This window comes from Mycobacterium sp. 5-140-3-2, from assembly GCF_035666375.1.
GTDB lineage: Bacteria > Actinomycetota > Actinomycetes > Mycobacteriales > Mycobacteriaceae > Mycobacterium > Mycobacterium intracellulare.
The window spans coordinates 564,894-620,591 of sequence record NZ_CP142025.1 but is presented as its reverse complement, the minus strand read 5'-3'; the positions used below and the strand labels follow the sequence as shown (position 1 = coordinate 620,591).

57 protein-coding genes and 1 tRNA gene (2 of these 58 running past the window's edge) are annotated in these 55,698 nt (G+C 67.4%); 24 read left to right on the top strand and 34 right to left on the bottom strand.

Features of this window, described 5'->3' with window-relative positions; genetic code table 11:
- Together P6281_RS03135 and P6281_RS03130 are read right to left on the bottom strand one after the other, a co-directional pair.
- Positions 1 to 973, bottom strand: the 5' portion of a protein-coding gene (locus P6281_RS03135) for an FAD-binding dehydrogenase (RefSeq protein WP_095662543.1). Its footprint begins 695 nt before the window's first position; 973 of the gene's 1,668 nt are visible here — the first part of the coding sequence; the start codon lies at positions 971 to 973; the stop codon falls past the left edge of the window.
- 47 nt (positions 974 to 1,020) lie between these two features.
- On the bottom strand, positions 1,021 to 1,725 hold the full coding sequence (locus P6281_RS03130) for a DUF2334 domain-containing protein (RefSeq protein ID WP_008263856.1): 705 nt from the start codon (positions 1,723 to 1,725) through the stop codon (positions 1,021 to 1,023).
- Positions 1,726 to 1,884: 159 nt separating this feature from the next.
- On the opposite strand from P6281_RS03130, the gene P6281_RS03125 reads away from it, so the two are divergent.
- A complete protein-coding gene (locus P6281_RS03125) occupies positions 1,885 to 3,504 on the top strand; it encodes a DHA2 family efflux MFS transporter permease subunit (protein WP_232518743.1) in 1,620 nt (539 codons plus the stop codon).
- 144 nt (positions 3,505 to 3,648) lie between these two features.
- Positions 3,649 to 5,259: a DHA2 family efflux MFS transporter permease subunit gene (locus P6281_RS03120; RefSeq protein ID WP_008263846.1), complete on the top strand. Its 1,611-nt coding sequence runs from the start codon at positions 3,649 to 3,651 to the stop codon at positions 5,257 to 5,259.
- Between the two features lie 24 nt (positions 5,260 to 5,283).
- Here P6281_RS03120 and P6281_RS03115 read toward each other — a convergent pair whose 3' ends face one another.
- Positions 5,284 to 7,422, bottom strand: coding sequence for a S9 family peptidase (locus tag P6281_RS03115; RefSeq protein WP_095662542.1), 2,139 nt, complete (start codon positions 7,420 to 7,422; stop codon positions 5,284 to 5,286).
- Complete coding sequence (locus P6281_RS03110; RefSeq protein WP_095662541.1) at positions 7,419 to 8,309, bottom strand: phosphoribosylaminoimidazolesuccinocarboxamide synthase; 891 nt, start codon at positions 8,307 to 8,309, stop codon at positions 7,419 to 7,421. The genes P6281_RS03115 and P6281_RS03110 overlap by 4 nt, the downstream gene beginning before the upstream one ends.
- Positions 8,310 to 8,360: 51 nt before the next feature.
- On the opposite strand from P6281_RS03110, the gene P6281_RS03105 reads away from it, so the two are divergent.
- Positions 8,361 to 8,981 carry a hypothetical protein gene (locus P6281_RS03105; RefSeq protein ID WP_095662540.1) on the top strand — a complete coding sequence of 207 codons (621 nt, stop codon included), beginning with the start codon at positions 8,361 to 8,363 and terminating at the stop codon, positions 8,979 to 8,981.
- On the opposite strand, the gene P6281_RS03100 is transcribed toward P6281_RS03105, so the two are convergent.
- The 4 genes from P6281_RS03100 to P6281_RS03085 all read right to left on the bottom strand — a co-directional run bounded on the left by P6281_RS03100 (position 8,946) and on the right by P6281_RS03085 (position 13,934).
- Entirely contained in the window at positions 8,946 to 9,968 is a 1,023-nt protein-coding gene (locus P6281_RS03100; RefSeq protein WP_008263842.1) for a tellurite resistance/C4-dicarboxylate transporter family protein, read from the bottom strand. The genes P6281_RS03105 and P6281_RS03100 overlap by 36 nt on opposite strands.
- The gene (locus P6281_RS03095) at positions 9,965 to 11,212 is read right to left on the bottom strand and encodes a cytochrome P450 (RefSeq protein ID WP_042910632.1); all 1,248 of its coding nucleotides are present in this window, start codon (positions 11,210 to 11,212) and stop codon (positions 9,965 to 9,967) included. Before P6281_RS03095 ends, P6281_RS03100 begins: the two co-directional genes overlap by 4 nt.
- Positions 11,209 to 12,627 (bottom strand): adenylosuccinate lyase, encoded by a 1,419-nt coding sequence (gene purB, locus P6281_RS03090; RefSeq protein WP_014710898.1) that lies wholly within the window; start codon positions 12,625 to 12,627, stop codon positions 11,209 to 11,211. The genes P6281_RS03095 and purB overlap by 4 nt, the downstream gene beginning before the upstream one ends.
- Positions 12,628 to 12,740: 113 nt before the next feature.
- Positions 12,741 to 13,934 carry an IS30 family transposase gene (locus P6281_RS03085; RefSeq protein WP_369751691.1) on the bottom strand — a complete coding sequence of 398 codons (1,194 nt, stop codon included), beginning with the start codon at positions 13,932 to 13,934 and terminating at the stop codon, positions 12,741 to 12,743.
- Between the two features lie 114 nt (positions 13,935 to 14,048).
- Here P6281_RS03085 and P6281_RS03080 point away from each other — a divergent pair, with 114 nt between their 5' ends.
- Positions 14,049 to 14,798 (top strand): DUF429 domain-containing protein, encoded by a 750-nt coding sequence (locus P6281_RS03080; RefSeq protein ID WP_095662539.1) that lies wholly within the window; start codon positions 14,049 to 14,051, stop codon positions 14,796 to 14,798.
- Here the strand turns inward: P6281_RS03080 and P6281_RS03075 are convergent.
- Positions 14,777 to 15,394 carry a TetR/AcrR family transcriptional regulator gene (locus P6281_RS03075; protein WP_008263833.1) on the bottom strand — a complete coding sequence of 206 codons (618 nt, stop codon included), beginning with the start codon at positions 15,392 to 15,394 and terminating at the stop codon, positions 14,777 to 14,779. The two genes, P6281_RS03080 and P6281_RS03075, sit on opposite strands and share 22 nt — an antisense overlap.
- A gap of 73 nt (positions 15,395 to 15,467) precedes the next feature.
- Here P6281_RS03075 and P6281_RS03070 point away from each other — a divergent pair, with 73 nt between their 5' ends.
- Both P6281_RS03070 and P6281_RS03065 read left to right on the top strand, forming a co-directional pair.
- Positions 15,468 to 16,379: an alpha/beta hydrolase-fold protein gene (locus P6281_RS03070; protein ID WP_014383791.1), complete on the top strand. Its 912-nt coding sequence runs from the start codon at positions 15,468 to 15,470 to the stop codon at positions 16,377 to 16,379.
- 82 nt (positions 16,380 to 16,461) lie between these two features.
- Positions 16,462 to 18,045, top strand: a complete 1,584-nt coding sequence (locus tag P6281_RS03065) for a gamma-glutamyltransferase family protein (protein ID WP_095662538.1) — start codon at positions 16,462 to 16,464, stop codon at positions 18,043 to 18,045.
- A 6-nt stretch (positions 18,046 to 18,051) separates the two neighbouring features.
- Here P6281_RS03065 and purD read toward each other — a convergent pair whose 3' ends face one another.
- The 6 genes from purD to P6281_RS03035 all read right to left on the bottom strand — a co-directional run bounded on the left by purD (position 18,052) and on the right by P6281_RS03035 (position 23,792).
- Positions 18,052 to 19,320, bottom strand: a complete 1,269-nt coding sequence (purD, locus tag P6281_RS03060; RefSeq protein WP_095662537.1) for a phosphoribosylamine--glycine ligase — start codon at positions 19,318 to 19,320, stop codon at positions 18,052 to 18,054.
- A 56-nt stretch (positions 19,321 to 19,376) separates the two neighbouring features.
- On the bottom strand, positions 19,377 to 19,955 hold the full coding sequence (locus P6281_RS03055) for an XRE family transcriptional regulator (protein WP_241767554.1): 579 nt from the start codon (positions 19,953 to 19,955) through the stop codon (positions 19,377 to 19,379).
- A gap of 161 nt (positions 19,956 to 20,116) precedes the next feature.
- Positions 20,117 to 20,551, bottom strand: coding sequence for a carboxymuconolactone decarboxylase family protein (locus P6281_RS03050; protein ID WP_008263827.1), 435 nt, complete (start codon positions 20,549 to 20,551; stop codon positions 20,117 to 20,119).
- Positions 20,551 to 21,408 carry an NAD(P)-dependent oxidoreductase gene (locus tag P6281_RS03045; protein ID WP_008263825.1) on the bottom strand — a complete coding sequence of 286 codons (858 nt, stop codon included), beginning with the start codon at positions 21,406 to 21,408 and terminating at the stop codon, positions 20,551 to 20,553. Before P6281_RS03045 ends, P6281_RS03050 begins: the two co-directional genes overlap by 1 nt.
- Before the next feature lie 150 nt (positions 21,409 to 21,558).
- On the bottom strand, positions 21,559 to 22,308 hold the full coding sequence (locus P6281_RS03040) for an SDR family oxidoreductase (protein WP_008263823.1): 750 nt from the start codon (positions 22,306 to 22,308) through the stop codon (positions 21,559 to 21,561).
- A gap of 14 nt (positions 22,309 to 22,322) precedes the next feature.
- A complete protein-coding gene (locus tag P6281_RS03035; protein WP_008263822.1) occupies positions 22,323 to 23,792 on the bottom strand; it encodes an aldehyde dehydrogenase in 1,470 nt (489 codons plus the stop codon).
- A 210-nt stretch (positions 23,793 to 24,002) separates the two neighbouring features.
- Between P6281_RS03035 and P6281_RS03030 the strand changes: the two genes are divergently transcribed.
- The 9 genes from P6281_RS03030 to P6281_RS02990 all read left to right on the top strand — a co-directional run bounded on the left by P6281_RS03030 (position 24,003) and on the right by P6281_RS02990 (position 31,178).
- Entirely contained in the window at positions 24,003 to 24,629 is a 627-nt protein-coding gene (locus tag P6281_RS03030; RefSeq protein WP_008263821.1) for a TetR/AcrR family transcriptional regulator, read from the top strand.
- Positions 24,630 to 24,645: 16 nt separating this feature from the next.
- Positions 24,646 to 25,872, top strand: coding sequence for a cytochrome P450 (locus P6281_RS03025; protein WP_008263820.1), 1,227 nt, complete (start codon positions 24,646 to 24,648; stop codon positions 25,870 to 25,872).
- Positions 25,873 to 26,700 (top strand): SDR family oxidoreductase, encoded by an 828-nt coding sequence (locus P6281_RS03020; protein ID WP_008263818.1) that lies wholly within the window; start codon positions 25,873 to 25,875, stop codon positions 26,698 to 26,700.
- Entirely contained in the window at positions 26,697 to 28,052 is a 1,356-nt protein-coding gene (locus P6281_RS03015; protein ID WP_008263815.1) for a cytochrome P450, read from the top strand. The genes P6281_RS03020 and P6281_RS03015 overlap by 4 nt, the downstream gene beginning before the upstream one ends.
- A 12-nt stretch (positions 28,053 to 28,064) precedes the next feature.
- The gene (locus P6281_RS03010; protein ID WP_008263814.1) at positions 28,065 to 28,274 is read left to right on the top strand and encodes a ferredoxin; all 210 of its coding nucleotides are present in this window, start codon (positions 28,065 to 28,067) and stop codon (positions 28,272 to 28,274) included.
- A 2-nt stretch (positions 28,275 to 28,276) separates the two neighbouring features.
- Positions 28,277 to 28,816, top strand: coding sequence for a hypothetical protein (locus P6281_RS03005; RefSeq protein ID WP_008263812.1), 540 nt, complete (start codon positions 28,277 to 28,279; stop codon positions 28,814 to 28,816).
- Between the two features lie 198 nt (positions 28,817 to 29,014).
- Positions 29,015 to 30,142 carry an NDMA-dependent alcohol dehydrogenase gene (locus tag P6281_RS03000; RefSeq protein ID WP_008263811.1) on the top strand — a complete coding sequence of 376 codons (1,128 nt, stop codon included), beginning with the start codon at positions 29,015 to 29,017 and terminating at the stop codon, positions 30,140 to 30,142.
- A gap of 187 nt (positions 30,143 to 30,329) precedes the next feature.
- Positions 30,330 to 30,767: a ketosteroid isomerase family protein gene (locus P6281_RS02995; protein WP_064933930.1), complete on the top strand. Its 438-nt coding sequence runs from the start codon at positions 30,330 to 30,332 to the stop codon at positions 30,765 to 30,767.
- Between the two features lie 6 nt (positions 30,768 to 30,773).
- Positions 30,774 to 31,178: an HIT family protein gene (locus tag P6281_RS02990; protein ID WP_095662530.1), complete on the top strand. Its 405-nt coding sequence runs from the start codon at positions 30,774 to 30,776 to the stop codon at positions 31,176 to 31,178.
- Here the strand turns inward: P6281_RS02990 and P6281_RS02985 are convergent.
- Positions 31,166 to 32,608, bottom strand: a complete 1,443-nt coding sequence (locus P6281_RS02985) for a sensor histidine kinase (protein WP_014381773.1) — start codon at positions 32,606 to 32,608, stop codon at positions 31,166 to 31,168. The two genes, P6281_RS02990 and P6281_RS02985, sit on opposite strands and share 13 nt — an antisense overlap.
- Positions 32,609 to 32,648: 40 nt before the next feature.
- On the bottom strand, positions 32,649 to 33,368 hold the full coding sequence (phoP, locus tag P6281_RS02980; protein WP_008263800.1) for a two-component system response regulator PhoP: 720 nt from the start codon (positions 33,366 to 33,368) through the stop codon (positions 32,649 to 32,651).
- 158 nt (positions 33,369 to 33,526) lie between these two features.
- On the opposite strand from phoP, the gene P6281_RS02975 reads away from it, so the two are divergent.
- Positions 33,527 to 34,243 (top strand): hypothetical protein, encoded by a 717-nt coding sequence (locus P6281_RS02975; RefSeq protein ID WP_008263798.1) that lies wholly within the window; start codon positions 33,527 to 33,529, stop codon positions 34,241 to 34,243.
- Positions 34,244 to 34,394: 151 nt separating this feature from the next.
- On the opposite strand, the gene P6281_RS02970 is transcribed toward P6281_RS02975, so the two are convergent.
- The 3 genes from P6281_RS02970 to P6281_RS02960 form a co-directional block, all read right to left on the bottom strand.
- A tRNA-Thr gene (locus P6281_RS02970) sits at positions 34,395 to 34,470 on the bottom strand.
- Between the two features lie 149 nt (positions 34,471 to 34,619).
- The gene (locus P6281_RS02965; protein ID WP_009951978.1) at positions 34,620 to 34,868 is read right to left on the bottom strand and encodes a hypothetical protein; all 249 of its coding nucleotides are present in this window, start codon (positions 34,866 to 34,868) and stop codon (positions 34,620 to 34,622) included.
- Positions 34,869 to 34,953: 85 nt separating this feature from the next.
- Complete coding sequence (locus P6281_RS02960; protein WP_014383785.1) at positions 34,954 to 35,736, bottom strand: DUF732 domain-containing protein; 783 nt, start codon at positions 35,734 to 35,736, stop codon at positions 34,954 to 34,956.
- A 163-nt stretch (positions 35,737 to 35,899) separates the two neighbouring features.
- Here P6281_RS02960 and P6281_RS02955 point away from each other — a divergent pair, with 163 nt between their 5' ends.
- Positions 35,900 to 36,793 (top strand): lytic transglycosylase domain-containing protein, encoded by an 894-nt coding sequence (locus P6281_RS02955; RefSeq protein ID WP_179293401.1) that lies wholly within the window; start codon positions 35,900 to 35,902, stop codon positions 36,791 to 36,793.
- A gap of 7 nt (positions 36,794 to 36,800) precedes the next feature.
- Here the strand turns inward: P6281_RS02955 and P6281_RS02950 are convergent, their stop codons facing one another.
- From P6281_RS02950 to P6281_RS02935, 4 genes are all read right to left on the bottom strand, one after another.
- On the bottom strand, positions 36,801 to 37,817 hold the full coding sequence (locus P6281_RS02950; RefSeq protein WP_014383784.1) for an MAP_0585 family protein: 1,017 nt from the start codon (positions 37,815 to 37,817) through the stop codon (positions 36,801 to 36,803).
- Positions 37,818 to 37,856: 39 nt separating this feature from the next.
- Entirely contained in the window at positions 37,857 to 38,327 is a 471-nt protein-coding gene (locus P6281_RS02945) for a lipoprotein LpqH (RefSeq protein ID WP_014379063.1), read from the bottom strand.
- Positions 38,328 to 38,412: 85 nt separating this feature from the next.
- A complete protein-coding gene (locus tag P6281_RS02940; protein WP_008263784.1) occupies positions 38,413 to 39,081 on the bottom strand; it encodes a S1 family peptidase in 669 nt (222 codons plus the stop codon).
- A gap of 88 nt (positions 39,082 to 39,169) precedes the next feature.
- Complete coding sequence (locus P6281_RS02935; protein WP_176476781.1) at positions 39,170 to 40,045, bottom strand: alpha/beta fold hydrolase; 876 nt, start codon at positions 40,043 to 40,045, stop codon at positions 39,170 to 39,172.
- A gap of 120 nt (positions 40,046 to 40,165) precedes the next feature.
- On the opposite strand from P6281_RS02935, the gene P6281_RS02930 reads away from it, so the two are divergent.
- Positions 40,166 to 41,656 (top strand): amidase, encoded by a 1,491-nt coding sequence (locus tag P6281_RS02930; protein WP_020821548.1) that lies wholly within the window; start codon positions 40,166 to 40,168, stop codon positions 41,654 to 41,656.
- Here P6281_RS02930 and P6281_RS02925 read toward each other — a convergent pair.
- Positions 41,653 to 41,850: a hypothetical protein gene (locus P6281_RS02925; protein WP_020821547.1), complete on the bottom strand. Its 198-nt coding sequence runs from the start codon at positions 41,848 to 41,850 to the stop codon at positions 41,653 to 41,655. The two genes, P6281_RS02930 and P6281_RS02925, sit on opposite strands and share 4 nt — an antisense overlap.
- 378 nt (positions 41,851 to 42,228) lie before the next feature.
- Between P6281_RS02925 and P6281_RS02920 the strand changes: the two genes are divergently transcribed.
- The 3 genes from P6281_RS02920 to P6281_RS02910 all read left to right on the top strand — a co-directional run bounded on the left by P6281_RS02920 (position 42,229) and on the right by P6281_RS02910 (position 44,768).
- Positions 42,229 to 42,471: a hypothetical protein gene (locus P6281_RS02920; protein ID WP_008263774.1), complete on the top strand. Its 243-nt coding sequence runs from the start codon at positions 42,229 to 42,231 to the stop codon at positions 42,469 to 42,471.
- A 238-nt stretch (positions 42,472 to 42,709) separates the two neighbouring features.
- Positions 42,710 to 42,868 carry a hypothetical protein gene (locus P6281_RS02915; RefSeq protein WP_324738610.1) on the top strand — a complete coding sequence of 53 codons (159 nt, stop codon included), beginning with the start codon at positions 42,710 to 42,712 and terminating at the stop codon, positions 42,866 to 42,868.
- 340 nt (positions 42,869 to 43,208) lie between these two features.
- Entirely contained in the window at positions 43,209 to 44,768 is a 1,560-nt protein-coding gene (locus P6281_RS02910; protein WP_051445824.1) for an LCP family protein, read from the top strand.
- Between the two features lie 7 nt (positions 44,769 to 44,775).
- On the opposite strand, the gene P6281_RS02905 is transcribed toward P6281_RS02910, so the two are convergent.
- From P6281_RS02905 to P6281_RS02895, 3 genes are all read right to left on the bottom strand, one after another.
- On the bottom strand, positions 44,776 to 45,567 hold the full coding sequence (locus tag P6281_RS02905; RefSeq protein WP_020821544.1) for an SDR family NAD(P)-dependent oxidoreductase: 792 nt from the start codon (positions 45,565 to 45,567) through the stop codon (positions 44,776 to 44,778).
- A gap of 32 nt (positions 45,568 to 45,599) precedes the next feature.
- A complete protein-coding gene (locus P6281_RS02900; protein WP_009955875.1) occupies positions 45,600 to 46,439 on the bottom strand; it encodes an SDR family oxidoreductase in 840 nt (279 codons plus the stop codon).
- 102 nt (positions 46,440 to 46,541) lie between these two features.
- Positions 46,542 to 47,477, bottom strand: coding sequence for an enoyl-CoA hydratase (locus P6281_RS02895; protein WP_009955876.1), 936 nt, complete (start codon positions 47,475 to 47,477; stop codon positions 46,542 to 46,544).
- Between the two features lie 233 nt (positions 47,478 to 47,710).
- Between P6281_RS02895 and P6281_RS02890 the strand changes: the two genes are divergently transcribed.
- The 3 genes from P6281_RS02890 (at position 47,711) to P6281_RS02880 (ending at position 50,022) form a co-directional block, all read left to right on the top strand.
- Positions 47,711 to 47,875, top strand: coding sequence for a hypothetical protein (locus P6281_RS02890; protein WP_008263763.1), 165 nt, complete (start codon positions 47,711 to 47,713; stop codon positions 47,873 to 47,875).
- The gene (locus tag P6281_RS02885) at positions 47,876 to 49,357 is read left to right on the top strand and encodes an alpha,alpha-trehalose-phosphate synthase (UDP-forming) (protein WP_008263761.1); all 1,482 of its coding nucleotides are present in this window, start codon (positions 47,876 to 47,878) and stop codon (positions 49,355 to 49,357) included.
- An 86-nt stretch (positions 49,358 to 49,443) separates the two neighbouring features.
- Positions 49,444 to 50,022: a hypothetical protein gene (locus P6281_RS02880; RefSeq protein ID WP_008263759.1), complete on the top strand. Its 579-nt coding sequence runs from the start codon at positions 49,444 to 49,446 to the stop codon at positions 50,020 to 50,022.
- A gap of 1 nt (position 50,023) precedes the next feature.
- Here P6281_RS02880 and P6281_RS02875 read toward each other — a convergent pair whose 3' ends face one another.
- The 6 genes in view from P6281_RS02875 to P6281_RS02850 are tightly spaced (at most 11 nt apart) and all read right to left on the bottom strand, a layout consistent with a single transcriptional unit that may run on beyond the window.
- Complete coding sequence (locus tag P6281_RS02875; protein ID WP_008263757.1) at positions 50,024 to 50,515, bottom strand: mammalian cell entry protein; 492 nt, start codon at positions 50,513 to 50,515, stop codon at positions 50,024 to 50,026.
- The gene (locus tag P6281_RS02870) at positions 50,515 to 51,222 is read right to left on the bottom strand and encodes a hypothetical protein (RefSeq protein WP_042910626.1); all 708 of its coding nucleotides are present in this window, start codon (positions 51,220 to 51,222) and stop codon (positions 50,515 to 50,517) included. Before P6281_RS02870 ends, P6281_RS02875 begins: the two co-directional genes overlap by 1 nt.
- Entirely contained in the window at positions 51,222 to 52,943 is a 1,722-nt protein-coding gene (locus P6281_RS02865; protein WP_065507841.1) for a virulence factor Mce family protein, read from the bottom strand. The genes P6281_RS02870 and P6281_RS02865 overlap by 1 nt, the downstream gene beginning before the upstream one ends.
- 11 nt (positions 52,944 to 52,954) lie before the next feature.
- Positions 52,955 to 54,109, bottom strand: a complete 1,155-nt coding sequence (locus P6281_RS02860) for a virulence factor Mce family protein (RefSeq protein WP_009955884.1) — start codon at positions 54,107 to 54,109, stop codon at positions 52,955 to 52,957.
- A complete protein-coding gene (locus P6281_RS02855; protein WP_324738609.1) occupies positions 54,106 to 55,533 on the bottom strand; it encodes a virulence factor Mce family protein in 1,428 nt (475 codons plus the stop codon). Before P6281_RS02855 ends, P6281_RS02860 begins: the two co-directional genes overlap by 4 nt.
- Positions 55,530 to 55,698 carry the 3' portion of a virulence factor Mce family protein gene (locus tag P6281_RS02850; protein ID WP_014381763.1) on the bottom strand. The gene runs 896 nt beyond the window's last position, so only the last 169 of its 1,065 coding nucleotides appear in the window; its start codon lies beyond the right edge, outside the window; it ends in the stop codon at positions 55,530 to 55,532. The genes P6281_RS02855 and P6281_RS02850 overlap by 4 nt, the downstream gene beginning before the upstream one ends.

Genomic DNA, 55,698 nt, shown 5'->3' with positions numbered 1-55,698 from the left:
AACCGGGATACAGGGGAACCGGCAACCGCTTGCCGTTCGCATCCAGCCACAGCGACGACGGGCCCGGGATGATGCGAATTCCGTGCAGCGGCCAGATCGGGTCGTAGTTGGTGATGCCCTCGGTGTAGTGCCACATCCGGTCCGGGTTGATCACGCGCGCGCCGGCCTTCTGCGTGATGCCGATCATCCGGCCGTCGACGTGTGCCGGCACGCCGCTGAGCAATTGCTCGGGCACGCGGCCCATCCGCTTCGGCCAATTCTTGCGCACCAGCTCGTGGTTCCCCCCGATGCCACCACTCGTCACGATCACCGCAGCGGTGCGGAACTCGAACTCCCCGACGGCCTTTCGTGACGAGGCGACGCCGCGCGGCGCGGTTGAGGACTCCAGCACCGTCCCCCGGACGCCCGTCACCGCGTCATTCTCGACGATCAACTGGTCGACCTGATGGCGGTGCGCGAAGCGCACCGTGGAGCGGTCGCGCAATTGACGGGCGAAGATCTCGACCAGCGCGGGCCCGGTGCCCCAGGTGATGTGGAAGCGCGGAACCGAATTGCCGTGCCCCTGCGCGTCATACCCGCCGCGCTCGGCCCACCCCACCAACGGGAAAAGCTTGAGCCCGCGGGCGCGCAGCCAGCTGCGCTTCTCCCCCGCGGCGAAATCGACGTAGGCATGGGCCCATTGGCGCGGCCAGTAGTCCTCGGGCCGGTCGAACGCCGCCGTACCCAGCCAGTCCTGCAGCGCGAGCTCGTGGCTGTCGCGAATGCCCAACCGGCGCTGCTCGGGGCTGTCGACGAAGAACAGACCGCCGAAGGACCAGAACGCCTGCCCGCCCAGGTTGGCGCTGTTCTCCTGGTCGATGATCAGCACCCGCAGGCCGCGATCCACCAGTTCGCAGGCGGCGACCAGGCCGGACAGCCCCGCCCCGACGACGATGACATCAGCGCCGAACCCGCCAACCGAAGAAACGCTCATGTCGGTCCAGGGTAGTGCCCCGGACAGCAGGTCAGGCGGTCGATTCGTCAGGCGGCGTCGAGCAAGGCCTTGTCACGACGCCAGCGATACACCGTCGGTGTGCAGTCGTGCATCAACGCCAGGTCGACCGCGTCCAGCATCGCCTGCAACGGTCCGGGTTTGCGGAGATGCCGCGCGGCGACCGCCACCCGCACGATGCCGCCGCGCCGCGCGATCCGCTCGGCGGACAGCACGACCGTGCGACACCACCACGGCTCGGCGAGAACACCCTCGCCGATGCCGAGAACCCGCGCCCGCACGGTGGTGTGCCGCACCAGGTCGGTGATCCCATGCAGATCGGCCAGCATCCGAAAACCGTTGCCCGGCAATGCTTTGACGACACCGGGCGAGACCACGCAGCCGGGAGCCGCGAACAGCCGCGTGCGCAACCCGAGGTGCTCGAGGACCCGGTCGGCGGCCATCAAGCGCAGATTGGCCTCATGCGCCCGCAAAATCGCGAACTCACCGCGCCGCTTCCTGGTGAGGGCATCGTCGTAGCCGTGCAACACGATCGCGTCGCCACCGGCGCGGCGGGCGGTCAGCCAGTCAACGGTTTTCGGGTCGCTGTCGAGTCGGTAGCCGCCGGACAGGCGGGGAGCCACCAACAGCGACACCGGTACCTCACGGGCATCCATTTGCGCGCAGAACGCCTCGACGTCGGGCAGGGTGCGTTCCCCGATCCCCGAGACCGAAACGATCAATTTTCCAGACACACCAGCAGTTTGCCGACCGCAAGTGTCGGAACGGTGAAGGACACGCAGACAGCAGGCGTATATGCACTCACCCAAAAGCGATAACTGGGTTCGGCGACCGGAGTTTCAGGGGCGGTCCAGCAAACGGCCACCGGCGCCGGCGGACACGATCTGTTCGATATGCTAAGCAACGCCATGGACGAGGCCTCCTACGCAGCGGCCGGAGCGCCGCTGCCCCATGCCCCCGCGGGGCAGCCGGGCGCCGACACACGGGAGTATCCCGACAAGTTGGACGCCGAGCTGTTGCGGATCTCCGGCGTGTGCATCTTGGCCACGGTCATGGCGATCCTGGATGTCACGGTGGTCAGCGTCGCGCAACGCACCTTCATCGACCAGTTCGCGTCCTCGCAGGCGGTCGTGGCCTGGACGATGACGGGCTACACGCTCGCCCTGGCGACAGTGATCCCGATAACCGGATGGGCCGCCGACCGGTTCGGCACCAAGCGGCTCTTCATAGGCTCCGTGCTGGCCTTCATGCTCGGATCACTGCTGTGCGCGATTGCCGCAAACATCTTGCAGCTCATCATCTTTCGGGTGGTTCAGGGTGTCGGCGGCGGCATGCTGCTGCCGTTGGGGTTCATGATCTTGACCCGTGAGGCCGGCCCCGCCCGGCTCGGGCGCCTGATGTCGATCCTGAGCATCCCGATGCTGCTCGCCCCGATCGGCGGCCCGATCCTGGGCGGCTGGCTGATCGACACCTCGAGCTGGCGATGGATCTTCCTGATCAACGTGCCGATCGGACTGCTCACCATTGTTCTCGCGGCGATCGTGTTCCCCCGCGACCATCCGGTCCGGTCGGAAACGTTCGACGCCGTCGGCGTGCTGCTGCTCTCCCCCGGCCTGGCCATGTTCCTGTTCGCAGTGTCGTCCGTCCCGGGCCGCGGCACCGTGGCCGACCGCCATGTGGTGATCCCGGCGACGATCGGGCTGGCATTGATCGCGGGGTTCGTCGCGCACGCCTGGCACCGGGCGGATCATCCGTTGATCGATCTGCGGCTCTTCCGCAATCCGGTGCTGACCCACGCCAATGTGACGATGCTGGTCTTCGCGACCGCCTTTTTCGGCGCCGGCCTGCTGCTTCCGAGCTACTTCCAGCAGGTGCTGCACCAAACGCCGATGCAGGCGGGCGTGCACCTGATCCCGCAGGGGCTCGGCGCCATGCTGACCATGCGGCTGACCGGGCCGCTGGTGGACAGGCAAGGGCCGGGCAAAATCGTGCTGGTCGGGATTGTGCTGATCACGGCCGGGCTGGGGGCCTTCGCGTTCGGGGTGGCCAAGCAGGCGCACTATCTACCTGTGCTGCTGGTGGCGCTGGCGGTCACGGGCCTGGGCATGGGCTGCACGATGATGCCGTTGTCGGTCGCCGCCGTGCAGGCGCTGGCACCGCATCAAATCGCCCGGGGAACCACCTTGATGAGCGTCAACCACCAGGTGGGCGGCTCGATGGGGACCGCGCTGATGTCGATGATCCTGACCAATCAGTTCAATCGGAGCCAAAATATCGTCGCGGCAAACAAGGTTGCTGCCCTGCATCAGCGTGCGACCGTCGACGGGGTGCCGGTGGACCAATCCGCAATCCCCCGGCAGGCCCTTGTCCCGGGTTTTTGGGGGAATGTGGTGCATGATCTTTCCCACGCGTATACCGCAGTATTCGTGATTGCCGTCGTGCTGGTGGTTTGCACGATCATTCCGGCGTCCTTTTTGCCGAAAAAGCCGGCAAGCGAAACTGCCGGCGAATAACGCATTCGCGCCCTCTCGCCCGCGAAAAGCCGATTTTTTCGCTTTAAACTGCCGTCCGCGCCGCCTCTGCACGGCAGGAATTACACGCGTGGGAATAGCGGCGAATACGAGTAAAAACGCCTCAGCACGGCTAGCCGGGTGGATATGCTCAGCGGCGCCATGGAGAACACCCGTTCCGCATCTTTCACCGTTCCGTTGCCCATCGAGCCGGGTCCGTCGCGGCACCCAGACGAGTACCCGGACAAGCTCGACGCAGCGCTGTTCCGGATCGCCGGAGTCTGCGGCCTGGCCTGCATCATGGCCGTCCTGGACAGCACCGTCGTCGCCGTCGCGCAACGCACCTTCATCGATCAGTTCGGGTCCACTCAGGCGGTCGTCTCGTGGACCATCGCCGGCTACATGCTCGCGTTTGCGACCGTGATCCCGATCACCGGATGGGCGGCGGATCGGTTCGGCACCAAGCGGCTTTTCATGGGTTCGGTCCTGATCTTCACGCTGGGGTCGCTGCTGTGCGCGGTGGCACCAAACATCTTGCTGCTGATTTTGTTCCGGGTGGTGCAAGGGGTGGGCGGCGGCATGCTGCTGCCGCTCAGCTTCGTCATCTTGACGCGTGAGGCCGGGCCCAAACGGGTCGGCCGCCTCATGGCGGTGGGGGGAATCCCGATCCTCCTCGGCCCCATCGGCGGGCCCATCCTGGGGGGTTGGCTGATCGGTGCGTATGGCTGGAAGTGGATCTTCCTGATCAACCTGCCGATCGGGCTGACCGCGTTCGCGCTGGCCGCGATCATGTTCGCGAAGGATCGCTCGGCCCCCTCGGAGGCCCTCGACATCACCGGCGCGCTGTTGCTCTCCCCCGGGGTGGCGATCTTCCTGTGCGGGGTGTGCTCCATCCCCGGTCGGCACACGATCACCGACCCTTACGTGCTGGGGCCGGCGCTGCTCGGCCTGGCATTGATCGGCGCGTTCATCGTGCATGCGTGGCATCGCACCGATCACCCCCTGATCGACCTGCGGCTGTTCCGCAACCCCGTGGTCACCGAGGTCAACGTGACGATGCTGGTGTTCGGGGCCGCCTCAGTCGGCGTAGGCCTGCTGATCCCGAGCTACTTCCAGATCGTCAGCCACGAGACGCCGATGCAGTCCGGGCTGCACATGCTGCCGATCGGAATCGGGGCCGTATTGACCATGCCGATCGGCGGGGCCTTCATGGACAAGCACGGTCCCGGCAACATCGTGTTGATCGGACTGCCCCTGATGGCAGCGGGTCTGGGCGTGTTCACCTACGGCGTCGCCACGCAGGCCGAGTACTCGCCGGTCTTGGTGTTCGGGCTCGCGATCATGGGCCTGGGTGCCGGCTTGACCACCACGCCGCTTTCCGCGGCGCTCATGCAGGCGCTTACCCCGCGTCAGGTGGCCCGCGGGACGACGTTGATCAGCGTGAATCAGCAAGTGGGCGGGTCGATCGGGGCCGCGCTCATGGCGGTGATCCTGACCAATCAGTTCAATCGCAACGAAGCCCTGATGGCGGCGAACGAGATGGCCGGGGTGCGCCCGCCCGCCGGCAAGCGAAGCGTTGACCCGTCGGCCCTTCCCGGGCAGACGATGACGCCCGATCTGGCCAGCCACGTGTCGCACCACCTGGCGCACGCCTATACGACGGTGTTCGTGCTGGCGGTCGTGCTGGTGGCGTTCACCGTCGTCCCGGCATCCTTCCTGCCCAGGAAGCTGGCGACCCCGCCCGTCGGCGACGACTAGCGCCGGGCCCGGCTGATCCTCGAGCTAGCCGTCCCGGCCGCCGCCATAACGGTCGCCATCGGCGGTGGCCAGCAGCCACGCATACTGGAACGCGGCTTCCTCCCAACCCTTGTAGCGACCGCTGACGCCGCCATGCCCGGCATTCATCTGAGTCTTCAGCAGGACCGGGCTGCCGTTCGCGTTGACGTGTCGCAGGGCCGCGACCCATTTTGCGGGTTCCACGTAGTAGACCCGCGTGTCGTTGAGCGACGTCATCGCCAGGATCGCCGGATAGGGCTTTGCCTCGACGTTCTCATACGGGGAATAGGACTTCATGTAGGAGTAGACGTCCATGTCCGCCAACGGGTTTCCCCATTCGTCCCACTCGGTGACGGTCAGCGGCAAGGAGGGATCCAAAATGGTGGTCAGCGGGTCGACGAACGGTACCTGCGCGAGGATGCCGGCAAAGAGTTCCGGCGCCAGGTTGGCCACCGCTCCCATCAACAGTCCGCCGGCACTGCCCCCCAACGCCACCAGCCGGCGCGGGCGGGTTACTCCGGAATCCACCAAATGCCTTGCCACCGCGACGAAGTCGGTGAAGGTGTTCTTCTTCTCCAAGAGCTTGCCGTGCTCATACCACAGCCGGCCCATCTCGCCGCCGCCGCGGACGTGGGCGATCGCGAACACCATTCCCCGATCCAACAGCGACAACCGGGCGATGGAGAAACTCGGATCGGTGCAGATCTCGTAGGCTCCGTAGCCGTAAACCAGCGCGGGCGCTGGGAATTCGATTCCTGAGCGGTGCACGACCGAGACCGGGATCCGGGCGCCGTCCTCGGCGACCGCCCAGTCGCGCCGTTCGACGTAATCGTCCGGGCGATAATCGCCGAGTACGGGTTGCTCGCGCAGCAGGGTGCGTTCGCCGGTGACGAAGTCGATGTCGTAGACCCGTGCCGGAATGACCAGAGACCCCGCCCGGATCCGCAGCTTGGGCGCGCCCCAATTCGGGTTGCCGGCCAGGCCGGCCGACATCAGTTCGGAATCGAACGAAACCTCTTCGGGCTCCGCGTATGTGCCGTCGGAGTTGACGCGCCACAGCGCGAGCCGCGGCAGCGCCTCACGCCGGTAGCTGACCACGAGATGGCCGGCGAAGGCGTCCACCCCGTCGAGTCGGACATCGTCGCGGTGCGGGATCAGCGTGCGCTGCTGGGTGGGATCGCTGACCGGCGCCTCGGTCAGCGTGAAGTTGACCGCGTCGTCGTTATGCAGGATCAAGAACCGGTCCTGCCCGCCTACCACCGCATGTTCGACCGAATATTCGACGCCTTCGCGGCGCGGCAGCACGACGGTGAACTGCGCCTGCGGATCCGCGGCGTCGGCGTAGCGGAATTCGGAGGTGATCGAGGAACCGGAGGCGATGAAGACGTAGGCCTCACTTCGGGTGAGTCCCACGCCGAGCCAAAACTTCTCGTCGGCTTCGTGGTACACCAGCTCCGATTCCGCACCGGAGCCCACCCGATACCGCCACACCTTGTCGGGGCGATGGGCCGCGTCCAGGGTGAGGTAGTACACGGTGCGGTTGTCGGCGGCCCAGGTCGCACCCGCGCCGATGTCGGCGATCTCGTCCGGATACAGCTCGCCGGTGCGTAAATCCTTGAACCGCAACGTATAGCGTTCATCGCCGAGGGTGTCGACGGAGTACGCCAGCAGGTTTCCGTCGAGACTGACGGTTGCGGCGCCCAGGGAGAAGAATTCGTGGCCCTCGGCTTCGACGTTCGAATCGAGCAAGATTTGTTCGCCGGGAATGTCGGTGTTCTCGTCCAGCGTCGGCGGGTTCCAGTCGTCGGGATCACTTACCGGGCAACGGCACTGGACGCGATACTGCTTGCCTTCGAACGTGCGGGCGTAGTACCACCACTGGCCCTGCCGCGTCGGTACCGACAGGTCGGTTTCCTTGGTACGCGCCTTGATCTCGTCGAAGATCTGTTGCCGCAGCGGCTCGAGGTGGGCGGTCATCTGGTCGACGTAGCTGTTCTCCGCCTCGAGGTAGGCGATCACGTCGGGGTTCGTCTTCTCGCGCAGCCACTCATAGGGGTCGATGAAGACGTCACCGTGGTGCTCGCGCCGGCTGTCCACCCGCTTGGCGACGGGAGGCACGGGACCGGCAAGGTGCGACTCGCTCATGCGGCGGGGCCGATCCAGTCGCCGAAGCTCAGGCCGGAAATGCGTTCGTAGGCCTCGATATAGCGGGCGCGGGTCGCCTCGATGATGCCGTCCGGGAGCGGCGGCGGGGGTAGCGTGCCGTGGCGGTCCCACCCGGACTCGGGGCTGGTGAGCCAGTTGCGGACGAACTGTTTGTCGAAACTGTTCTGGACCACGCCGACCTGGTACTCGTCGGCCGGCCAGTACCGTGACGAATCCGGGGTGAAGATCTCGTCGGCCAGCAGCAGGTTGCCGTCGCGGTCGGTGCCGAACTCGAACTTGGTGTCCGCGATGATGATTCCTTTCCTCAGCGCATGGTCGGCGGCCTGAACGTAGATCTGCAACGTGCGGTCGCGCAGCTGGTTGGCGCGCACACCGCCCACCATCTCGATCACCCGGGCGAACGAGACGTTCTCGTCGTGGTCCCCCAACGCGGCCTTGGTCGCCGGGGTGAACAGCGGTTCGGCGAACCGGCTGGCTTCGACCAGTCCCGGGGGCAAGGTGATGCCGCAGACCTTGCCGGTCGCCTGGTAGTCCAGGAGCCCCGAGCCGGTCAGGTAACCGCGCGCGACGCATTCGACCGGAAGCATGTCCAGCCGCCGCACCACCAGGGCCCGGCCCAGCACCTCGTCGGGGATGCGCGGGTCATCCGGCGGCCCGGCCAAATGATTGGGGGCGTCCACGAGACCGAAGAAGAAGACGCTCATCGCCGTCAGGATGCGGCCCTTGTCCGGGATGGTGCTGTCCAGGACGAAGTCGTACGCCGAGATGCGGTCGGTGGCGACCAGTAGGAGGTGTTCGTCGTCGACGCGATACAGCTCACGGACCTTGCCGCTGGCCAGATGCTGGTAGTCGGACAGTGCGGGCATCCGGTCAGCCTATCGGGCACCTGACGACGCGGCTTGTGCTGGGATCGGGCTATGACACCGCGGTTTCTGCCCTACTCCACCAGGCCCGGCCGGCTGGCCGCCCAGCTGTTCAGCGACTTCGCCGTCGTCGTGTGGACGGCGCTGTGGCTCCTCGTCGGCCTGGCGGTTTACGACGCCATCGCGACCATCGCCGACGCGGGCCGCCAGGTCGAGAGCGGCGCGGACGGCATCGCCGGCAACCTCGCGTCCGCCGGCCACGGCGCCCAGCACATCCCGGTGGTGGGCGACACGGTCAGCAAGCCGCTCAACTCCGCCAGCCAGGCCGCGCTGGACATCGCGGGTGCGGGCCACGACCTGGACACCGCGGCGAGCTGGCTCGCGGTGCTGCTGGCGATGGCGGTCGTCGCGCTCCCGATCCTCGTCGCGGTGATCCCGTGGTTGTTTCTGCGGGTTCGCTTCTTTCGGCGCAAGCTGACGGTGACCGCGTTGGCCGCAACCCCGGCCGGTGCGCAGTTGCTCGCGCTGCGCGCGTTGACCAACCGCCCACCACGCAAGTTGATGGCCGTCAGCGCGGACCCGGTCGGCGGGTGGCGCCGTGAGGACCCGGTCACCATCGGGACCCTGGCCGCGCTTGAATTACGCTCGGCGGGTATCGCGATCCGCGGGGCTTAGCAGCAGCGCCCGCGACAACAGGAGCAGGCCCGCGGCGACCACAATCAGCCAGGCCGCCAACGCGTCCCAGAAGAACACCAGCGAGACGGTGAGCAGCGATCGCTGACCGATCTCGATCGCCATGGCGAAGCTGGCCGCCGAATACATGCCCAGCGGGAACACGAACGCCCACCACACGCCGGCAAACCGCAGCATGTTCGGATACCGCCGGATGCGGTGCAGCGCGAAGTAGATCAGCGGCGGTATCCATAGGGTGGCCGTCACCCAGGTCACGATGGTGACCACGCGCACCGGGCCGGCCAGCCAGGCGGGGGCCACGGCGTGGATGTTGTCGCCGGCCAGCGTCGCAATCGCCATGCCGCCCATCAGGATCCAGGTATCCGGTTCGAAGCCGTCGCGGTCCTGTCGTTCATTGACCACGCGCCACAGGGTCAGCCAGGTCATCAGGCCGTAGATGCACAGCGCCGCCACCCACGCGGCCACCGCCACCGCGAGCCACCAGTGATGACCGGTGTGACGGGCCGCCCGGGCGATCACGATCGCCAAACCCGATGTTCCGACGCTGCCCAGCTGCCAGGCGCCGTGGGCGCGGTCGCGCAGCGCGGACCAGCGGTGCGCCAACATGTTTCGCGCGCTGAGCAGGATCAGCACCAGCCACGACGCCAGCCCGACGGCACCGAGCACCCGCGCCACCCACACATTCGACGACAGGCGCGTGTCGATCACCGCGCAGGCGGCGACGAAGGTGATCATCCGCAGCGTGACGTCGGGATCGGTCAGATCCCAGCGCAGCTTGTGTCCGGTGGCGCAACCCTTCGCGACGACGAGGGCAACCAGGAGGACCAGACCCAGGGTGGCGATGACACCCATCGTGTCGCTGATCAACCGGTACCCGTGATTTTTCGCACCGATCGACAAGATGCCGGTTGCCATCACCGCAGCGAACACATCGGGTGAGGGCTCGATATCGGCGAACCGGATCGTCACTGGTCTTCGCGTAGCTCCACGACGAGGTGCCGGATGCCGGTATGCCGGTTGCTGCGGGCCCATTCGACCGGCCGGACCACCTGCACGGCACCGAACCTGGAGAGCAACTCCTCGAACAGCACCCGCAGTTCCAGCCGGGCCAGGTTGGCGCCCAGGCAGTAGTGCACACCCTGACCGAATCCCAGGTGCGGGTTGGGTTTCCGGGCGATATCGAATGTGTCGGCGTGGTCGAACACGCTGGCGTCGCGATTCGCCGAACCCTCCCAGATCTGTATTTTCTGTCCGGCCTCGATCGGCCGGCCGCCCAGCGTGACGTCGCGGGTGGCGGTGCGCCGCTTCGACGGCGAGGGTGAGGTCCACCGCACCATCTCCTCCACGGCGGTGGGCAGCGCACCGAGATCCTCACGCAGGGAACGTAATTGCGACGGATGGTTGGCCAGCGCCAGCAGCCCGCCCGCGACCGCGTTGCGGGTGGTCTCCGCGCCGGCGCTGAACAGCAGGCTGAAGAACAGATACAGCTCGAGGTCGGAGAGGGCCGACGCCTCCGAATCGTCGAGCATCGCGTTCGCCACGACCGACAACATGTCATCGGTCGGGTTCTCACGCTTGGACGCGATCAATTGCCGGCCGTAGTCATACATGCGCGATCCGGCCTCTTCCACCGACAGCTGCGAGAGCGACGCTTTGCGCGAACCCCCGAAATCGAACTGCGGCTCGATCGCCTCGAACAGCCAATGCCGTTCGGATTCGGGCACTCCCAGCAGGATGCAGATCATCTGCATCGGTAGCTCGGCGGCGATGTCGACCAGGAAGTCGAACGGCTCGCCCGGCACCACGGCGTCGAGCAGCCGGCGCGCCCTGGCCCGCAGATCGTCTTCCACTAAACGGATCATGCGCGGCGTCAGCCCGGAGCTGACCAGTCGCCGGATTTGCGAATGCCGCGGGTCGTCCATCATGTTGAGCACCTGCCCGGCGATCGCCAGGTCCTGTAACAGCGTGCCGCCGTAGGGCCGTTCGCCCCCGGTGACCGACGAGTACGTCACCGGATCCTTGAGAACCTCAAGCGTTTCCGCGTAGGTGGCGACCGACCAGAAGCCCTCGTTGTCCGGGGTGTTGTCGGTCGGTGGGTGCCAGTACACCGGCGCCTCGCGGCGATGGATGGCGAACAGGTCGTGCGGAAATCCGTTGGCGAAGTTGTCGAGATCGGTGAAATCGATCTCCGCGAGTGCGCCGGCCAGGGTCACAGGATCGCACCCGGGGCGTACTTCGCGGCGTCCGGGTAGCGGCTCACCAGCGCGTCCACCAGGGCCGCCACCTCGTCCACCTGGTCACCGGCCGCGCCCGTGAAGGCCTTCTTGTCCGCCAGCGCGGCGTCCAGGGCCGCCCGGTCCAACGGCAGCCGGTCGTCGGCGGCCAGCCGGTCCAGCAGATCGGGCTCGGCCCCGCGTTCCCGCATGGCCAGCGCCGTCGCGACCGCGTGTTCGCGGATCACGTGATGCGCCGCCTCGCGGCCCATGCCGGCGCGCACCGCGGCGATCAACACCTTGGTGGTGGCCAAAAACGGCAGGTAGCGGTCCAGTTCGCGAGCGATCACCGCCGGATAGGCGCCGAACTCGTCGAGCACCGTCAGGAAGGTCTCGATCTGCCCGTCGATGGCAAAAAAGCTGTCCGGCAATGCCACTCGGCGCACCACCGAGCAGAAGACGTCGCCCTCGTTCCACTGCGCACCCGCCAGCTCGGCGGCCATCGACGCGTATCCGCGCAGCACCACCTGCAGGCCGTTGACCCGTTCGCAGCTGCGGGTGTTCATCTTGTGCGGCATCGCCGACGAGCCGACCTGGCCCGGCGCGAATCCCTCGGTGACCAGCTCGTGGCCGGCCATCAGCCGAATGGTGTGCGCCATCGACGACGCCCCCGCGCCCAGCTGCACCAGCGCCGAAATCACGTCGTGATCCAGCGATCTCGGATACACCTGCCCGACGCTGGTCAAAACCGTTGCGAAACCCAAGAATTGGGCGATGCGCCGCTCGAGTTCGGCGAGCTTGGCCGCGTCGCCGTCCAGCAGGTCGAGCATGTCCTGCGACGTGCCCATCGGTCCCTTGATGCCGCGCAGCGGATACCGGTCGATCAACTCGCGCAGCCTGGTCAACGCGATCAGCGTCTCTTGGGCCGCCGAGGCGAATCGCTTGCCGAGCGTGGTGGCCTGGGCGGCGACATTGTGGCTGCGTCCGGCCATCACCAGGTCGCGATAGGCGACGGCCCGCTCGGCGAGCCGCGCCGCGACCGCAACCCCGTGCGCGAAGACGAGCTCCAGCGACCGCCGGATCTGCAGCTGCTCCACGTTCTCGGTCAGGTCGCGGCTGGTCATGCCTTTGTGCACATGCTCGTGACCGGCCAGCGCGTTGAATTCCTCGATGCGGGCCTTGACGTCGTGGCGCAGGACCCGTTCACGGTCCGCGATCGACGACAGGTCGACGTCCTCGAGCACCCGCTCGTAGTCGGCGATCGCCTGTGGGGGCACCGCGACGCCCAGCTCCGCCTGCGCGCGCAGCACCGCGAGCCACAGCCGCCGCTCCGCGACGATCTTGGCCTCCGGCGACCAGATCGCGACCATCTCGGCGCTGGCGTACCGGGTGGCCAGCACATTCGGAATGCTCAATTGGTCCTCACGAACACACAGCTTACGGTCGTCGCGCCCGGGTCTTCTCATCACCGGGCGTAACGTGGCGGCGAAAAATCGGGCCTCAAAGTCAAGTGGCTAATGCATTTTTGTTAGGCGGCTTGGTCGAGGAGGGCGGCCAGGCGTTGGGCGGGGGTGTCGAGGTCAAGGGTTGGGCGCGGTCGTCGGTTGAGGGTGTCTTGGATGCGTTTGAGGTCTGCTGGGGTGTAACCGCTGAGGTCGCTGCCCTTTTCGAACCAGAAGCGCAGGAGGCGGTTGGTGTTTTCGTTGGTGCCGCGTTGCCAGGGCGAGTGCGGATTGCAGAAATAGACCGGGGTGTTGAGTTGCAGGTGAATGTCGCGCCAGCGGGCCATTTCGCTGCCACGGTCCCAGGTGATTGATCGACGAAGGTGTTCGGGTAACTGGCGCATCGCTTCGATCATCGCGCCGGCCACCGTCTCGGCGGTGTGATCGCCGGGCAAATGCAGCAGCATCGTAAAGCGGGTGGACCGCTCGACCAGGGTGCCGATGGCGCTGTTGGGGCCGACGATCAGATCACCTTCCCAGTGGCCGGGCACCGCGCGGTCGGCGGCCTCGGCGGGCCGGTCGCTGATGGTGAACACATCGTGGAATTTCCCCCGCCGTTCGGTGTGGTCCCGGGATTTGCGGGCCGCGCGTTTCGTCGACAAACGCTTACTCAGGTCGGCGCGCAGTTGACCACGAGTTTGGACGTAGAGGCACTGGTAGATGGTTTCGTGGCTCACCCGTGCCAGCCTGTCATCGGGGTGATCGCGCGCCAAGACATCGGCGATCAGTTTGGGACTCCATCCCTGATCCATCCAGTCCTCTATGGCCTCGCATAGCGCGCGGTCTTGGAGTTTGAATGCTTTGGGACGCTTGGCTTTCTTGGCGGCGCGGGCATGGGCAAGACCAGCGTGGTAATCCCCGTCGGGATTGCGATTGCGTTTGAGCTCACGGGAGATGACGCTGGCGTCGCGGTCGAGCTCGTCGGCGATCTCGACCTGGGTGAGGCCCTTGTCCAGACCCCGCATAATCACCAGGCGTTCATCGAAACTGAGCCGGTGTCCCCGCGCGCCCGGCCGGGTCAGATCACCTGGTTCGGCAAGGCCGGTATCAGAGCCCGTACCACTTCGTAATTGCATTGATCCAGCGTCATGCCACCAGCTCCATCCGGTCTGGATCGACACACCGACCTGACGGCCGGCTTCACGCAATGATTCCCCTGCACACACCCGATCAAAGAACTCTCGCCGCATCGAACGCGGATAAGCAACTGACACCTGCAACCTCCTCAAACGTGGAAATTGCATTGACCGTATGAATCTGCCGGCCGAAAATCACCGTGGCGTTACATTCGATGCCGCCATACCCTCGTTGCGTCGCGGTCATACCCTGTGCGGATGTACTTCGCCGGTGTCGACCTCGCCTGGGCGGGTCGCAACCCGACCGGCGTCGCCGTCGTCGACTCCGACGGCGAGTTGGTGAGCGTGGGCGCGGCCCGCGACGACGACGAGATCCTGGCCGCGTTGCGGCCCTACGTGCGGGGTGATTGCGTCGTCGCCTTCGACGCGCCTCTGGTGGTGAACAACCCGACCGGCCAGCGTCCGGCCGAGACCGCGCTCAACCGCGACTTCCGCAGGTTCGAGGCCGGCGCCCACCCCTGCAACACCGGAAAGCCCGAATTCGCCAACGGCCCGCGCGGCGGACGCCTGGCCGCGGCGCTCGGCCTCGACCTGGATCCTCGGTCATCGGTCGGCCGTCGCGCCGTCGAGGTCTACCCGCATGCGGCGACGGTCGCGCTGTTCGGGTTGGAGCGAACCCTGAAGTACAAGGCCAAGCCGGGCCGTAGCGTCGACCGGCTCAAGTCCGAGCTGCTGTTACTGATGGACGGGCTCGAACGGCTCGCGCATGCCCCGATCCCGCTGCGCGTCGCCGCGCACGAGGGCTGGGTCGCGTTGCGGACGGCCGTGGCCGCCGCGCACCGCAAATGCGAGCTGCGCCGCGCCGAGGATCCGGTCGACGCGGTCGTCTGTGCCTACGTGGCGTTGTACGCCCAGCGCCGCCCGGCCGGGATGACGATCTACGGCGACGTTGACAGCGGGTGCATCGTGACGCCGTCGCTGCCGGGTCAGATCTGCACGGGGCGCTGATCGATGGGGGCGAGCACCTCGATGAGATCGACCACCGCGCCCTGCGCCGCCGCGCGCGGATCCCGGCCCTCGACCAGGGCCGACACCACACACCCGTCGACCGCGCAGATCAGCGTGCACACCAATTCGATGTGCACGGAGCGGCCCGAGCGCTCGATGGCCTCCGCGACGGCCTCGGCGCGCTGCCGCAGGCTGCGTCGCATGGTTTCCTGCAACGCGGGCAGGCGGGTGCACGCGATGTGTCGCTCATAGCGCGAGATCAGCTGCTCGGTGAGTCCCGGGCCCGACACGTCCCCGACGAGCAGGTCCGCCAACACCTCGGCGATGGTCTCCGGCCCGCGGCGCCGCCGGGACAACGCGGTGACCCGCGAGCGAAGCTGCGCCACCTCGATCATCGCGATGTGCTCGACCGCGCGTGCGATCAGATCGTCGAGGGAGGAGAAGTAATAGGTGGTCGACGCCAACGGCAATCCGGCCCGCCCGGCGACCGCCCGATGGCGCACCGCTTCGAACCCGCCCTCGGCGAGCAGCTCGGCGGCGGCGCTGATGAGCGCGTACCGTCGACGTTCTCCTTTCGGAGTAACCGCTGCAGTCACGAGTAGCCATCGTGCCAGCCAAAGTGGTACTGCATTGCCATTTCGGCCAAACGGCCCGCCGAACGAACATGGCATGATGGCCCGCATGCCCGACTTGAGCCGCCGCGCCGTGCTCGGTCTCGGCGCCGGCGCGGCCCTCGGCGCAGTCGGCGCGTACGGACTCGACATCCTGTTACAGCCACGCACATCTCATGCCACGCCGGTGTCGACGGCCGGCACCCAGGTGCCTTTGGCGCCGAGCCCGCCTCGCGATCCGGCTCCCCCGGCGGCGGCCGCGCCCACCATGGTGACCGGTTCCTTCGTCTCCGCCGCGCGTGGCGGTGTGAACACGAATTGGGCCATCGCGCGTCCGCCGGGCCAGACGAAGCCGCTGCGACCCGTGATCGCGCTGCACGGCAAGGGCAGTGACGCGTCCACCGTGATGGCGGGCGGCGTCGAACACGGTCTGGCGCAGGCCGTCGACGCCGGACTACCGCCGTTCGCGGTGGTCGCCGTCGACGGCGGCGGCAGCTATTGGCACAAACGGTCTTCCGGCGAGGACAGCGGCGCCATGGTGCTCGACGAGCTCATCCCGATGCTGGGCAACCAGAATCTGGACACCTCACGGGTGGCGTTCCTGGGTTGGTCGATGGGCGGCTACGGCGCATTGCTGCTGGGCGGTCGATTGGGACCGGGCCGCACTGCGGCGATCTGCGCGGTGAGCCCCGCACTGTGGATGTCGTCGGGCGCGGCCGCACCCGGCGCTTTCGACGGCCCCGACGACTTCGCCGCGAACTCGGTGTTCGGCATGCCCGCCCTGGCCTCGATCCCCATTCGGATCGATTGCGGCGACAGCGATCCGTTTTACAGCGCGACAAAGCAGTTCATCGCGCAACTGCCCAATCCGCCGGCAGGTGGCTTCTCGCCCGGTGGGCACGACGGGGGATTCTGGAGCTCGCAGTTGCCCGCCGAGCTGACCTGGATGGCACCGCTGCTGACGGCGTGAGGGGTCTGCGCCGCCGCCCCGCGGGCGTAACGCCACGGCGAAGCATCGCGTCCGAAATCGCCATGGCGTTACGCTCGCGGAGATGAGCGCACCGTTCGACTGGAACCTCCCCTACGCCTGGCCCCGCAAGCCCGTCGTGGCGGAAAACGTTGTGTGCACATCGCAACCGCTCGCCGCCCAGGCGGGCCTGCGGATGCTCGCCGAGGGCGGCAGCGCGGTCGACGCGGCCATCGCCACCGCCATCACGCTGACGATCGTGGAGCCGGTTTCCAACGGCATCGGCTCGGACGCCTTTGCCATCGTGTGGGATGGCAAGCAATTGCACGGGCTGAACGCATCGGGCCGCTCCCCGGCGGGCTGGACTCCGGAATACTTTGGCGGGCAATCCGTTCCCCTCTTCGGGTGGAATTCGGTGACCGTGCCGGGCGCGGTGTCGGCGTGGACCGAACTGCACGCCAAGTTCGGCAAGCTGCCGTTCGAGCGGCTCTTCGAGCCCGCGATCTCCTACGGCCGCAACGGCTTTCTGGTTTCGCCGACGGTGGCCGAGCAGTGGGCGGCCCAGGTGCCGCTCTTCGAGAGGCAGCCGGGTTTCGCCGAGGCGTTTCTGCCGGGCGGGCGGGCGCCGAAACCCGGCGAGCGATTCAGCCTGCCCGATCACGCGGCCACACTCGAGGCGATCGCCACCACCCGCGGCGAGGCGTTCTACCGCGGGGCACTGGCCGCCAAACTCGAGGCGCACGCGTCGGCCCACGGCGGTGTCATGCGGGGCAGCGACCTCGCGGCTCACCGCGCCGACTGGGTGGGCACGGTCGACGGCGGCTACCGCGGATACACCGTGCACGAGATTCCGCCCAACGGGCAGGGGATCGTCGCGCTGATCGCCCTGGGCATCCTGGAGCGCTTCGACATGGCGTCGCTGCCACCGGATTCCGCCGACAGCGTGCACCTGCAGATCGAAGCGGTGAAGCTCGCGTTCGCCGACGCCCAGGCGTATGTCGCCGACATCGAGCACATGCCGCTGCGGCCCGAACACCTGTTGGACACGGACTACCTGGCGCAGCGCGCCGCGCTGATCGACCGCGCGAGGGCGAAGCCGGCCTCCGCGGGCGCCCCGACGGGCGGAACCGTCTACCTGACCGCGGCCGACGCCGCGGGGATGATGGTGTCGATGATCCAGTCGAACTACATGGGATTCGGTTCCGGCGTGGTGGTGCCCGGCACCGGCATCTCGCTGCAAAACCGCGGCGCGAATTTCCTTGCGACGAACGGCCATCCGAACGTCGTGGGCCCGAACAAGCGCCCCTTCCACACCATCATTCCGGCCTTCGTGTCCAAGGATGGGGCCCCGGTGATGAGCTTCGGGGTGATGGGCGGAATGATGCAGCCGCAGGGACATGTGCAGGTGATGGTGCGCATCGCCGACCACGGGCAGAACCCGCAGGCGGCGTGTGACGGCCCGCGGTTCCGGTGGGTGGAGGGGACGCAGGTCAGCTGCGAAAAGGGTTTCCCGGCTGCGACACTCGACGAATTACGCCGGCGCGGGCACGACCTGGTCGCCGTCGACGACTACAACCAATTCGGCAGTTGCCAGGCGATCTGGCGACTCCACGGCGGCTATTTCGCGGCCAGCGATCCGCGCCGCGACGGACAGGCGGCCGCCTTCTAACGCCTTTTAGACGCGGATCTGGCCTTCGGCCGCCAGCTGGGCGATGTCGCTGCGGAAATGACTGCCGGGCAGTCGAATCGAACGCATGACGTCATACGCGTGACTTCGCGCGGCCGACAGGTCGGCGCCGGTTCCCACCACCGACAGCACGCGGCCACCCGAGGAGACGATTTCGCCGTCCTCGCGTCGCGCCGTTCCGGCGTGCAGCACCCCGTCGGCCTCGGAGCCGACGATGACGTCGCCCACCCGAGGACGCCCGGGATAGTTCTCCGCCGCCAGCACCACCGTCACCGCGGCACCGTCGTGCCAGCGCAGCTCGCCGAACTCCGCCAACGTGCCGCTGGCCGCCGCGTACAGGAGTTGGCCGAGTGGTGATTCCAGCAGGGCCAGCACCGCTTGGGTCTCGGGATCGCCGAAGCGACAGTTGAATTCGACCACCGCTGGCCCGTTTGCGGTGATCGCGAGCCCGGCATACAGCAATCCGCTGAACGGGCAGCCACGCGCAACCATCTCGGCCGCAACGGGTTCGACGATGTTGCCGACGATGTCGCGATAGACCTCGTCGGGAAGCCACGGGACCGGCGCGTAGGCGCCCATGCCGCCGGTGTTGGGTCCGTTGTCGCCGTCGCCGACGCGCTTGAAGTCCTGCGCCGGCAGCAGCGGCACCACGGTCGCGCCGTCGACGACGCAGAACAGCGACACCTCGGGACCGTCCAGATACGACTCCAGCAGCACCGGGTGGCCGGCTTCGAGCAGCCCGGCGGCGTGCGCTCGCGCCGCACCGCGATCCGCGGTCACCACCACGCCCTTGCCGGCGGCCAGGCGGTCGTCCTTCACCACCCAGGCCGCATCGCCGGCCGGCGGGCCGAAGCGGTCCAGGGCGGCGTCCAAAAGTGCGGGGCTGTCGACGATTTCGGTGGCCGCGGTGCGCACGCCGGCCGCGGCCATGACCTCTTTGGCGAACGCCTTGGAGCCCTCGATGCGGGCGGCGTCCTTGCCGGGGCCGAAGCAGACGATGCCCGCGGACCGCAGCGCGTCGGCCACCCCGAGGACCAGCGGCACCTCGGGACCGATGACCACCAGGTCGGCGCGGACCGCTCGGGCCATGGCGACGACATCTTCCGTCGAGGTGACATCGACGTCGTGCTGCTCGGCCAGCCTGGCGGTGCCGGCGTTGCCCGGAGCGATGGCCAGCCCCGTGACCTGCGGGTCTTTGCGCAGCGCCAGCAGCAGCGCATGCTCACGGGCACCGGAACCGATCACCAGGACGCGCACGACACGTCAGACTAGCCGGGGAGCGCGCCGATGCACGAACCGCGGCCGACCAAATTTCACGCCACTGATTCGTCGAGCGACTCGATGGGCAATCGTCCGTGCTCGCAGTTGCTGTTCGTCGCCGGCACCCCGCGGCCGAGGGCCTCGATCAGCGCTTTGACTTTGATCGCCTCATCCTCGGTTGGCATTTCACCGGCTTCCAGTTGGTCCAGCAGCTCCGCGCGCAGTCCGACCCCGTTCGCCGCCTCTTTCGCCGAGAGTTTGGCGCGCAACCGGGCCACGTACAGTTGCTGGCCCAGCGTGGCCGCGGGTGCGGCCGCGGCGCGTTCCATCAGGTCGTCGTAACACCGACGAGCTTCGCTGAGCGCAACGATCACGCCGGGAGTCAGCCTGCTGCGGGCCGCGCCGTCGGTCAGCGATTTTCGGAGCTTGCGCAAGCCAGCGAGAATTACCTCGACCCGGGGCCGAAATTCGTCATCGCCAGCATCGGGCAACGCGGTGATGGCGGTGACGTACATGTGCATCGCCGCCTCCGCCATGCCGACGATGATCGGCGCTTCACCTTCGTCCGGGTTTTCCTTTGCCATCCTGCTCCTCAGCTCCCTTTGGTCCTTCTGCAGACCGGCCCCGCTCATGTGCGCCACGCACCGGGAATCAGCGGTGACGCGCCAAACACCGCGATCGAGGATATTCTGCGTTGCCGTCCCTGTACACCCATGAGTTCGGAGGGGTTCACGAAAACCCGCGCCGGAACAGCTATCCGGCGCAGGGAGCACGAACGTGCGTCAGCCGGCGGTCACGACTTTTCGCCCGAGTGCATCTTGAGCGCGGCGTCGACGTTGCCCTTCTTGTCCTCGCCGGCCCCCTTTGCCGCGGCCTTCTTGCGCTTGGCCACCACGGCGTCGACCGCGCCGTTGAGCGCCGAACCCAGCGGGAAGCCGAGATAGTGGGTGAGGAAGACGGCCATCTCCTTCAGTTCGGTCTCGGAGAGTTCGCCGTTGAGGAGCGCGGCGTTGATCTGGATCTCGGCCAGGTCGCGGTTCCCGATCGCGGTCACGGCCGTCAGCGTCATGATGCGCTTGTCGCGCATCGACAATCCCGGCCGCGTCCAGATGCTGCCGAACAGGTGATCGACGGTCAGGTCGAAGTACCCGTCGCCTTCAACGTTGGGCATCTCCCAGCCGTAGACCTCGTTCATCTTCGCGAGACCCTTGCTGCGCAGCTCGTCCATTACGCCTCTTTCTTCGTGTGCGGCACCCCGAGGCCGGCGGCCAATCGCTCGTAGGCCAACTGCGCGAGCGGTAGATCGACCGACACCGACTCGCCGAGAGCCAATGCCAGGCTCAGATCCTTCTCCCCCAGCCCCCGGGTGTGCAGGAACGGCTGGTACAGGAAGTTGTCCGGCTCGAGGTCTTTCATGTCCTCACGCACCATGATCGCCCCCGGGCCACCGGTGAGAGCGTCGGTATGACGCACCACCCGTCCGAGCGCCTGCAGATCCAGCCCGGCCGCCTCGGCGAGTTTCATGGCCTCGCACGCGGCGGCATACGAGGTGAACGTCAACATGTTGCGGGCCAACTTCATTCGGGTGCCCGCACCCGGCTCACCGGCGTGGATGACCACCGCTGCCCAGTGTTTGAACGCCGGCTTGATTCGCTCGTACACCTCGCGGTCGGCGCCCACCATGGTGGCCAGCTCGCCCTTCGCGGCGGCAGCGGCGCCGCCGCTGACCGGGGCGTCGACGATGTGGATGCCCCGGTCTTTGAGCTCGCGGGCCAGTTCGGCGGCCGTGGTGTCGCTGATGGTCGAGTGGATGGCGATGACCGTCCCGGGCTTGGCGTGCGCCGCCAGCTCGCCGACCACCTCACGGACCTGGGCGTCGTTGAGCACGGTAATGTGGATGATGTCGGCGGCGGCGACGTCGGCGACGCTGTCGGCCAGGCGGGCGCCCTTTTCGGCCAGTGGGGTCATCGCATCGGTCCGAATGTCGAAAACCGTTACCCCGCCCGGCCATTCGGTCATCTTGGTGGCCATCGGGGCGCCCATATTGCCCAGCCCGATATAGCCCAGCTTGAGCTGATCAGTCATCTGCGCCGCTCCTCCTCATCGCTACGCTCTGCATCGTCGCCGGCGGTGTCATCTGCGCCGCTCCTCCTCATCGCTTCGCTCTGCATCGTCGCCGGCGGTGTCATCTGCGCCGCTCCTCCTCATCGCTTCGCTCTGCATCGTCGCCGGCGGCTATGACCGGAAAATCTGTCCGCCGTCGACGTTGAAGATCTGCCCGGTGATCCACGACGCCTCGTCGGACAGCAGGAACAGGCACATGCCGACCAGGTCCGCCGGCGTGCCCATTCGCGACAGCGGCAGGCCCTTGACGATGTCGGCGACGATCTCTTGAGGGGTGGTGGTCCGGTTGGCCTCGGTGTCGATGGGGCCCGGCGCGATCGCGTTGATCCGGATGTTCTGACCCCCGAGTTCGGTGGCCAGCTGCTGGGTGAGTCCGTTGATCCCAACCTTGGCCAACCCGTAGAAGTTCGAGTAAAGCCATGCCGCGGTGGAGGACTGGTTGACGATCGCCCCGCCACCGCGCTTGGCCATCTTCTTGTAGACCGCGCGCGTGCACCACAACGCCCCGTCGAGGTTCACGCTCATGAACTTCTTGTAGTACTCCGGGTCGATGGTGAGCAAGAAGTCCAACTTCATGCCCCCGAAGATCGCGGCGTTGTTGACCAGGTAGTCGATGCCGCCGAATTCGGCCAGCGTGCGATCGGCCATCGCCTTGGCCGACGCCGGGTCGGACACGTCGACCGGAATACTGATCGCGGTTCCACCGTCAGCCACGATCTGCTTGGCGACCGCCTCGGCCGCCTCGGCGTTGATGTCGGCGACCACCACCGCGGCCCCCTCGCGGGCCAGCGCCTCGGCATAGGCCTGCCCGATCCCGCCCCCGGAACCGGTGACGATGCCGACTTTGTTCTCGAATCGCATGTTCGCAAGCTCCTCTAATTAACTGCTGTCGCAATGGTTTTGATTTCCAGGTACTCCTCGAAACCGGCCAGGCCCATCTCGCGTCCGTTTCCGGACTGCTTGTAACCGCCGAAGGGCGCGTCGGCCGAGTACCACACGCCGCCGTTGACATTGATCGTGCCCGCGCGGACGCGCGCGGCGACCCGGGCCGCCCGGTCGGGGTCAGCGCCGAACACGGTGCCCGACAGGCCATATGGCGAGTCGTTGGCGATGCGGACGGCGTCGTCGTCGCCGTCGTGCGGGATCACCGTCAGGACCGGGCCGAAGATCTCCTCGCGCGCGCAGCGCGCGTCGTTGCCCAGTCCCGCGATCACCGTGGGCTCGATGAAGAAGCCGACTTCGCGGTCGGCCGGCCGGCCGCCTCCGCAGGCGAACGTCCCGCCATCGGCGATCGCCGAGTCGAGGTAGCCCTGTATCCGGTCACGCTGGCGCGCCGAAATCACTGGCCCGCAGATGGTTCCGGGGTCGGTGGGGTCGCCGGCCTTGATGCCGCCCATCGTCGCGGCCGCGATGGAGACGGCCTCGTCGTACTTCGCCCGCGGCACCACCAGCCGGGTGGTGATCGCGCAGCCTTGCCCCGCGTGCATACACACCGAGAACGCGGCCACGCCGACCGCGCCGCCGAGGTCGGCATCGTCGAGGACGATGAATGCCGACTTGCCGCCCAGCTCGAGGAAGACCTTCTTGATGGTCGCCGCGCCGTCGGCCATCACGGCGCGCCCGGTCGCCGTCGACCCGGTGAACGAAATCATGTCCACCCGTGGGTCTTTCGATAGCAACGCCCCGACACCGTGGTCGTCGGAGGTGACGATGTTGATGACGCCGGGCGGAAAGTCGGTGTGCTCGGCGATGAGTTCCCCCAGCACGGCGGCGCACCAGGGGGTGTCGGGTGCCGGCTTGAGGACGACGCTGTTTCCGGCGGCCAGGGCGGGCCCGATCTTGGCGAGGTTGATCTGGTGGGGAAAGTTCCACGGGGTGATGGCGCCGACGACGCCGACGGCCTCGCGCGCGATGGTGCGCCTGGTGGGGATGCCCATCGGCGACGCCTCGCCGAGATCCTGGTTGTATTCGTAGGATTCGGCGGTGTCCGCGGCGAACGCCAGGTCGTTGACCGGGACTTCGAGCTGGGCGATGCTGGTGAGCATTCGCGGCGCCCCGACTTCGGCGATGGTCAGGTCGCGCAGCTCTTCGAGGTGCTGCTGCATCGCCTCGCGCAGTTGCCGGACGCAGCGCACCCGCAATTCGGTGTTGCGCGACCAGTCCGTCTCATCGAAGGCGCGCCGCGCGGCATCGATCGCGCGTTCCATGTCGGCGGCGTCGGCGTTGGCGGCGACACCCAGCACTTCCTCGGTCGCCGGATTGACCGTGGGAAAGGTGCCAGCGCTGCCGGCCGACATCTTGCCGTCGATGAAGAGTTCGCTCACGCCGTCGGCCAGCAAGGCCATGTCCCGCTCCTGTCTGTGCGCGGCCAACCCGCCACGCCAATCTAGTGGACAGTTGTCCGATATCGTCCGATCGAACCATAGTCTCCTGGCCAGCGGCGGTGCAAGGGCGGATCCCGTTCGACTCGAATACTCGCCCCAAAACCGCAGATTAACCACAATGTTTCCGGGACGGACTTGCTTCGCGCCGACAACATCGATTAGCTTGGACATGTGTCCAGCGATGCACTGGCGATCACCTCCGACGCCGACCGTCAGACCGGTCAGACGCCGCGCAATCGGCGTCAAGAGGAGACCTTCCGCAAGGTGTTGGCCGCCGGCATCGAAACGTTGCGCGAGAAGTCCTATGCCGACCTGACCGTGCGCGCGGTGGCGGCCCGCGCCAAGGTGGCGCCCGCCACCGCCTACACCTACTTTTCGTCGAAGAATCACCTGATCGCCGAGGTCTACCTGGACCTGGTGCGGCAGGTCCCCTACTTCACCGACGTCAACGACCCGATGCCCAGCAGGGTGGAACAGGTGCTGCGCCATCTGGCCCTGGTGGTCGCCGACGAGCCCGAAGTCAGCGCCGCCTGCACGACGGCCTTGCTCAGCGGCGGGGCGGACCCCGCGGTGCGCGCCGCCCGCGACCGCATCGGCGTGGAGATCCACCGCAGGATCACATCCGCGATGGGCCCCAACGCCGATCCCACGACCGTGTCCGCACTGGAGATGTCCTTTTTCGGCGCGCTGGTCCAGGGCGGCAGTGGCGAATTCAGCTACCGCGAGATCGCCGACCGGCTGGCCTACGTGGTGCGGCTGATCCTGACCGGCGCCAAAGACACAAGCCCCGAGACGTAAGGCAGGAACCTAAGCGATGACCGTCCACGTTGGCGACCACGAGCTGGTCCTCGATCCCTACGATTACGACTTCCACGAGGATCCGTACCCGTACTACAAGCGTCTCCGCGACGACGCCCCGCTGTATCGCAATGAAGAACTGAAGTTCTGGGCGCTGTCCCGGCACCAGGACGTGCTGCAGGGTTTCCGCAACAGCACCACGCTGTCCAACAAGTACGGCGTGTCGCTGGATCCGGCGTCGCGCGGCCCGCACGCAAGTAAGACGATGAGCTTTCTCGCGATGGACGATCCGGCCCACCTGCGGCTGCGCACGCTGGTCTCAAAAGGCTTCACGCCGCGCCGGATTCGCGAACTCGAACCCCGGGTCACCGAGATCGCCACGCAGCACCTCGACACGATGCTGGCCAAGGCTAAGTCTTCAGCGAACGGCACCGTCGACTATGTCGACGAGTTCGCGGGCAAGCTGCCCATGGACGTCATCTCCGAGTTGATGGGTGTGCCCGAGCCGGACCGAGACCAGGTCCGCGCCTGGGCCGACGGGGTGATGCACCGCGACGAGGGAGTTACCGACGTGCCGCCCGAGGCCGTCGAGGCCTCCCTCAACCTCATCGTCTACTACCAACAGATGGTGGCCGAGCGACGCGAGCAATTGACGGGCGATCTGACGTCGGCGCTGCTGGAAGCCGAGATCGACGGCGACCGGCTCACCGACGACGAGGTGCTCGGCTTCATGTTCCTCATGGTGATCGCGGGAAACGAGACCACCACCAAACTGCTTGCCAACGCCGCCTTTTGGGGTCATAAGAACCCCGATCAGCTGACCCCGGTCTACGACGATCTGTCCCGGGTGCCGCTGTGGGTCGAGGAGACCCTGCGCTACGACACCTCCAGCCAGATACTGGCCCGCACCGTGTCCGGTGAGCTCACCCTTTATGACACCACCATTCCCGACGGCGACGTCCTGCTGCTGTTGCCCGGTTCGGGCCATCGTGACGAGCGGGTGTTCGACAAGCCCGACGATTATGTGATCGGGCGCGAAATCGGGCCCAAGCTATTGAGTTTCGGTAGCGGCGCACACTTCTGCCTGGGCGCGCATTTGGCGCGGATGGAAGCCCGGGTGGCGCTCACCGAGTTGTTCAAGCGAATCCGCGGCTACGAAGTGGACGAGGCCAACGCCGTCCGCGTCCACTCCAGCAATGTCCGCGGATTCGCCCACCTACCAATGAGCGTGGAGGTCCGCTGAATGCCCCGCTTTGAGCCCCTGCCCGAACGCCGGCCCGCCATCGTGGCCGGAGCGTCCTCCGGTATCGGGGAGGCCACCGCCATCGAACTCGCGGCGCACGGCTTCCCGGTCGCCCTGGGCGCACGCCGGGTCGAGAAGCTCGACGACATTGTCGGCAAGATCAACGCCGAGGGCGGCGAAGCGGTCGGGTTCCACCTGGACGTCACCGACCCGAATTCGGTGAAATCCTTTGTGGCCCAGTCGGTCGACGCGCTCGGCGACATCGAGGTACTGGTCGCCGGCGCGGGCGACACCTACTTCGGCAAGCTCGCCGAGATCACCACCGACGAATTCGAGTCCCAGCTGCAGATCCATCTCGTCGGCGCCAACCGGCTGGCCGCCGCGGTGCTGCCCGGCATGCTGGAGCGGCAGCGGGGTGACTTGATCTTCGTCGGCTCCGACGTCGCCCTGCGCCAGCGACCGCACATGGGCGCCTACGGCGCCGCCAAGGCCGCCCTGGTCGCGATGGTCACCAACTTTCAGATGGAGCTCGAGGGCACCGGCGTGCGGGCCTCGATCGTGCATCCGGGCCCGACGAAGACGTCGATGGGGTGGAGCCTGCCCGCCGAAAAGATCGGTCCCGCACTGGAAGACTGGGCCAAGTGGGGCCAGGCCCGTCACGACTACTTCTTGCGCGCAGCGGATTTGGCACGCGCCATCACGTTCGTCGCCGAGACGCCGCGCGGCGGCTTCGTTGCCAACATGGAGCTTCAGCCCGAAGCCCCGCTGGCCAATAACAAAGATCGCCAGAAGCTCGCACTCGGCGAAGAGGGGATGCCAGGACAATGACCAGCACAGCTATCGTGCCCCGGGTTTCCGGTGGCGAAGAAGAGCACGGCCACCTCGAGGAATTCCGTACCGACCCAATCGGTTTGATGAAGCGGGTCCGCGACGAGTGCGGCGACGTCGGGTGGTTCCAGCTGGTGGACAAGCACGTCATCCTGCTCTCCGGCGCGGGTGCCAACGAGTTCTTCTTCCGGTCCGCCGACGAGGACCTCGACCAGGCCGCGGCGTACCCGTTCATGGCGCCGATCTTCGGCAAGGGCGTGGTGTTCGACGCAAGCCCGGAGCGGCGCAAGGAAATGCTGCACAACTCGGCGCTGCGCGGGGAGCAGATGAAGGGCCACGCCGCCACCATCGAGGCTCAAGTGAAGGGGATGATCGCCGACTGGGGCGACGAGGGCGAGATCGAGCTGCTCGACTTCTTCTCCGAGCTGACGATCTACACCTCGACGGCGTGTCTGATCGGCGTGAAATTCCGTAACCAGCTCGACCACCGGTTCGCGGAGTACTACCACGAGCTGGAACGCGGCACCGACCCGTTGTGCTACGTCGATCCGTACCTGCCGATCGACAGTTTCCGGCGCCGCGACGAGGCCCGCGTCAAACTCGTTGCGCTGGTGCAGGAGATCATGAACGAGCGGCTGGCCAACCCGCCGAAGGACAAGAGCGACCGCGACATGCTCGACGTGCTCGTGTCGATCAACGACGAGGATGGCAATCCGCGGTTCTCCGCCGACGAGGTCACCGGGATGTTCATCTCGCTCATGTTCGCCGGGCACCACACCAGTTCGGGGACCTCGGCGTGGACCCTGATCGAGTTGATCCGCCATCCCGAGGTGTACGCCGAGGTGCTGGCCGAGCTCGAGGAGCTCTACGCCGACGGCCAGGAGGTGAGTTTCCATGCGCTGCGCTCGATTCCGAAGCTGGACAACGTGGTCAAGGAGACGCTGCGGCTGCACCCACCGCTCATCATTCTGATGCGGGTGGCCCAGGGCGAGTTCGAGGTCGAGGGCTTCCCGATTCACAACGGCGACTACGTCGCGGCTTCTCCGGCGATCTCCAACCGGATTCCCGAGGACTTTCCCGACCCGGATGCGTTCAAACCGGACCGCTACAACAAGCCCGAGCAGGCCGACATCGTCAACCGGTGGACCTGGATCCCGTTCGGTGCGGGCCGGCACCGCTGCGTCGGCGCAGCGTTCGCCCAGATGCAGATCAAGGCGATCTTCTCGGTCCTGTTGCGCGAGTACGACTTCGAGATGGCGCAACCGGCGGAGAGCTATCACAACGATCACTCGAAGATGGTCGTGCAGCTCGCCCGGCCGGCCAAGGTCCGCTACCGCAAGCGCAAGGCGTAAGGAGTAAGTCCGATGGGCGGATTCCGAATCGAAGCCGATCTGGATTTGTGTCAGGGCCACGCCATGTGCGAACTGGAGGCGCCCGACTACTTCCAGGTGCCCAAGCGGGGCAAGGTCGAGATCCTCGACCCCGAGCCCCCCGAAGACGCCCGCGACGAAGTCGAACGCGCGGTCGAGATGTGCCCAACACAAGCACTACTCATCAAAGAGAAAGAAGATTGACAGTGGCGTCACGCGAAGAGCTCGAGGCATGGGTCGACCGCTGGCTGCAGGCCAACAAGGACTGCGAAAAGGCCGGTGACTGGCGCCCATTGGCGGACTTCTACACCAAAGACGCGACCTACGGGTGGAACATCGGCCCCAAAGAAGACGTGATGTGCGTCGGCGTCGACGAGATCCGCGACATCGCTTTGGGTTTGGAGATGGAAGGCCTGGAGAACTGGGTGTATGAGTACCAGAAGGTGCTCATCGACGAGAAGCAGGGCGAGATCGTCGGCTTTTGGAAGCAGATCGTCAACAAGGCCGACGGCACCCAGGGCGAGATCTACGGCATCGGCGGCAGCTGGTTCCGGCTCAACGACGACCTGTTGATCGAGTGGCAGCGCGACTTCTTCGACTTCGGACACGTCGCGTACATGTACGGCAAGCTCATCGAGTCCGGCGACCTGAGCGAGGGCATGCAGCGGCGCATCGAACGCAGCATCGCCGGCGAGAAGCTGCCCGGCTACTACCCGCTCGGCGAAGCACCGGTCCCCATCTGGTGACCGAAGCAATGGCGGCGACCCGCTGCGCCCGGCTACGCCGCGCTTGCGATCGCCGCGGGAGCCAACCAAGCATTTGATTTGTTGCACGCGCTATGCTGACGCGACGAGGGTGCCTGTGGCATCCGTCACCTAGCTGGCCGGCATGAAGGGCCGGTCAGCGCTGATCAATTCCAAAGGCGAAATGGGGTCAGGACCATCGTGAAGACAAAAGGCGCACTGATCTGGGAGTTCAACCAGCCCTGGTCCATCGAGGAAATCGAGATCGGCGACCCGCAAGCGCATGAGGTCAAGATCCAGATGGAAGCGGCGGGCATGTGCCACTCCGACCATCACCTGGTCACCGGGGGTATCCCGATGGCCGGTTTCCCGGTGCTGGGCGGTCACGAGGGCGCCGGCATCGTCACCGAGGTCGGGCCGGGCGTGGAAGACATCGCGCCGGGTGACCACGTGGTGCTGTCGTTCATCCCGTCCTGCGGGCAGTGTCCGACCTGTCAGGCCGGCATGCGCAACCTCTGCGACCTGGGAGCCGGCCTGCTGGGCGGCGCCGCGGTGTCCGACGGGACGTTCCGCATCCAGGCCCGCGGCCAGAACGTCTTCCCCATGACGCTGCTGGGTACGTTCTCCCCCTACATGGTCGTGCACCGCAGCTCGGTGGTGAAGATCGACCCGTCGGTCCCGTTCGAGGTCGCCGCGCTGGTCGGCTGCGGTGTCACCACCGGCTACGGGTCGTCGGTCCGCACCGCTGACATCCGGCCGGGCCAAGACGTCGCCATCGTCGGCGTCGGCGGGGTCGGCATGGCCGCGCTGCAGGGCGCGGTCAACGCGGGCGCGCGCTACATCTTCGCGATCGACCCGGTGGAGTGGAAGCGCGACCAGGCGCTGAAGTTCGGTGCCACCCACGTCTACCCCGACATCATGGCCGCGATGGCCGGCATGGCCGAGGTCACCTACGGCCTGATGGCCCACAAGGTCGTCGTCACCGTGGGCGAGCTGCAGGGCGCCGACGTCGACAACTACCTCAACATCACCCAAAAGGGCGGGACCTGCGTGCTGACCGCCATCGGCAGCCTGCTGGACACCAACGTCAACCTCAACCTGGCGATGCTGACCCTGATGCAGAAGAACCTGCAGGGCACCATCTTCGGTGGCGGCAACCCGCAGTACGACATCCCGCAGCTGCTGTCGATGTACAAGGCCGGCAAGCTGAACCTGGACGACATGATCACCCGCCAATACCGGCTCGAGCAGATCAACGACGGCTATCAGGACATGCTGGACGGCAAGAACATTCGCGGAGTCATCCGCTACACCGACGCCGACCGGTAAACGACCCGTCATCAGCCGCGTCTGCTGTGACCGGCTTTGTGCCACCTCATGGCGCCGGGGCGAACCGGCGCCATGGCGGTGTGCTGTCGAGCTCCCTCCTTGTGCCACAACGTAATCGGCTCACGGACGCCCATCGGGTTGACTCGTTCCGAGGCACTGGGTGCGCAAACTAGTGACAGGAGAAGAAATGACCGAAGCCGCAGCCGCGCAAGAATCCCAGGCATCCCCGGCCCTGGCCGCGTCGCAGTCCTCGTGGCGGTGCGTGCAGGCGCACGACCGGGCGGGCTGGTTGGCGCTGATGTCCGATGACGTCGTCATCGAGGACCCGATCGGCAAGTCCGTCACCAACCCCGACGGCACCGGTGTCCGTGGCAAGGAGGCCGTCGGAGCGTTCTTCGACACCAACATCGCGGCCAATCAGCTCTCCATCACCTGCGAGGAGACTTTCCCGTCGAGCTCCCCCGACGAGATCGCCCACATCTTGGTGCTCAACAGCAAGTTCGAGGGCGGCCTGACCAGCTCGGTGCGTGGGGTGTTCACCTACAAGGTCAACGACGCCGGGTTGATCACCAACATGCGTGGCTACTGGAACCTCGACATGATGCAGTTCGGCAAGGAGGACTGAGTGCCCATGGCGTCGATCTTCTCCAAGATCATCAACCGCGAACTGCCCGGCCGCTTCGTCTACGAGGACGACGACGTCGTGGCGTTCCTGACGATCGAGCCGATGACGCAGGGACACACCCTCGTCGTGCCGCGCGAAGAGATCGACAATTGGCAGGACGTCGACGGCGCGGCCTTCGCCCGGGTGATGACCGTCAGCCAGTTGATCGGCAAGGCCGTCTGCAAGGCCTTCAGGACCGAACGGTCCGGCCTGATCATCGCCGGACTGGAGGTGCCGCATCTGCATGTGCACGTCTTCCCGACCCGCAGCCTCAGCGACTTCGGCTTCGCCAACGTGGACCGCAACCCCTCACCGGAATCGCTGGACGAGGCCCAGGCCAAGATCAAGGCGGCCCTGGCTCAGTTGGCGTGAACCGCGTGCTGCGCGTGGACGTCACTGATGCGCGGCAACGTCACCCGGAAGCAGCAGCCCTCGCCCGGCGCGGTGGTCACGCTGACGACACCGCCGTGCGCCCGCACCAGCGACTCCACGATGGATAGGCCCAGGCCGGTCCCGCCGCTCGCGCGCGCCCGCGACGAGTCGGTGCGATAGAAACGCTCGAACACCCGCGACGCGTCCTGCTCGCTCATGCCGGGGCCCTTGTCCGCCACCTCGAGGACCGCGTCGTCGCCGTCGGTGCCGACCCGCACCGTCACGTCGGCGCTTTCCGGGGTGTGCTGCAAGGCGTTGGCGATCAGATTGCTCAGCACCTGCCGGATGCGCGCTTCGTCGCCGAGCACCTCCGGCGTGCCGGGGCCGTCGAGGACCTTCATGGTGATGGTTCGCCCCGGATCGATCGCCTGCGCGTCGTGCACGGCGTCGCTGGCCAGCGCCAGCAGGTCCACCCGGTTGTGCTCGAGCGGTCGTTGCACGTCGAGGCGGGCCAGCAGCAGCAGATCGTCGACCAGCAGACCCATCCGGGAGGCCTCGCTCTCGATCCGCGACAACAACATGGCGACGTCGCGGGCGGCGCCTTGGCGATACAGTTCGGCGAAACCGCGGATGGTGGTCAGCGGGGTGCGCAGCTCGTGGCTGGCGTCGGTGATGAAGCGGCGCATCCGGTCCTCGGAGCCGCGGGCCTTCTCGGCCGAGGACTCCGAGGACGCCAGCGCTTGCTGAATCTGCGCCAGCATTCCGTTGAGGGCGAGCGAGAGCCGGCCCACCTCGGTGCGCGGATCCCGTTCTGGGACACGGCGATCCAACTGGCCGGACGCGATGGCCGCGGCCGTTCGTTCGACTTCGGCCAACGGCCGCAGGCTGCGCTGGACGACGGCGAAGCTGGCGATCCCGACCAGGACCAGCACCCCCACCCCGATGGCGACCTGCAGCCAGACCAGTGAGCGGAGAGTGTGCTGGAGGTCGGACAGGTCGATCGCGACGGTCGTCAAACCCTGTGGCCCGCGCACCGATACAGCCCGCCAATGGATGTTCGAGCCATTCACCGAGGGCAGCGTCGTCGGGTTGGGACCCACGTCGTTGTTGGCCGGGAGCGCCGGTTCGGCGTTGCGGTCGTTGATGGCGGTGAAGGGGATGCCGTCCGTGCCGACGCCGCGCACGTAGAACTTCGACGGTGGCCGGCCCGGGTCGGGGCCCTCGTACGGCGGCGGTGACTGACGACGCGGGGCCAGCGCCCAGCTGTGGGATGCGTCGAGCAGCGTCTGGTCGATGCGGCTGATCTGACTGTGCCGCAGGATCGACGTCACCGCGACACCGGAAACGGCCAGGCCGCACGCGACCAGCAACAAGGTGGCGGCGACGAGCCCTATTCGGAGCGGCAATCCGCGTCGAGGCTGAGTGACCATCTACCCAATTCTTCGCTACCGTTGACGACCGCGCACGCGCTCAGCGCGGTTCCCGCAACACATAACCCACGCCGCGCAGCGTGTGCAGCAGGCGCTTCTCGCCGGTGTCGATTTTGCGCCGCAGGTACGACACGTAGGACTCGACGACGTTCACGTCGCCCCCGAAGTCGTAGCGCCATACGTGGTCGAGGATCTTCGGTTTGCTCAACACCGTGCCCGCGTTGATCACGAAGTAACGCAGCAGCGTGAATTCGGTCGGCGACAGCGACACGGGCTGACCGGCCTTCCACACCTCGTGCGTTTCTTCGTCGAGTTCGATATCGGCGAAAGTCAGTCGGGCGCTGCGTGGTTCGGCCCCGCCCTTGCCGGCGCGCCGCAGGATGACCCGCAACCGCGCGACGACCTCTTCGAGGCTGAACGGCTTCGTCACATAGTCGTCGCCCCCCAGCGTCAGGCCGGCGATCTTGTCCTGCAAGGAATCCCGCGCCGTCAAAAACAGCGCGGGGGCGTCGATGCCGTCGGCCCGCAACCGTCGCAACACCCCGAACCCGTCCATGCCGGGCATCATCACGTCGAGGATGACGGCATCGGGACGGGCTTCGCGCGCCCGGTCCAGCGCCTGGGCGCCATTGGTTGCCGTGTAGACCTCGAAGCCCTGGAACTTCAAGCTGACCGAGAGCAGTTCGACGATGTTGGCCTCGTCGTCGACCACGAGGACGCGGGCCTCCGGTTTGGTGTCGCTGGGAGTTGGCGATGTCATCAGGTGCTGCTGTCCCTTACTTGAAGTTACCTATGGAAAAATTGTGTGATTCCTGAAAGCTCAGTGTCAACCGTCTGTTAGTAGTCTGCCAGGCATCGGCGCGTTGCCTTGAGACGGATCGGCCTTTTCGCAGGCCGCGCCGTGCATAGACTCGAAGAATGAACCTCGCCAAAAGCATCGTGTCGGCGGCGACCGCTCCCGCGCGGGTCGGTCTGGCCGCGGCGGATGCGGGTCTGGGCGTGGCAAGCGCGGCCGTTGGCGTGGCGAAGCGGGCTTTGGGCGAGAACGGGTCCGCCGGCACCAACCCGATGACGTCGATGCTGGGTCTCGACGACGCGCTCGTGCGCGCCAACCGGCTGGCCAGGCTGCTCGACGACGACGCCCCGCTGGGTCGGGCGGTGGCCCCGGACGGGCCGCTCGATCGGTTGCTCCGCCCGGGTGGGGTCGTCGACATGCTGACCTCGGAGGGCGGCCTGCTCGACCGGCTGACCGCCGAGGGCGGCGCCTTGCAGCGCACGCTGCAGCCGGGCGGGCTTGCCGATCAGCTGGTCGCCGAGGACGGATTGATCGAACGCCTGCTGGCCGAGGACGGGCTGGCCGACCGCCTGCTCAGCGAAGGCGGCCTGGTCGACAAGCTGACCGCCAAACACGGGCCGCTGGACCAGCTCGCCGACGTCGCCGACACCCTGGCGCGGCTCACCCCGGGGATGGAGGCGCTCGAGCCCGCCATCGCCACCCTGCAAGACGCCGTCATCGCGCTCACCATGGTGGTCAACCCGCTGAGCAACATCGCGGATCGGATCCCGCTGCCGGGGCGCCGGCGGCCCTCGTCACGGGCGGTGCGCTCGGCGCGCGTGATCGACACCGACCAGTGACCGGTTAGGCCTTTACGCCGTAAGTGTCGGCGGTGTGATTGTTGGCATGCGTTGGTGCAGAACACCTTTCGCCGACGGCCGTCGAAATCGACTCCGCACCTGCGACAAACCGTGGACATAAGGCGACGCTATCGGTGAGTACCGACAGGAATGGAGCCGCGTGAGAGACTCGAACTCTCGACATCCGCTTTACAAGAGCGACGCTCTACCAACTGAGCTAACGCGGCCTGGGTGGCTCGACAAGCCACGACGATTCTACGGCAGGGGTGATGCCGTCCGAGCTACGCGTCGACTCGAGCCGGCGGAGGTGCGGGTGTAGGGCGGGAGCCCGCGAAACGGAGCGCTTTGGTAAGCGCTCAATCCTGCGTTGGCGCGCTCAACACGCCCTGCCATCGCCGTGGTCGTCGTCCTCCTCGTCGCCCCAGTAGGCCCATTCGGGAAGCGGCGTGTTGGGCATGGCGCCCAAAGCGGATGCCTCATACCCGGGTTGACCACCGGGTCCCTTCCACCGCGGATCCAGTCTGTTCGCGCGTGAACGTCTGACCCCGCGGGTGATCACAGCGACGGTGCCTCCGACGACGAAGGCGATCAGGGCGACTTTCAGAACCAGAAATAGCAGGGTCACGGTTGCATGCGCTCCACACTGCGTTGAGGTAACACCCTGCAGGGCAACGGGTCTCGATCCGACGCGGGATGGCGTCCCGTCCGGCTCACGGGTGGCCCGGAAGGTTGTCCAGATCTCCCTGGATGTCCCGCAGTTTTCCTTCGATGGCCTGCAAATCGGAGAGGGCATCCTGATAGGACGGCTGCATCTCGTTTGAGGCAGAGGGTAGGGACTGGGGGCAGTACGCGACGATGGCGCCCGCGGTGACATGGGTGCTTTGATCGGCGTCCCAGATCGACGATCGCTGCACGAACCCGACCGCGTCGGAAAAGTTGTGTTGGTGCGCCAGGAAGTCGCAGACGGCGTGCCCCTGGGCCATCACGTAATCCTGGCTGGGAATCGGCACGCCTTCGTGCTTCAACGCGGCGATGAACGCCGTGTCGGCTACGCCAATCCGCGGGGCGGGTGCGGGGGGAGCCATGCGAGCGGGTGGCGACGCGACCGGTCGACTGGGTGACGACGCGGCCGGCGGCGGGGCTTCCGTCGACTGCGCCGATGAATCTTGGTGGCGGACGGCGAATATGGCGATCGCGGCGGCGGCGATCGCCACCAGTGACAGCGGCAACGCCGCCACCAGGCCCAGCCGGCGCAGCACGCCGCTGGGCCTCAGGAGCGTGACCGTGTCGTGCCGGCGCCGGGCGGCGGCGACCGCCGGGGTTTCGGGGGCGCTGGGCGCGTTCACGAGCGTCGCCCCGGTGCTGTGGGCCAGGAGCTCGTCGAGCAGTTCGTCGACCTCTTGGGACGACGGCTGGCCACCCTGCTCGCGGATCGATCGTCGCCCAAGGGCGATGCGCCGCAGTTCTGAGTCGATCGTCTCGCGGTCGCGCATATCAACCAGTTTGAGCCTTCATCGGCATTGATGTCACGCGCTCGGATGCGACAGACTCGCTGTGAGGCGAACCAGCCGGAGCCGTGGGGGATCGAGGCGATGGACGGATGTGATCACTGTGGGCCGTAACCGACGCGCCGCGCCGCTCGTCCTCGCCGCGATCATGGTCGCGCTCGCCGGTTGTTCGGCGTCGCATCCCAAAAATGCCTCCCCGGCGGCCACGACGACGTCCGCCACCGCGGCGCCGACCCGGGTGGTGCCCGTGGATTCCGGGACGCCCGGCGGCGCGCAGCCGCCGCTGGCGGCGGATCCCGTGCAGCTGGCCGACGACCTCGTCGCCGACGAGCGCGCCCTGCGCGACCCGGGGACCGCGGAGCCGACGCTGACGGCGGCGGCACACCGCGAGCAGGCGGCCTACCGGGCCATCGCACGCCATCCCGAATGGGACGCGACGACGCGCCCGCGCATCCCGGCAGAGCTGGCCGAGGTGTACGACCGCAACGTCGACGCCCGTCGGCAACTCATCGCGCTGACCCCGGTGCGAGACACCCTGCCGGCGTGGCGCATCGAGCCGCCGGCCCCGGCCGACGAGCTGCTCAGCGACTACCACCAGGCGGAGTCCGAATCCGGCGTCGGCTGGAACTACCTGGCCGCAATCAACTTCATCGAGACCCGTTTCGGCAGCATCGTGGGCGCGAGCACCGCCGGGGCACAGGGCCCCATGCAGTTCTTGCCGTCGACGTTCGCCGGTTACGGACAGGGCGGCGATATCCACTCCCCGCGCGACAGCATCCTGGCGGCGGGCCGCTACCTGGCCGCCAACGGCTTTGCCAACGATCGGGATCGCGCCATCTACGGCTACAACCACGCCGGCGAATACGTGCGCGCGGTCGACCAATACGCGGCGCTGATCGCGGCCGATCCGGCCACGTTCACCGCGTACTACCGGTGGGACGTCTATTGCCGCACCACCGCGGGCGACGTCGTGCTGCCCATCGGCTACGACGCGTCGTCACCGATCCCGGCCGCGGACTACGTGGCGGCCCACCCGCAGTAATACGCGCTCAGTACAGGGGCACCCAGACACCGAAGAACCAGTAACCCCAACCGCCGTACTGCCAGTTGAAGACCGGGACGACGGTAAAGGTGTTGTAGTTGAACGGTCCGAAGTCCGCCCGGGCCACCAGCACGTCACGCGGCGGTCCGGCCCACGGCCGGTTCCACCCACCCGGAGGCGGCGGACCGTTCCAGCCCCCCGGGGGCGGCGGGCCCACCCAGTGCGGCGGAGGGTGGCCCGGCGCCGGGCCGTCGTTCCAGCCGTAGTTGTGCGGGCGCGGCGGCGGGGGTGCCCCGTGGCCCACGACGCTGAAGCCGGTGTCGAGACCCACCGGCCCGCCGATCTCGGCGTTGCCGCTGGCATACACCCCGCGCGGCGGAATGTACGGCGGGTGCGGCGGCTGCGTGCTCGGGGGGTTGAGCGAGGCGTACCGCTGCCGCTCGTTCCCCGGCGGATTCTGCGTGTTCGCCGGGGCGTTGGTCTGCCCGCCCTGCGGCGGGTTCTGACCGGGCTCATTCGGCGGGGTGTTCTGCCCCGGCTGCGGCGGGTATTGACCGCGCTCATTCGGCTGCGGGCCGTTCTGCCCGCCCTGCGGCGGGCCGTTCTGGCCGCCCTGCGCCGGCGGACCGTTCTGGCCACCCTGCGCCGGCGGACCGTTCTGCCCGCCCTGCGCCGGCGGACCGTTCTGCCCGCCCTGCGCCGGCGGACCATTCTGCCCACCCTGCGCCGGCGGACCATTCTGCCCACCCTGCGCTGGCGGACCGTTCTGGCCACCCTGCGGCGGGGTGTTCCCCCCGCCCTGCTGACCGCCGTGGCCGCCGGGCTGTCCACCCGGGCCGCCCGGCGCGCCGCCCGGGCCGCCGGGGTTGCCGCCCCCGCCGCCGCCACCACCGCCACCGCCGTGGCAGCCCGGGCAGGGCGGAGGCGGGTCAAGTGGCGCGGAGTAGGCCGTCCCAGCGTTCAGGGTGGCCATGGAGATGCTCAGGCCGGCGGCCACCGCGGCAGCGCCGACGACACGTTTCATAGACATAGCTGCGTTCCCCTCGGGTGTCGATGGCCTGCGCTACGGGCAGGTGACGTCCAACTCGAATGACTTGGTTACCTGCTGCGGTTGCTGCGGGTTGCTCATGTCGACACCCGTAGCGGTGCCCTTGATCGCCCACGTCTTGCCGTTGACCGCGGCCCCGGCACTGCCGCCCTGGTTGGGCGCGGCGTCGGAGAAACCGAGCGCGACCCCGTTTACAGTGCCCAGCCCGACCGAATGGACCAGGGGCGGATTGCCATTGCTGACCACGGCGCCGAGCCCGGCGGTGGGGTCGCCGATGCCGATGTTGGTGTTGTCCCCCGCGGCGGTGCAGGTGACCTGCCCGCTGACGTTCTGGTTCTGGCCGTCGACGATCACCAGCGGACCTGCCGCACCCGCCGGCGAAGACGAGCCGGACGGCGACGTACCGGACTTGTTGCTCGAACACCCCGCGCCGGCCGCGATCACCAGGGCCACACCGGCAACGCCGGCTACGATCCCACGCTTCACTACTGCTTCCCCTTCGTGTCGCCGGTTCCGCTGCTTCACCATGGCGTCGGTACCCGGTACGTCAGAATTGCAAACGCTACGACACTCACGGGAGAACGCGCAGGCCCCACCTGTCCAGCAGCGGATTGATCAGCATGAAATAGGTCGTGTAGTCGTCACCGTCGGGCGAGGACATCAACAGACCGACGGCGCTCACGGTGCCGTCGGGGTTCATCACGAAGCCGGGACTGCCGCTGTCGCCGTCCAGGCTGAACACGCTTGCTTCGACCACGTCACCGTCGATGCCTTTGATGGCGCCGCACGTCTCACCCGTCACCGCACCGATCTTGCAGAACGGCATGCCGGGTTGAATCTGCGCGTGGCTCAACACATCCCGAACCTGATACCTGCCGGCTATGTCGCCCACCGGCATGCCGATGCTCGGCTCGAGGCGGATGATCGCGGCGTCGCGCTTGGCCCCTTCATGCTCGCTGGCCGAGATCTTGCCGAGCGGAGCATCGTTGCCGTACGTCCACTCCGCGCCATCGTGCGAGTCGCAGTGCCCGCTGGTCATCAGGTAGTAGCTGCCGTCGGCGCCCTGTGCCGCGAAACCCGCTGTGCACCTGCCGGATTCATGATCGACTCCCATGCCCGGTGCCGGGGGCGGCGACGGCAGGGCCGGCGGCGGCGCCGCCGCAGCGGTTTTCGCCAGCGTCGTCGCGGCCACCAGCACGGCCCCAACGAGTCCCAGCCCCCGCAACCACGGCATGTTCACGCCGTCCCCCTCCGTTTGTGCCGGGCAGATAGTAGCAGCGCCACTCGCCTCGAATGCGCTGGCGGCCAGCCGGTTCCGCGCGGCCGGTTCATCCGGCGTCGACGTGCCGGGCAAGGAAGTCCAGCACGGCGCCGGCGAAGATGTCGTTGCGATCACCGGCGACCATGTGTCCCGCGCCGCGGACATCGGTGAATTCGACTTGGGGAAAACGCGCCAGGAATTCGTCGGCGCGCTCCTGGCTGACGAGGTCGCTCATCTGCCCGCGCACCAGGAGCATCGGCACCCCGCCGCGCAGGATAGCCTCCACGGCCGCGTACATCCGATCGGGGTCGGTGACCTCGAACGGCGGGAATGCGGCTGTGCCGCTGATGAATTGCGGATCCCAGTGCCAATACCAGCGGTCGCCGCGGCGACGCAGGTTGGTGGTCAGGCCGTCCAGATCGGTCGGTCGCGGCCGATGCGGGTTGTACTCGGCGATTGCGTCGGCGACTTCGTCCAGTGAGCCGAACCCCGATTCCACCCGCTCGGCCATGAAGGCATGGATCCGGTTCGCCCCGGACTGGTCCATGTTCGGGACAATGTCGACCAACACGACCGCGCTCGCGATGCCCGGGGACAGCTCCCCGGCGAGCAGCATCGACGTGAACCCGCCCAGCGAGGCACCGACCAGGACCGGTCGCGGAGGCAGCGTGCGCAGCACCTCTTGGACGTCGCCGGCGAAACTCACGACGCGATAGTCGCCGTCGTCCGACCAGTCCGATTCGCCGTGGCCGCGCAGGTCGACGGTGACGGCCTGCCACCCCCGCGCGGCGACCGCGGCAGCGGCCTTGCCCCACGAACGGCGCGTCTGACCGCCGCCATGCAGGAACACCACCGCGCGCGCATGAGGATCCCCGAGTCGGTCGGCGACGATCTGGACCCCACCGCGACCCCGGATCGTAAACGGTTCAGCTGCCGTGGGCACTAGGTGATACTAAGGCGCCCCCAACCGGCGCCCGCGTTCGCTTGACGCCAATGGTGTGCAGCGGCGTCAATTTAGAGGGCGGGCGGCGCCGCAGCGACGGGCCGAAGCGAAGGAGAAGGCATGCATCTCGACGAGTACATGTCGCTGGATGCGACCTCCTTGGCCGAGCTGGTCGAGCGCAAGCAGGTCACCCCGGCCGAACTACTCGCGTTGGCACGAGAACGATCGGACGCGGTGAACCCGCACTTGAACGCCATCGTCCGTCGCCTCGACGGTGTCGCCGACGCCCGGGCCGCCGCTCCGGGTCTGAAGGGCCCGTTCGCCGGTGTTCCCTTCCTGCTCAAAGACCTCGGCCAGGAGTACCGCGGCTTTCCCACGTCGTGCGGGTCGCGCTCGCTGGCCAATGAGGTGGCCGACCGGCACGCGCTGATCACGCAGCGGTTTCTGGACGCGGGCCTGGTGATTTTCGGGATGACCAATACGCCCGAATTCGGCGCCAAGGGTGTCACGGAACCCGACTATTGGGGCCCGGCCCGCAACCCGTGGAACATCCGGCACACGCCAGGCGGCTCGTCGGGCGGATCCGGTGCGGCGGTGGCCGCCGGCATCGTTCCGGCCGCCGGGGCCAACGACGGTGGCGGGTCGATCCGAATCCCCGCCGCCTGCAACGGACTCGTCGGCCTCAAGCCCAGCCGGGGCTTGGCTCCCTACGGCCCGCAGACCGGCGAGATGCTGTTGGGGATGGCGACCCAGGGGGTGGTGTCGCGCACCGTGCGCGACAGTGCCGCGCTCTACGACGCGATCGTCGGGCACCATCCGGGTTCCGCTTACCGAGTTGCGTTGCCCGACAAGCCATTCAGCGAGCTCGTGAAACGTCGTCCGGAGCGGTTGAAAATCGGGTACTCGGCGCGCTCGGCGATCAACCCGCGGCCCAGCGCCGAGGCCGTCGCCGCGGTCGAGAAGACGGCGGTGCTACTGGGCGAATTGGGCCATCAGGTCGACGAGGTCGCGCCGCCGTACGATGACGCCGCACTGGGCCGTGACTTCCTGACCATCTGGTTCGCACAGCTTCACCACCAGGTCGCCGACATCAAGCAGCGAACCGGCGCCCGCGACAGCGACTTTGAGGCCGACACGTTGGCCGTCAGCGAACTCGGCCGATCCGGTGGTGTCCTGGCGGTCATGTCCGCGCTGGAAAACAGGAACAACTACATCCAGTCCCTGGCCGAGTTTCACGGCGCCTACGACTACTTCCTGACCCCCACTTTGGCGACCCCGCCCCTGGAGGTTGGCGCCACCGCGACGTCGGCGGTGTTGCAGCGCGCGGCCCGAGTGATCAGCAGGCTACGCGCGGGAAAACTCATGGGGCTCAGCGGAATTCTCGACGACCTCATCCAGGAGAGCCTGGGCTGGGTGCCCTACACGCAGCTGGCCAACCTCACCGGGCGCCCGGCGATCAGCGTCCCACTGGATTGGACGCAGAACGGCCTTCCGCTCGGTGTTCAGTTCGTGGGGAAGCTGGGCGCCGACGGCGAGCTCCTCCAGTTGGCCGCCCAACTCGAAGAGGCGAACCCATGGGCTCACCGATACCCGGCCCCGGGCACGAATTAGCCGCCGCCGTCAGTCGTTTCAGCTGGCGGCTCGGTGCCCTGCTTGCCGCGCTGGCCCCGCCACAACCCGGCAAACCGACGGGCGATGTCACCCAGCCGGCCCCCCGCATGTTGGGAAGCTTTGATGCGGCCCAAGGTTTCCCGGCCTTCCTTCGCGTAGTCCTTGACCGATTCGTCGCCTTCCTCGGCGCGCATGTCTGACCTCCGATCCTGCTCGGTCGCGTTTGTCATTCCGGAGTTTGACGCTCGGGCGGTTCCGATGGCGTCAAGCGCTCCGGCGGTTCGGTTGGCGTGAGCCGTTCGGGCGGTTCGGTGGGCGTGAGCCGCTCCGGCGTCTCGCCCGGTGTCCCCGGCTCGGGTGGCTCTGAATCGCCTGGCCGCTTCGCCGAAGGCGGCCTGAGGTCCGTATCGCCCATGCTCAGTCCTTCGATCGGCTCAAACCCGCGTACCCGCCGCACCGGGGCCTCCAAACGCTGCCGGGCTGGAAAAACGCCCCGCTGCGCACCGGGTGCCGGGGGCGGCCCGGCCGCTTACACTCCAACCGTGGTAGATCTGGCGCAAACGAGGTCGGCAGTGAAGAAAGTCCCGCTCGGCATCGGAATCGCCGTCCTCGTGTTGCTCGCCGTCTTCGCGATACCGATCAAGCAACGGTGCGGGGCGCCGGGCTACCCGTGCGCGTCGACGCTGGACAACGAGGGCAACACCCACTACTACTACGAGGTCGAACCGGCGGGCGTCTACCTCGCTGAAATCGTCACGGGCTCCAACATCACGCTCTTTTACTCCTCGGGCGAGGACCTGGTCAAAGCCCGATAGCACTGCAGGGAGACGACATGCGCATCGGCGCAACTGCCCGGATCACGGCGGCCGTCGGGGTGCTCGCAGCGGCCATGCTGCACCCAAACGCGCCGGCACTCGCCGCCGTGGGCCAACGCCCCTGTAGCGCAAATGCGTTGTGCGCCAACGCCCCCGCGGCCGACGGCGGTGACCAGGCCGCCGCCGAGCGTGCGATCATCGACGGCTACTCAAGAAGCAGGTCGGATGCACGCCGACCATGCCGCCCCACCCGGTGTCCATCGCGTGGGATCCGCCGGGCTTCACGCCGGGGGTCGGCGGCTCTGGCCTCATCCACGATGCCAACTCGGCGCTGGGCGGCCAATACCGCGCCGACTACGTCGACGGTCGATGGCGCATCGAGTACCTGTACTGCTGACGGCGACGGTTTGCTGCCGGTCCCGGGCGGTCGGTGCGGTGCCGGGTATCCGTGCGGTCACAAGTTCGGCTCGATCCGTCTCGCGTACGAGACCGGGCGGGGGTCATCCGGGGCGCACACCGGGACCGCCCGACCAAAACAGGCAGGTAGATCGGCGATCGCGGCCGCGAATCGCGCCGAGCGGGCCCGCTGATTCCGGTGACGGCGGCCGCCGGCGGGCGCTCTCGATTGGGGCCTTCACAGCTGGCTAACGCATACTTGTCACCATGCTCGAAGCGACATCGCCGCTAATCGCCGTTGCGGGGCCCGGTGATGCGCTGGGTGCGGGCAGAGGTTTGTGATGGCCCGCTCGGGCGGCGCCCATCGCCGTCATCGAGCCGTCCGTCAGCCCTCTCGATTCCGCAAAGGGCTGACGCGCACCCTGGGTGCGCTGGTTTCCGTGGCGGCGGTCGGGCTGACCGGCGCCGGGTACTACGTGGCGCACGGCGCGCTGGGCGGCATCACCGTTTCCAACGCCCTGCAGCCCGACGATCCGCGGTCCAGCGGCGACAACATGAACATCCTGCTGATCGGCCTGGACTCGCGCAAAGATCAGGACGGCAACGACCTGCCGTATTCGATCCTCAAGCACCTGCACGCGGGTGATTCCGATGACGGCGGCTACAACACCAACACGCTGATCCTCGTGCACGTCAGCGCCGACAACAAAGTGGTCGCGTTCTCGATCCCGCGCGACGACTGGGTGCCGTTCACCGGGGTCCCGGGATACAACCACATCAAGATCAAAGAGGCCTACGGGCTGACCAAGCAGTACGTCGCGCAAAAGCTGGCCAACCAGGGGACGAGCAGTCAGAAGGAGCTCGAGACCAAGGGCCGCGAGGCCGGGCGGGCGGCGACCCTGCGCGCGGTGCGCAGCCTGACCGGGGTGCCGATCGACTATTTCGCCGAGGTCAACCTGGCAGGTTTCTACGATCTGGCGCAGACGCTGGGTGGCGTCGAGGTGTGCCTGAACCACGCCGTCTACGACTCGTATTCCGGCGCCGACTTCCCGGCCGGGCGCCAGCGACTGGACGCGTCCGAGGCGCTGTCGTTCGTCCGGCAGCGGCACGGCCTGGAGAACGGCGACCTGGACCGCACCCATCGGCAGCAGGCGTTCATCTCGTCGGTCATGCAGGAGCTGCAGGCCGCGGGCACCTTCACCAACATCGACAAGCTCAAGAACCTGATGGCGGTGGCGCGCAAGGACGTGGTGCTCTCCTCCGGCTGGAATGACGACATGATCCAACGGCTCGGCGGGCTCGCCGGGGGCAACCTGGAATTCCGGACGCTACCGGTGGTGCGCTACGACAACATCGATGGCCAGGACGTCAACATCGTCGACCCGGCCGCGATCAAGGCCGAGGTGGCGGCGGCGATCGGCACCGACGCACCGACCACCGCGCCCACCACCACGGCCGTAAAGCCCGACCCGTCCACCGTCGTCGACGTGGTCAACTCGGGCAGCATGAGCGGGCTCGCCACCGAGGTATCACGCGCGCTGAAGAAGAAGGGCTACACCCCGGGCCAGGTCCGCGACCGCGAGTCCGGCGAGCCGACCACCAGCTCGATCGCGTACGGCGCCGGCGCGCAGAGCGATGCGCGCAACCTGGCCACCATGCTGGGCCTCGACGCTCCCAGCCAGCCCAGCCCCGGCGTCCAGCCCGGCCACATCCGGGTGACGGTGGACACCAACTTCTCGATTCCCACACCGGACGAGACCCAGATGGACGACGTCACGAGCACCAGCACCACCACGTCGACCAAGGCCAAGACCTACTACTACAACGGCACCACCACGACGTACCCGACGCCCGATCAGGGGAAGCCGATCGACGGCGGCGGCGTGCCCTGCGTCAACTAGGCCGCCATCAGCTGTGCGTGCCGCCGTCCATGCGGATCTCGGTGCCCGTGATCCAGGCGCCATCGTCGGATACCAGCATGGCGACCACCCCGGCGACCGCTTCGGGTCCGGCCATTCCCGTACCGCTGGACTCCGTCGTGGTCGGCAGGACCGGCATGAGCCGCGAGAACAGCGCCCAGTCGGCGTCCGGCGGGATGTATCCGCCGGTGGCATCGGTGATCCCGGACTTGATGCTGCCCGGCGCGACGCACGCCGCGCGCAGGCCCTGCTTGGCGTATTCCAGCGCCAGCGAGTGGGTGAAGGCCTGGATGCCGCCCTTGCTCGCGGCGTAGGCGGCCATGTAGGGATGGGCGAACGAGGCCGACGTGGAGCTGAAGTTCACGATCGCGCTGCGCGGGTTCGCCAACAAGGCCGGTAGCGCCTCGCGCACCACCAGAAACGTTCCGGTCAGGTTGACGCCGACGATTCGGTTCCAGAGTTCGAGGGTGGTGTCGTGGGTGTGCGCGGCCCGCAGGATGCCCGCCGCGTTGACCAGCGAGTCAAGCCCACCCAGCCGCTCGACGGCCAGGCGCACCCCGTCGACCACCGAATCCTCGCTGCCGACATCCATCGGCACGATGCTCAGCCGGTCGGCGATGCCGGCCTCTTGTGCCCGCGCACGCGTGGTGTCCAGGCCCTCAGCCGCGACGTCGGAGGCCGCGACGGCGGCGCCCTCGTCGAGCAGGCGCAGCGCGGTCGCCTGCCCGATCCCCGACGCGGCGCCGGTCACCAGGATCCGCTTGCCCTCGAGACGCTTCATCGCTTCTCCCGTTCACTAGGCGCGGCGACGGGTCAGGGTGCCACGACCCCGCGCAGCGCTTCCTCGCCGTACATCTGCACCATCATCGAGGAGTAATCCGGGCCGCGGCGCAGAATGTGTCCCCCGTCGACGTTGATGCACTGGCCGGTGATCCAGGCCGCCGCGTCGCTGAGCAGGAACATGGCCAGGTTGGCCACGTCCTCGACCTCACCGACCCGCGGCAGCGGAGTGCACAGCGCGTAGTCGCCGCTGATCTCGGGTGACTGGATCACGCTCGCGTCGACCAGATCGGTGCGGATCAGGCCCGGCCGGATGCTGTTGACCCGCACCCAGGACGGGCCGAGTTCGTCGGCGGCCAGCATCATCATGTGGTCGATCGCCGACTTGGTGACCCCGTACGGCCCGAACCACCGGTGGGTGTTGCTGGCCGCGATCGACGAGATCCCGATGAACGAGCCGCCCCCGCCGCGGACAAGCTCGCGCCCCACATGCTTGAGCACGTACATGGTGCCGTTGACGTTGAGGTCGACGGTGTTTCGCCACGCCTCCGAGTCGGTGTGGGTGATCGGCCCCACGGTCAACGAGCCACCCGCGCAATGCACCGCGCCGTGCAACCGGCCGTGCCAGGCCGTCGCGGCGTCGACCGCGCGGGCCACCTCGTCCTCGTTCGTGACGTCGGCGGGCTCATAACGAATCGAGCCCTCGCCGGGCAGGGCTTCGATCTCCTTGACGGCCCCAGCGAGTCGATCGGCGTTGCGGCCGACGATCATGACCGAGGCGCCGGCCGCGACCAGCCCGGCGGCCACGCCTTTGCCGATCCCGCTACCCCCGCCGGTGATCAGGTATGTCCGGTCTTGGAAAGAAAGCTGCACGCGAGGCCCTTTCAAACTGGAACAGGTTCTAGCTATAGAAGCATGTGCCCTCGGGGGGAATATCGCTACCCCCGGTCTCGTTAGGTCCTCGGCTGCGCGGCGCTACGGCGTATCGCGGCGCGCCACCTTCGTCGGCTTCGCGTCCCGCCAATCCTCGACGTGCGGAGGCTGGCCGACCGGCCACCGGTTCTCGTTGAACGCCGCCCAATGCGCATGCCCCAGCAGGTGCACGTGGAAGGCGTGCCGCAGCGCCTCGGTGTAACCCATCGCGTCGGAGGCGGCGTTGACCGAATCCTTGATGAGCAGCGACGCCATCGTGGGCCGCTCGGCGATGCGTCGCGCGAATTCGAGTGTCTTTTCCTCTAATTCGTCGACAGCGAAAACCTTGGACACCATGCCCAGCCGGTGCGCCTCGTCCGCGTCGATCGAATCACCGGTCAGTAGCAGTTCTTTGGCCTTACGCGGACCGAATTCCCAAGGGTGAGCGTAATATTCGACACCCGGCATGCCCAACCGGACCGCGACGACGTCGCTGAACTTCGCGTTGTCGGCGGCGACGATCAGGTCGCAGGCCCAGATCAACATCAGCCCGGCCGAGATCGCGTTGCCCTGCACCTGGGCGATCGTGATCTTGCGCAAATCGCGCCAGCGGCAGGTGTTTTCGAAAAAGTAGTGCCATTCCTGGTGGTACAGCTTCTCCATGATCGGCTCGAGCGTGGCCCCGCGCGAGCGGAAGCTCGGATGCTGCCCGGGCCCCGGTGCGCGCTCGGCCAGTGCCTGCTCGGAACCCAGGTCGTGGCCGGCGGAAAAGTTCCTGCCGCGCGCCGCCAGGATCACCACGCGAACGGTGTCGTCGGCCTCGGCGCGGCCGAAGGCCTCGTCGAGCTGGACCAGCAGGCCGCGGCTTTGCGCATTGTGGGCCTCGGGCCGGTTGAGCCAGATCCGCGCGATGCGGCCCTCGTCGAGGGTTTCGTAGGCCACGAGCTCCGGGGTGTTGGCGTCGGCCGCCCCGGTGTCGGCTTGCTCGGAGACTGTCATTCCGCCCACCTCGTTCGTCGTTGATTTGGCCTTGTTTACAGATTACGGCCAGTGTGTAACCGGGCCGCGTCGGGGGGACGCGCCGCGAGCCCTTGATCGGCGGCACGCCCCGGCCGGTCGTGTCTTCGCGAGCGGCGCGACGAGTCCCTGCAAACCAGCCATAAATACGCCCGACGCCCGTTAGCTGGTGAGACGGGCTGCGGCCGATCACGCGCGTCGCCTACAGTTAAGTCATGCCTACGAAATCTGATCCTGGCGAAATCGGCGACGTCGAGCCGGTGGCGGACAGCACTGCGAGCCAGGCCAGGCGGGTCGTCGCGGCGTACGCCAACGACGCCGACGAATGCCGGGTCTTCCTGTCCATGCTCGGTATTGGGCCGGCGAAACTCGACGCGTAAATGGCTCCCGGGGGAGGGCGAGGCTCCAAGGCGGCCAAATTCGGGGATTCCGACTTCGTCGTCGTCGCCAACCGGTTGCCGGTAGATCGGGAGCTGCTTCCCGACGGCAGCACGGCCTGGAAGCGCAGCCCCGGGGGACTGGTCACCGCCCTGGAGCCGCTACTGCGCCGTCGGCGCGGCGCGTGGGTCGGCTGGCCCGGTGTGGTCGACGAGGACGTCGACCACGAAGACGAGCCGATCGTCCAGGAGGACCTGGAACTGCGGCCGGTCAAGCTGAGTGCGGACGACGTCGCCGAGTATTACGAGGGCTTCTCGAACGCCACGCTGTGGCCGCTGTATCACGATGTCATCGTCAAGCCGCTGTACCACCGCGAATGGTGGGACCGCTACGTCGTCGTCAACCGCCGCTTCGCCGAAGCCACCTCGCGTGCCGCCGCGCGGGGCGCGACCGTATGGGTGCAGGACTATCAGCTGCAACTGGTCCCGGCGATGCTGCGCGAGATGCGGCCCGACCTGACCATCGGCTTCTTCCTGCACATCCCCTTCCCGCCGGTGGAGCTGTTCATGCAGATGCCGTGGCGGACCGAGATCGTCGAGGGCCTGCTGGGCGCCGACCTCGTCGGATTCCACCTGCCCGGCGGCGCGCAGAATTTCCTGTTCCTTTCCCGGCGGCTGATCGGAGCCAACACCACGCGCGGGGCGGTCGGGGTGCGGTCGCGGTACGGCGAGGTGGAGCTGGAATCCCGCGTCGTCCGGGTCGGCGCCTTCCCCATCTCCATCGATTCCAGTGCCCTCGACCAAACGGCCCGGCACCGCGATATCAGGCGCCGCGCCAAGGAGATTCGGGCCGAGCTCGGCAACCCCCGCAAAGTGCTGCTCGGCGTCGACCGGCTCGACTACACCAAGGGCATCGACGTTCGGCTGAAAGCCTTTTCGGAGCTGCTCGCCGAGGGCCGCGCCAAACGCGACGACACGGTGCTGATCCAGCTGGCGACGCCCAGCCGCGAGCGGGTGGACAGTTACCAGCAGCTGCGCAACGACATCGAACGCCAGGTCGGCCACATCAACGGCGAATACGGCGAAGTCGGGCATCCGATGGTGCACTACCTGCATCGGCCGGTCCCCCGCGACGAACTCATCGCGTTCTTCGTGGCCGCCGACGTCATGCTGGTCACCCCGCTGCGCGACGGGATGAACCTGGTCGCCAAGGAGTACGTCGCCTGCCGCAGCGATCTCGGCGGCGCGCTCGTGCTGTCCGAATTCACCGGCGCCGCCGCCGAACTGCGCCAGGCGTACCTGGTCAACCCGCACGACCTCGAGGGGGTCAAGGACGCCATCGAGGCCGCCCTCAACCAGCCCGTCGAGGAAGGACGGCGGCGCATGCGGTCGCTGCGCCGCCAGGTGCTCGCCCACGACGTCGATCGCTGGGCGCGGTCATTCCTCGATGCGCTCGCCGAGGCGCGGCCCCATGACGCCGATTAGCGCGGATGCCCCGGGAACCCATGGTGTTGGCGCGCCAACGCTGTGATACTCGGGTGCAGCGTCGCACGCGAAGGAGAAAGAGTCACATGAAGCTCCGTCACGGACTGGCCGCGGGTGCCGCCGTCTTCACGGCTGTCGCAACGGGAATCGCGCTGCAATCCGGCGAACCGGCCAAGGCGCTCGGGCCGCCGGCGGACGGCACCTACGCCTACAACGAGGCGGGCGTCTCCGGGGTTACCTGGACCATCTCCGCACTGTGTGACCAGCCGTCCGGGACCCGGAACATGAACGACTATTCCGACCCGATCGTCTTCGCGATGAACTGCGCGCTGAACATCGTGAGCTCTACGAACGAGCAGATCAGCGCCGCCGACAAGCTGCAGAACTTCAGCGGCCGGGCTCGCATGTCCAGCATGCTGTGGACGTTCAAGGTGCAAAAGGACAACGGCGTGGCCTGCCCGGGCGGGGGCACCGCGCCGTCCACCGAAACCTTCGCGTTCAGCGACGAAACGATGAGCGGCACCCACACCACGCTGCACGGGCCGGTATGCGGGCTGCAGCCGGAGATGAAGAAGCAGCCCTTTTCGCTGGCGATGACCGGGCCGCCGCCCAGCCCGATCGAGCGTTACCCGTTGTACTGCAACGGCATTGCGATGTGCTACTGAGCTAGATCGGCGTGATGTAGGCGATCAGCCACTGCTTGCCGATCTTTTTGAAGTCGACCCGCAATCGGCTGCCGTCATACAGCGGCTGCCGTGACTTGTCGGTGACCGTCCGGTTCATGTAGACCATCACCGACGCCGAATTCCGTTGGGCGGACATGACTCCCACGCCCACGACGTTGGCCTGCACCACGACTTCGCGCTTCTTGGCTTCGGGGATGATCTGGGTGTTGGCGCTCTTCTGGAACTCCGCGCGATAGTCGGGGGTCAGTAGCGGGTACGCCGCCGACAGGCTGCGTTCGACCGTTTGGTAGTCGTAGGCGAAGACCTCGGGGATTTCCTTGGCCGCCAAACCGGGCAACACGGCACGCGCCGCCTGCTCACCGCGAACCTCGACCCGATCCCAATACATCCAGCCGGCCGCCGCGGACAACCCGACGAACGCCACGGCCAGAAGGTAACCCGCGACGATGAGCAGCCAACGCCGCCATCGCATCAATTACCCCCGTCTGGATACTTCAGGTCGTAGCCGCTCATGCGTCCGGAGTCGTCTTCGTGCACGATGACGCGCAACCGGTAGGGCATGGACGGCTTGTTGACGCCGTCGATGTCGGCGACCGTGACGCGCACCGACACCAACACGGACGCGTTATCGGTAACGGCGTCAATGCCTTCCAGCGCGGCGCCGTTGACGACGGCTTCCGATGTCGCGTTGGTGGAGCGGAACAGGCCCTTGAGATTCTCGACATTGTTGTTGGCGCTGAGCATCCCGCGCAGCGGACCGCTGGTCCCGTTGACGAATCGGTTGACGCTCTCGTCGATGTTGTCCTGCTTGTAGCTGAACATGTTGACCACCGTCTGCGTCGCGGTGTCGACGAACCGTTGGTCGCGCGCCTGCGCCGCGGCGGCGTGGCGGTGCTGGACGGCCAGGAGGGCCACGCACCCGGCCAACACCCCCACCGCCACCAGTGCCGCCGCGAAGGAGATCCACGCCACCAGGGCGCGGTGCGGCTGGCGTCGCGGTGGCGGCTTGATCGACTTGAGGGTCTTGACGGGTTTCGCCGGCGGCTTCGGCGCGGCCGGCACCTCCGTCTGGACCGTGACGTCGTGTGTCGACTCGCTCTTGGCAGGACCCGCCGCGCGCGAGGCTTTACGACGAGCGCGCGGCTTGGTTGTCTGTTCGTCTGCCATGGCAGCGTCCATCACAGAGGCCTTGGATCAAGCATGAGGTCCACCCAATTCTCGGCGCCGGAGGTTCCGGTGGCGCCGGCGGCGAAGATACCAGTGCCTCCCGCCGGATCGACAAACGCGCCGGTCTTCTCGTCATACGTGGCATACGCCGGCCCGCTGGCCTGCGGCTGCCCGCCGGGCGGCGGGCCCCACGGCTTCTCCGGGCCGGGGCCCGGCGGCGGCGGGTTGATCCCCAGCGGCGGCGCCGGCGGGGGCAGCCACTTCGGGTACGGAAGCTGCGGCGGTACCGGCGGCACCCCCGGCGGCTGCCACGACGTGAACGGCGGGGGCGGCCCGTTGTCGTTGGGTGGCGGCGGGGCGAAGGCCGGCTGGTGCGGCGCCGGACCGGGTCCAGGGACCACACCCGGCGGGGGCGGCCCGACCATCGGAGTGCCCGGATCCGGGTCGGCGTCCGGCGGGATGTACGGGAAGTGGTTGGGCGGCAACACGTTCAGCCCGTTGGTCATCGGGGTGTCGTAGGGCACCGGCGGGCCGCGCCACGGGTTGCGACCGATCGGCACGTAGCCCTTAGGGTCGCGGCAGAGCTGAATCGTGGGGGCGCGCTTCCCGGGGAACTCCTGGCACGGGTAGTTACGCGCGCCGCGCACGGTGCTGGGATCGTTCTGCGCGGTCTTGCAGTACATGTCCCTCGGAAGCTCGCGCACCGTCTCGTCGGCCGGGGTGCGCATCAGCGGCGGCGGCAGGAAGCCGACGGCGCACGGCGGCGGGTCGTTGAGGTCGAGCTTGAAGTCCAGCTTGGCGCCCTCGTCTTGCGGCCCGCCGCCCGCGGCGGTGGTGATGGCCGCGAACAACGCCGGCAACACGACGAGCAGCTGTTCGATCGACTTGTTGTAGATCACGCCCACCCGGCCGAGGTTGGCCAGGCTGGCGGCCAGGGTCGGGAAGTTGGGGCGGATGCCCGAGAACGCGGTGCTGGCCTCGTCGGTGGCGCCGGGGGCCGTGGCCAGGGTGTCGCGGAGCCGGGGATCGGCCTGACGGACCTCGGAGGTGAACCGCGCCAGCCCATCCGAGAGCGACTTGATGTCGCCACCGGCGCGGATCTGGGCCTGCAGGAACGGCCCGGCCTGATCGATCAGCTGCGACACCTGGGGATAGTTGGCGTTGGCCTCGTCCACCAGCAGCCGGGCCGACTCGAACAGCCGGGCGAGCTCGGGGCCTGACCCGTTGGCCGCAATGAACGTCTCGTGCAACAGTTCACGCAACCGGGTGTCACCCAGGCTGTTGACCAGTGTCTCCGCCCGCTTCAACAGATCGGCGACGTCCTGGCCGATCCGGGTGTTCTGCCGCTCGATGCGGGCACCGTTGGTCAGCTTGCTCGACGCGGGCGAGCTCGGGGGCACCAGGTCGATGTACTGCTCGCCGACCGCCGACACACTCTTGACGGTGGCGGTGACGTTCGACGGGATGGCCGTCTCGCTGTTCAGCCGCATCTGGGCGATGACGCCGTTGGGGCTCAGCCCGACCGACTCGACGCGGCCGACGGCAACGCCGCGGTAGGTGACGTTGGCGTTCTTGTACAGGCCGCCGCCGGCAACGAAATCGGCGCTCACACTGTAGGTTCCGATGCCGAAGGTCGCGGGCAGCCGCAGGTAGAAGATCGCCATCACGGTCAGGGTGATCGCCGTGATCACGGCGAAGATCGCCAGCTGGATCCTGGTCAGTCTGTCATGCATGTGCGCCCGCCCTACTGTCCCGAAGCCGTGCCGGGCGGAATCTTGAACGGATCCGCGGCCTGTCCGGACAGGTTGGCCAATTCGCCGGTCAAGAAGTCCGGCGGGTTGAGGATCTCGTCCATGTGAGCCATGTTCGGGTCGAAATAGGCCGTCGTGAAGAACGTTTCACCGAGCCGGCGCAGGGTGAGGTCGAAGGTGGTGAACACGTTGAGATAGTCACCCCGGACCGCCTGCTTGATCCCGAAGTTGGGGAACGGAAACGTCAGCAACAGCTGTAGTGAGGTGACGAAATTCTTTCGGTTGTCGTTGAGGGTCTTCACGACCGAGTACAGGTCTTTCATGTCGGCGGCGAAGTCCACCTTGGTCTTGGCCAGCACGTGCGAGGTGACGTTGGCCAGTTTGTGCAGCGCGCCGAAGGCCTCCACGATGTGGTCGCGGTTCTTGTTGAGCACGCGAATCGCCTCGGGCAGCGTGTCCAGCGCCCGGCCCAGGTTGTCCTTGTCGCGCGCCAGTGCGCCCGAGAAGCGGTTCAATCCGTCGACCGCGTCGATGATGTCGTTGACCTGGCGGTTGAGCCCCGAGGTCAATTCCGCCAGCCGGGGGATCAGGTCGACGAACTGGTCCTGCCGGCCCGCGACGGCCCGATAGGTCTCGTCGGTGATCTCTTCCAGCGCACCGACATTGCCCTTGTTCACCACAACGCCGAGCGCCGAGAGCACCTCTTCGGTGGTGGGATAGCGGCCGGTGTTGGCCTCCGTGATCTTCGACCCGTCGGTCAGCCGGCCCACGGCCGGCTTGTTCTTCGGCCGGGCCAGGTCGATGTGCATCGAACCCAGCAGCGACGTCTGGGCGACGGTCGCGGTCGAGTTGGCGGGCAGGACGACGTTTTTGTTAAGCGCCAATTTGACTGCCGCATAGAACGATCCGTCGGCGCGCTGTTCGGCCGCGATGCCGGCAACGCTTCCGACGGTGACGTCGTCGACCATTACGGGCGAGTTTTGCGGCAGCGTCGCCACGTCGGGCAGCTCGACGGTCACCGAGTAGGCGCCGCTGCCGTGGCCAGCGGTGCCCGGCATCGCCAACGAGTTCAGGCCGTTGAATTGGCAACCGGCCAGCAGCACGCTCCCCGCGGCCAATCCGCTGGCGCGCAACCACATTCGGTTCATCCGCCACCGCCCAAGCCGGCCGCGGGCCCGTTGGGCGCGGGTTGGGCCGGAGCAGGCCCCGGCCGCGGCCCGAACGCGCTTCCGGGGGCGGGAGCGGCGCCGGCCGGTGCGGGGCCGGGTCCCGGACCGGCCTGCGGGGCCGGCGGGACGAGCAGCGCCTGCAGATCCGCCGGGTTCTGCGTGGCCGGCGTCTGGGCGCCCTTGGCCGGCACCCACGTCAGCTCCGGGACCGGGGTCGCCGCCTTGGCCTGAGTCTGCGGGGTGTCGTAGATGATCTGCCCCTTGTACGCCGTGATCGTGTTGAGCGGGTGGAACATCAGCGGCGGGTAGTTCACGGTGAGCCGGCGCAGCACCGGCCCCAGCCGCTCGCGACAGAGCTCGGCGCGCTTGAAGTAGTCCGGCGCCCTGGGCCCGGCCGCGGTCTCGAAGGATCCCCCGCAGATGAACTGCACGGGGTTGGCGAATTCCGGTATCGACAGCAGACCGTTGAGCGTGCCCTGCGCGGGATCGTAGATGTTGTAGAAGTTGGCGATACCCGGGCCCGCCACGTGCAGCACCTGCTCGATGTCGTCGCTCTCGTCGCTCAGTGTCTTCGCGAGATCGTTGAGGTTGTTGACCGTGTCGACGATGGTCGAGTTGTGTTCGTGGAGGAACCCACGGATGTCCGACAGCGCCGTGTTGAGGGTCCCCAGGGTGCTGTCGAGATGGCGCGAGCTGTCGGCGAGCACCTGCGACACCGACGCGACGCTACCGGCGAATTGGACGATCTGTTCGTTGCTGGACGACGGGGCGTTGACCACGACCTGGAGGTTTTTGACCGTGCCGAAGATGTCGCCGCGCGAATCCCCAAGTCGCCCAGCGGCTTGCGAGAGCTCGCGCAGGGCGCTGTGGAACGACTGGCCCTTGCCGTCGAAGGTGTCGGCGGCCTGGTTGATCGCCGCGCCCAACGGACCCTGCAGCGACCCGGCCGTCGGGCCGAGCTGGACCGCCAGCTGGGTCAGCGACTCTTTGACCTCGTCCCACTCCACCGGGACCGCGGTGCGGTCCGGGCCGATGCTGGCGCCGTCGGCCATCTCCGGCCCGCCGGTGTAGGCCGGCGTCAACTGGATGAACCTGGCCGCCACCAGGTTTGGCGACATGATGATGGCCTTGGCGTCCTTGGGGACCTTCACGTCCTTGGACACCGACATCGTGATCTTGACGTCGGAGGGTCGCGGCTCGATCGTGTCGATGGTGCCGACCGGGACACCCAGGATGCGCACCTGGTCGCCGGGATACAACCCGACCGCCGACGCGAAGTGGCCGACGATCTTGCGGTTATTCCCTTGCGACGACAGCACATACACGCCGCCCACCAGCACCGCGACCAGCGCGATGATGGTGGCGTAGCGCAGCCCCCTGCTGCGGATGATCCGCTGCATCATGGCGACTTCGGCCTGATGATCCAGCGTTCCTGAATCAACCCGCGCAGATAGTCGGCCAGGCTGGCCGGCATCTTGCCGGGCTGATAGAAGAAGTCGAACATCGTCGCGAGCAGCGGCGCCGGGATGACGCCGTAGACGTTCACGTTGAAGCCGGGACCCGAGCCG

What these genes read in the sequence shown, in the direction of transcription:
- P6281_RS03125 (WP_232518743.1), top strand. Translation starts at nt 1,885, where the DNA reads ATGCTAAGCAACGCCATGGACGAGGCCTCCTACGCAGCGGCCGGAGCG.
- P6281_RS03120 (WP_008263846.1), top strand. Translation starts at nt 3,649, where the DNA reads ATGCTCAGCGGCGCCATGGAGAACACCCGTTCCGCATCTTTCACCGTT.
- P6281_RS03115 (WP_095662542.1), bottom strand. Translation starts at nt 7,422, where the DNA reads ATGAGCGAGTCGCACCTTGCCGGTCCCGTGCCTCCCGTCGCCAAGCGG.
- P6281_RS03110 (WP_095662541.1), bottom strand. Translation starts at nt 8,309, where the DNA reads ATGCCCGCACTGTCCGACTACCAGCATCTGGCCAGCGGCAAGGTCCGT.
- P6281_RS03105 (WP_095662540.1), top strand. Translation starts at nt 8,361, where the DNA reads ATGACACCGCGGTTTCTGCCCTACTCCACCAGGCCCGGCCGGCTGGCC.
- P6281_RS03080 (WP_095662539.1), top strand. Translation starts at nt 14,049, where the DNA reads ATGTACTTCGCCGGTGTCGACCTCGCCTGGGCGGGTCGCAACCCGACC.
- P6281_RS03070 (WP_014383791.1), top strand. Translation starts at nt 15,468, where the DNA reads ATGATGGCCCGCATGCCCGACTTGAGCCGCCGCGCCGTGCTCGGTCTC.
- P6281_RS03065 (WP_095662538.1), top strand. Translation starts at nt 16,462, where the DNA reads ATGAGCGCACCGTTCGACTGGAACCTCCCCTACGCCTGGCCCCGCAAG.
- P6281_RS03055 (WP_241767554.1), bottom strand. Translation starts at nt 19,955, where the DNA reads ATGAGCGGGGCCGGTCTGCAGAAGGACCAAAGGGAGCTGAGGAGCAGG.
- P6281_RS03050 (WP_008263827.1), bottom strand. Translation starts at nt 20,551, where the DNA reads ATGGACGAGCTGCGCAGCAAGGGTCTCGCGAAGATGAACGAGGTCTAC.
- P6281_RS03045 (WP_008263825.1), bottom strand. Translation starts at nt 21,408, where the DNA reads ATGACTGATCAGCTCAAGCTGGGCTATATCGGGCTGGGCAATATGGGC.
- P6281_RS03040 (WP_008263823.1), bottom strand. Translation starts at nt 22,308, where the DNA reads ATGCGATTCGAGAACAAAGTCGGCATCGTCACCGGTTCCGGGGGCGGG.
- P6281_RS03035 (WP_008263822.1), bottom strand. Translation starts at nt 23,792, where the DNA reads ATGGCCTTGCTGGCCGACGGCGTGAGCGAACTCTTCATCGACGGCAAG.
- P6281_RS03025 (WP_008263820.1), top strand. Translation starts at nt 24,646, where the DNA reads ATGACCGTCCACGTTGGCGACCACGAGCTGGTCCTCGATCCCTACGAT.
- P6281_RS03020 (WP_008263818.1), top strand. Translation starts at nt 25,873, where the DNA reads ATGCCCCGCTTTGAGCCCCTGCCCGAACGCCGGCCCGCCATCGTGGCC.
- P6281_RS03015 (WP_008263815.1), top strand. Translation starts at nt 26,697, where the DNA reads ATGACCAGCACAGCTATCGTGCCCCGGGTTTCCGGTGGCGAAGAAGAG.
- P6281_RS03010 (WP_008263814.1), top strand. Translation starts at nt 28,065, where the DNA reads ATGGGCGGATTCCGAATCGAAGCCGATCTGGATTTGTGTCAGGGCCAC.
- P6281_RS02995 (WP_064933930.1), top strand. Translation starts at nt 30,330, where the DNA reads ATGACCGAAGCCGCAGCCGCGCAAGAATCCCAGGCATCCCCGGCCCTG.
- P6281_RS02990 (WP_095662530.1), top strand. Translation starts at nt 30,774, where the DNA reads ATGGCGTCGATCTTCTCCAAGATCATCAACCGCGAACTGCCCGGCCGC.
- P6281_RS02985 (WP_014381773.1), bottom strand. Translation starts at nt 32,608, where the DNA reads ATGGTCACTCAGCCTCGACGCGGATTGCCGCTCCGAATAGGGCTCGTC.
- phoP (WP_008263800.1), bottom strand. Translation starts at nt 33,368, where the DNA reads ATGACATCGCCAACTCCCAGCGACACCAAACCGGAGGCCCGCGTCCTC.
- P6281_RS02975 (WP_008263798.1), top strand. Translation starts at nt 33,527, where the DNA reads ATGAACCTCGCCAAAAGCATCGTGTCGGCGGCGACCGCTCCCGCGCGG.
- P6281_RS02960 (WP_014383785.1), bottom strand. Translation starts at nt 35,736, where the DNA reads ATGCGCGACCGCGAGACGATCGACTCAGAACTGCGGCGCATCGCCCTT.
- P6281_RS02955 (WP_179293401.1), top strand. Translation starts at nt 35,900, where the DNA reads ATGGTCGCGCTCGCCGGTTGTTCGGCGTCGCATCCCAAAAATGCCTCC.
- P6281_RS02950 (WP_014383784.1), bottom strand. Translation starts at nt 37,817, where the DNA reads ATGAAACGTGTCGTCGGCGCTGCCGCGGTGGCCGCCGGCCTGAGCATC.
- P6281_RS02930 (WP_020821548.1), top strand. Translation starts at nt 40,166, where the DNA reads ATGCATCTCGACGAGTACATGTCGCTGGATGCGACCTCCTTGGCCGAG.
- P6281_RS02925 (WP_020821547.1), bottom strand. Translation starts at nt 41,850, where the DNA reads ATGCGCGCCGAGGAAGGCGACGAATCGGTCAAGGACTACGCGAAGGAA.
- P6281_RS02915 (WP_324738610.1), top strand. Translation starts at nt 42,710, where the DNA reads ATGCCGCCCCACCCGGTGTCCATCGCGTGGGATCCGCCGGGCTTCACG.
- P6281_RS02910 (WP_051445824.1), top strand. Translation starts at nt 43,209, where the DNA reads ATGGCCCGCTCGGGCGGCGCCCATCGCCGTCATCGAGCCGTCCGTCAG.
- P6281_RS02905 (WP_020821544.1), bottom strand. Translation starts at nt 45,567, where the DNA reads ATGAAGCGTCTCGAGGGCAAGCGGATCCTGGTGACCGGCGCCGCGTCG.
- P6281_RS02895 (WP_009955876.1), bottom strand. Translation starts at nt 47,477, where the DNA reads ATGACAGTCTCCGAGCAAGCCGACACCGGGGCGGCCGACGCCAACACC.
- P6281_RS02890 (WP_008263763.1), top strand. Translation starts at nt 47,711, where the DNA reads ATGCCTACGAAATCTGATCCTGGCGAAATCGGCGACGTCGAGCCGGTG.
- P6281_RS02885 (WP_008263761.1), top strand. Translation starts at nt 47,876, where the DNA reads ATGGCTCCCGGGGGAGGGCGAGGCTCCAAGGCGGCCAAATTCGGGGAT.
- P6281_RS02880 (WP_008263759.1), top strand. Translation starts at nt 49,444, where the DNA reads ATGAAGCTCCGTCACGGACTGGCCGCGGGTGCCGCCGTCTTCACGGCT.
- P6281_RS02875 (WP_008263757.1), bottom strand. Translation starts at nt 50,515, where the DNA reads ATGCGATGGCGGCGTTGGCTGCTCATCGTCGCGGGTTACCTTCTGGCC.
- P6281_RS02870 (WP_042910626.1), bottom strand. Translation starts at nt 51,222, where the DNA reads ATGGACGCTGCCATGGCAGACGAACAGACAACCAAGCCGCGCGCTCGT.
- P6281_RS02865 (WP_065507841.1), bottom strand. Translation starts at nt 52,943, where the DNA reads ATGCATGACAGACTGACCAGGATCCAGCTGGCGATCTTCGCCGTGATC.
- P6281_RS02860 (WP_009955884.1), bottom strand. Translation starts at nt 54,109, where the DNA reads ATGAACCGAATGTGGTTGCGCGCCAGCGGATTGGCCGCGGGGAGCGTG.
- P6281_RS02855 (WP_324738609.1), bottom strand. Translation starts at nt 55,533, where the DNA reads ATGATGCAGCGGATCATCCGCAGCAGGGGGCTGCGCTACGCCACCATC.